The sequence below is a fragment of the Lachnospira multipara ATCC 19207 genome (assembly GCF_000424105.1).
GTDB classification, from domain to species: domain Bacteria; phylum Bacillota; class Clostridia; order Lachnospirales; family Lachnospiraceae; genus Lachnospira; species Lachnospira multipara.
Map to the genome: position 1 here is coordinate 115,343 of NZ_AUJG01000004.1, position 44,255 is coordinate 159,597.

Sequence of the window (44,255 nt, forward strand, 5' to 3'; positions counted from 1 at the left end):
ATTACTATCCGTCTCATCATCTAGATTCTCTTCGTATTCTTTTGCAAGTGATTCCTGCTCGCTAGCAATCCTACTAGCATCCTCATTGTACTGCTTCACGCTCCTAAATCTAAGGTTTGCCGCAACTGTAATTACAAGGGCTAGGACAATTATAACGCTTCCTATGAGCTTAATATTTCTATACTTATTAAACATATTTTTTCTTTCTTAACTTAAAGGATAAATTTGCCTGTTACATTAAATTATAGTAAAAAAGGGCATGAGATTTAGCTTATAAATCTTATGTCCCTTCTACATTTCTATTGCTTTCTTAATTAAAATGTTCCCACCCAGAGTCGAACTGGGGATTGAGACTTAGGAGGTCCCCGTTATATCCACTTAACTATGAGAACATAAAGTTTTAAGCCTTGTTTAAAGGCTAATTGGCTTACGCATGCTATTTTATCACACAGTAAATTCGTGGTCAACTTCTACAAAATACTTAATTATACTTGTGACTTAGATTTACATTTTCAAAGAAAAAAACACAAAAAAACTAGCTACAAAAAAGTAGCTAGTTACTATTCTTATTAGCTTTCTCCTAGAATTTTACATTACCCTGTAACCAAATCTGGCCCTTAAATCTTCTGCCAATTTCTGGCTCGCCCATTAAATGCTTTGCATTAATGACTGTGGTAATCACAAGGCCGTTGCAGTCTAGAAGCATTATGTACATTTTCTCACCAGTATAAATATTCTCCTCAGTTTTAAGCTCTAGAATCTCGCCCACAACTGAGTATTGGTCGCATTCCACGCCACATGGCATAAAAGTTGAGTCAATGATTGTGAAAATGTCCTCCTTAGTGATTCTTTGTGAGAGCTCATTGTACTTGTCCATATCCTCTATGGTTAAGCTCTCAATGGCGTTCTCATCGCCTTTTTTAGCAGCCTGAATTAGGTTCTTTCTTGACTCTTCCTCCTTAGCAGATCTCTTAATCTTCTTTTTCTTCGCTGTTGGAAGAAGGATTAAACCACCAAGAGAGAGGGCTGTTAGAGCCACTTTTTTATTTCTAATTGCCTGCTTTGAAATGGCATTTCTCACGTCTGGATTGAACTTTTCAAGCTTAAATTCCTTTCCACTAAAGAGATAATCGAAATAATCCATTACATTTTGCAAATAAAAAATCAGGGTAACGCCCGTCTTTAGCTCATCGCAAATCACTGCGTAGGATTCCTTATCTAAATGTCTCTCCACCGTAAGTTCTTCATTATCCGTTACTCTAGTGCCCACAACGAAGGGATAATAATATTCGTACTTAAAATTATCACCATCGTATCTACCAAAAATGTAGAGGCCTGTGGACTCACTTAGGCGCAAAATTATCACGCCTCTATCTAGCTTTTCATGTCTTACGACAAATCCTTCTTTTAAACTTTCCTCAATACCTAATTTAATGAATTCTTCTTCCTTTTCGGAGGTCAAATCACTAAATCCCACTGCTCTAGTATATATGTTCATAAAATCACTCGTTTCTATAATTTATTCTGTATCAACAATGAACATTGTGAGCTCTGTCATAAGATTCTTCTCAATATTTTCTTCGTATGGTGTACCATCTGCGTGGAAGGTCATTTTTATAACAGGTCTATCTGTATATTCACGATTCTGCCTTATTACCACGCCCTTTTCACCCTTATCAGTAATTACTGTAATGCCAACAGGGAAGGCTGCCACGGAGTCTAATAATTTTTCTGTAATAGCCGCGTCAAATGTAGTTCCTGCGTGCACCTTCAGATACTCAATGGCCTCATAAATCTTTAATTTTCTGTTTCCGATTCCACTTATGAGACTATCAAATTCATCACATATTGATACGAGTTTTACCTCTGACCTTAGTTTATCACCTGTTTGCTGAAAAGGATAGCCTGAACCATCAATTCTTTCATGATGAAGTAAAATAATCTCCTTTGCCACATCTGTTATCCAAGTTTCATCTTGAAGAGAACTATAGCCAAATATAGTGTGTTTCTTGTATTCAATGGCATCTTTGTCGGACATATCGGACTCTGTCACATTTATATAAGGTACCTTAATATAGCGCAAACCTATATCGTGAAGGATTGCACCAAGAGATACATTTCTAACCTGCTTCTCGCTCATTCTTAGACGTAGAGCCATAATTGTAGAGAGTGAGCACACATTTAAACAATGAGTATACATATCTGTACTGACATTTCGAATCTCCGTAATGTTAGTAATTACCTCTGGTTCCTCAAGTACAGAGTCAATGATTCTCTCCGCTTCTCTTCCGATTTGCTTAAGTTCCTCATTGTGTTTGTAAATGTGCTTCTCTAAAACAGATTTGATTACTTCTCTAGAATTTTCAATTGTTTCCTCAACCTTATAAACATGTACAGTTTCCCCTTGTTTAGGAATTTCTACATGATTTTCTTCCTTAGTTTCATTAACAAGATCGTCCTTAATATAGACTTCATACAAACCTATATTGTGGATACGGTTTATTAAATCACTTGTGAGCACCACATCTGCGTGAATTAATACGATGTCGTTGTCAGAAACTACAGGTAATGCCAATATTTCATTGCCTTTTAAGCTATCTACACTCACCTTTTTCATAGCCTACCCCACTTAATGCTGCATTTGATCTGGTTTATAAAATTATCACGTTCAAGTACTTTATATCTATGTATACTTTTTGTTAATTTTTTAGCATAAAAATATAGCTAGCACTTGCAATTAATTATAAAATAACATATATTTAATAATATATCAATTAGTTGTGGAATAAAAAAAATATTACTAGTAAATGTACAAATTTTTAGGTGAAATTGCTTGTTATTTTTTTAACAGTTTCTATTGACACGGGTTATTTCTCATGGTATATTGACCTTGTTAATTAATTATCAAACTTCGTTAGAAAAGTAACTTTTCCTTTAGAGCTACTTTTTACCTAAATTAGAAGCGTAAAGCGCTGCTTACGTTTCTAAAGAATTTATTTACGATATGAAATATAGACCTCCCTTAATTAGCAACAACGTTTTATCTATATTTCTTTATCCGGGTCGTAAGTCAAATTTATTGGCAGCGCAGAAATGAGGAGATTATGTCAGAGAAACAGAAAACATTAGTCGTTGACACAGTCGAAGCTCTTGAAGAAAAGCTTAATTCAGTAAGAAAAGCACAGCGTGAATTCGCTACATTTTCTCAGGAACAGGTAGACAAGATTTTTAGAGCAGCAGCTCTTGCAGCTAACAAGGAAAGAATTCGTCTTGCTAAGTTAGCAGTTGAAGAAACAGGAATGGGTATCGTTGAAGATAAGGTTATCAAGAACCATTTCGCTTCTGAGTATATCTACAATAAGTACAAGGACACAAAGACTTGTGGTGTTCTTGAAAGAGATACAGCTGCTGGTATTACTAAGATTGCAGAGCCTATCGGTGTTGTTGCTGCTGTTATTCCAACAACAAACCCTACATCAACTGCTATTTTTAAGACATTAGTATCTTTAAAGACTCGTAACGGTATTATTATCAGTCCTCACCCAAGAGCTAAGGGTTCAACAATTGAAGCTGCTAGAGTAGTTCTTGAGGCTGCAGTTAAGGCTGGTGCTCCAGAAGGTATCATTGGTTGGATTGATGTTCCATCTCTTGACTTAACAAATATGCTTATGAAGGAAGCTGATATCATCCTTGCAACTGGTGGTCCTGGTATGGTTAAGTCAGCTTACTCATCAGGAACTCCTGCACTCGGTGTTGGTGCTGGTAACACTCCTGCAATCATTGATGAAACAGCAGATATTACATTAGCTGTTAACTCAATCATTCATTCTAAGACATTTGATAATGGTATGATTTGTGCTTCAGAACAGTCAGTAATCGTTGATAAGAAGATTTACGATGCTGTTAAGAAGGAATTTGAAGACAGAGGATGCTATTTCTTAAATAAGACAGAAACAGAAAAGGTTAGAAAGACTATCCTTATTAACGGTGCCTTAAATGCTAAGATCGTTGGTCAGAAGGCTGCTACAATCGCTGCTCTAGCTGGTGTTAAGGTTCCAGAAGAAACTAAGATTATTATCGGTGAAGTTACATCTGTTGATATTTCAGAAGAATTTGCTCATGAAAAGTTATCTCCAGTACTTGCTATGTACAAGGCTGATGACTTCGAAGATGCTATGGATAAGGCTTCACACTTAATCGCTGATGGTGGTTTTGGTCATACTTCTTCACTTTATATCAACATTCCTACACAGCAGGAAAAGATTGCTAAGTGGTCAGAAGCTATGAAGACTTGCCGTTGCTTAATTAACACACCTTCTTCACAGGGTGGTATCGGTGATATTTACAACTTCACTCTTACACCTTCACTTACTCTTGGTTGTGGTTCTTGGGGTGGTAACTCAGTTTCAGAAAACGTTGGAGTTAAGCACCTTATTAATATCAAGAATGTCGCTGAGAGGAGAGAAAATATGCTTTGGTTTAGAGCACCTGAAAAGGTTTACTTCAAGAAGGGTTGTCTTCCAGTAGCTCTTGATGAATTAAAGAACGTTATGGGTAAGAAGAAGGCCTTCATCGTAACTGATCAGTTCCTTTATAAGAACGGTCATATTAAGAACATTACAGATAAGCTCGATGAAATGGGTATCCAGTATACTTGCTTCTATGATGTAGCTCCAGATCCAACACTTGCTTGTGCTAAGGCTGGTGCAGAAGCTATGAGATTATTTGAACCAGATACAATCATTGCTATCGGTGGTGGTTCTGCTATGGATGCTGGTAAGATCATGTGGGTTATGTATGAGCATCCAGAAGCTGACTTCGAAGATATGGCAATGCGTTTCATGGATATTAGAAAGAGAATTTACACATTCCCTAAGATGGGTGAAAAGGCTTACTTCGTAGCTATTTCTACTTCATCTGGTACAGGTTCTGAAGTAACTCCATTCGCAGTTATTACAGATGAAAAGACAGGTTTAAAGTATCCTTTAGCTGATTATGAATTACTTCCTAATATGGCTATTGTTGATGCTGATATGCATATGACTCAGCCTAAGGGCTTAACAGCTGCTTCAGGTTTTGATGCATTAGTTCACGCTTTAGAGGCTTATGCTTCTATTATGGCTACAGAGTTTACAGATGGTATTTCTCTTAAGGCTATTAAGACTATATTTGATTATTTACCATCAGCTTATGAAAATGGTGCTAACGACGCTAAGGCTAGAGAAAAGATGGCAGTAGCTAGCTGTATGGCTGGTATGGCATTTGCTAACGCATTCCTTGGTGTTTGCCACTCTATGGCTCATAAGCTTGGTGCTTACCATCACTTACCACACGGTGTTGCAAATGCAATTCTTCTTACAGATGTAATGAAGTTTAATGCCGTTGACGTACCTACTAAGATGGGAACATTCCCACAGTATCAGTATCCACATTGTAAGGAACGTTACGTAGAGGTTGCTGAATTCTTAGGTATCCAGGGTAAGAACGATGATGAAAAGTTCAACAAGCTCATCGATAAGATTGAAGAACTTAAGCATACAATCGGTATTAAAGATACAATTAAAGATTACGGCATTGAAGAAAAGGATTTCCTTGCTACTCTTGATGAAATGTCAGAGATGGCCTTCGATGATCAGTGTACAGGTGCTAATCCAAGATATCCACTTATCAGTGAAATCAAGGAAATGTACATCAAGGCTTACTATGGTAAGGTTGTTGATATCACAAAGAAGACAAAATAATTTTATTTAGATTTTGAACAAAGCTTTTTATGGGGACTATTTAGTAGTAGAAAGGATGAGCACATGAAAAAATTAATAGCTGAAAATAAATTAAAATCCGTTTATTTAGACGGTAACAAGGTAACTAAGGTTTTTGACAAGAAGTATAATAAGTCAGACGTTTTATATGAAGCTCTTAATACAGCTCGTGTAGAAGATGCTGGGGCAAAGATACCTAAGCTTTTATCAGTTGATGTAGCTGATGGACAGTGGAGTATCACAAGTGAGTATGTAGAAGGACCAACTCTTACTGAGTTAATCAAGAAGTATCCTGCTAAGGTTGATGAGTACATCAACAAGATGGTTGAATACCAGGTTGAGTTCCAGAAGAAGTCTAACCCATTACTCTTAGTACTAAAGGACAAGCTTCACAGACAGATTGATTCTTTAACAAATATCGATAGCTCAACAAAGTATGAGCTTGAGACAAGACTTGATTCTATGCATAATCATACAAAGCTTTGTCACGGTGATTTTTGTCCAGATAACATTATCGCCGATGTTGATAAAGATGGTAACATTAAGGGTCTTACTGCTGTAGACTGGGTACATGCTACTCAGGGTAACGCTTCTGCAGATATTGCTAATACTTATCTTTTACTTAAGCTTCAGTATGGTGAGGCAAGTGATATTGCTGATAAGTATATGGATGCTTTCTGTAAGGCAACTAACACACAGAAGACATATGTTACTACATGGCTTCCAATTGTAGCTGCAGCTAGATTAGCTAAAGACAAGAAGGAAGAAAAAGACTTGCTTGAGAAGTGGATTAATGTCGTTGATTTCCAGTAATATTAATCTCCTTTAAATATAATAATGTGTAATAGATTTGATATTAATTTCTTCTCATTTCAACACAAGAAACGCTCCTAGCCAAGCTAGGGGCGTTTTTGATTTTATATTATTTTTCTGAAAATGTATCTATTATTAATCCTTTAAATCTGTAAAATTTGCTGTGTAATTTTCAGACATTTTTCAATGATTTCTTTTGTAAATTTTAGACATTATATCAATTTGTTCTTTTGTAAAATTTAGACCTTCTTAAAACTAAAGTCCTTAAATTCAAATTCACCCTCACCCTCGTATCTAAAGAATATAGCGAATATTTCTCCTTCTATTAATGGGAATTTATCTGTATTAAAACTTGTCCATGTCTCATTTTTACAATTTAACTCAAAGCAAATATTTTCATTTTCATAAGCGCTATTCTTATAAATAAGCTTTATATTAAATTTACCTTTAGCCTCTCCACGAATTGTTAGATTAAGAGTCATATTAGTGGACTTAGAAGAGTTTGTAAATGTAGTAGTAGCTGTAGGAGCCGGCAATTCAAAGTACTTATAGCCAATCACACATGTATTATGAATATGTGAAACATACTGGTCTTCTCCTACTTCTCTGTCAGGGCCATCTTGGCTTATTCTAAGGCTATTTAGAGCCTTTTCTTCCTTTTCCTTATAATTTATCCCATCAATCAAATTACAGGCTATATAGCTTGGAATTGTGCCTTTAAGTTTTAATGGACCATCATTTAAACCACAACTTGTTGCTTCCACTTGTTTAAAGCTGCCATCATCTGCCATATATATTTTCTCTGCAACGGCCTGTCGGCTATATGAGCTAGCATTACTATATCTGTGATCAAAGATGTAGTATTGATTCTTAATCTTAATTAAACTGCCATGAGTATTCCCATTAGGATAAGCCGGCTTATCGGCCGTATAACCATTTATTCCTACATCTGATGTGGAATGTAGCCTTCCTTTATATACAAAATCCCTATCAGGATACTTGCTCATCATATAGTGAAGGCCACCTAGTCGCACTGAATAAATTAGATAGTAATTATCCCCAAATTTGCGCATAGAAGGAGCTTCAAAATACCTAGTTTCATCATAGAAATCATCCTTTCTATTAATGACAACTACAGGCTCTGACTTCATAGTTAGATAGTCATCTTCTATTTTTGATACGTGACATCCCACATATTTCCTGCCTAATTCGTCCTCTTCTTGTCTTGGACAAAAGCCAGAATAAAGATAAATCTCCCCATCATCATCCATAAATACAGCCGGGTCAAACTGATAATAATCCCCTGCCTTAGTGCCATAGACGCGTCCATCAGCTAGTGAAACATCCCCTAGGTAACTATATTTTCCTGCAGGCTCATTACAAACTGCGACAGATATTATTGAGGAATGAGCAAGGGAATAATATAGATAAAATCTGCCATCTTTTCCCTTTATCACATCAGGTGCAAATAAAATTTTTCTATCTACCTGCTTTGGATCATCTTCTTTTCTATAAATCACACCTTCATAGCGCCAATTAGCTAGATTATCAATTGATGCAGACCAACAGACGTAATCATTTTCACAATAATCCTTTCCTCCAAACTTGTCGTGACTTCCGTACAGATAAACTCTATCTCCAAAGATATGTGGCTCCCCGTCTGGCACATATTCATAACTTGGTAAAAATGGATTCACTGCCTCTTTCATAAAATCCCCCTATATAAAATCATTTTCTTATAAAAAAATCTGCCTATACCCATTGGATATAAGCAGATTAGTTTTTAAATCTATCGATTAACTATTTAATTACTTTGTAGGTACAAGCTCTGTTTTTCCGCCCATATAAGGTCTTAATGCCTCAGGGATAAGAACTCTACCATCTGCCTGTAAATTGTTCTCTAAGAAAGCAATAAGCATTCTAGGAGGTGCAACACAAGTGTTATTTAATGTATGAGCAAAGTACTTATTCTTATCAGAACCCTGAACTCTGATCTTAAGTCTTCTAGCCTGAGCATCGCCTAAGTTAGAGCATGAACCAACTTCGAAGTACTTCTTCTGTCTTGGAGACCAAGCTTCAACGTCAATTGACTTAACCTTAAGGTCAGCTAAATCGCCTGAACAGCACTCAAGTGTTCTTACAGGTACATCGAGTGTTCTAAAGAAATCTACAGTGTTCTGCCATAACTTATCGAACCACATCTTGCTTTCTTCTGGCTTACAAACAACGATCATTTCCTGCTTTTCAAACTGGTGAATTCTGTAAACACCACGCTCTTCAATACCGTGAGCACCCTTTTCCTTACGGAAACATGGAGAGAAACTTGTAAGTGTCTTTGGAAGTTCTTCCTCTGGTGTGATTGTATCGATGAACTTACCAATCATTGAATGCTCTGAAGTTCCAATTAAGTAAAGGTCTTCGCCTTCGATCTTATACATCATTGCGTCCATTTCATCAAATGACATAACGCCAGTAACTACGCTACTTCTAATCATGTAAGGAGGGATGCAATATGTGAAACCTCTATCGATCATGAAATCTCTAGCATAAGCTGTTACTGCTGAATGTAATCTAGCGATATCGCCCATAAGGTAGTAGAAACCATTACCTGCAACCTTACCTGCTGAATCCATATCAATTCCGTCAAATCTTTCCATAATATCTGTATGGTATGGGATTTCGAAATCAGGTACAACAGGTTCGCCGTACTTCTGGATTTCAACATTTTCACTATCATCCTTACCAATAGGTACTGAAGGATCGATAATGTTAGGGATTGTCATCATAATCTTAGTAACTTTTTCATTAAGTTCTGATTCCTTAGCCTCAAGTTCCTTTAACTTTTCAGCCTGAGCGTTTACCTGAGCCTTAACTTCTTCAGCTTCTTCTTTCTTTCCCTGACCCATTAAAGCACCAATCTGCTTAGAAAGCTTGTTACGGTTAGCTCTTAATTCATCAGCTTCTGTCTTAGTTGCTCTAGCCTGAGCATCTAATTCAATAACTTCATCTACTAAAGGAAGTTTTCTATCCTGGAACTTGTTTTTGATATTCTGTTTAACAATATCAGGATTTTCTCTTACAAATTTTAAATCTAACATATTTCCTCATTTCTGCAATTTATGCTTATATATTTTAATTTTAGTGTATATGTTTTCATCTATGTCAATTTAGCACTGATATAGTATTTTTTCAACACTAATTTAGTCTTTATTTATGTGAAAATTTACATCTTATTCTGCTGAACTAAATCATTAACTTCTTTACTTAAGTTTGCATCACCAAGACGTCCTGCAAGTGCCTCATTTAAGGCCTTTGCCTCTTCATCGCCAAGCTCTAAGTAAGACTCACCGCGAACGATTTCCTTAATGTAGGCAAAGCAACCTGTGTTACTGTGCATTACATTTACAACATAACCATTATTGGCCTTATCTAACATACATAGAGCAAAGCTTAACTTTCCGCCCATTTCGTGGAAGGCGTCGTATTTAACTATTCCAACCTTTGTAAATGTGTACTCTAACTTTTCGTAAATATCTTTGATAGATTCAGTATTGGCATCTGCAGTTTCCTTTAAGCCCTTAATATCGCCTGTATACTCTCTAATTAGCTTTTCTATGCTCTTTCCTTCCGAGCCTTCCATCATTAATGTGTACTTCTTCTTCATCTTAGAAGCTTTGACAATAGCTACTATTGCAAGTATAAATGCTATAAGTGTAAATCCTATCATGCCAACTAGCACGTATAGTGTATTTACTTCAAACAAACCAAATACGTCTAACATAATTCTACCTTCCTAATATTTAATTTTGCTAATTTTATTTAGCAATTTATTATTTAACCTTATTAAATAGGTCAATAATACGCTCTAACTCAGCCTGAGAATAATATTCAATCTCAATCTTACCCTTGTTGTTATTCTTATTCTTAATAACAACCTGAGTGCCCATAATCTTCTTAAATTTCTCTTCTAAGTCACGGTAAACAAAGTCATTCTCTGGCTTTGGCTTCTCTACCTTTTCTGGCTTATCAAGTTCACGCATAAGCTTTTCTACATCTCTTACGCTTAACTTCTCATCGAAAATCTTCTGAGCAATAAAATACTGCTTATCCTTATCTTCAATTGTAATAATAGCTCTTGCATGACCACTAGACAATTTACCTTCAACTACCATATCTTGTACTCTTGAATCAAGCTTAAGTAATCTAAGAGAATTTGTAATAGCTGTTCTAGATTTAGATACCTTTTCAGCTACTTCATCTTGTTTTAATCTGTAGTCCTTAATCAACCTCTGATATGCAAGTGCCTCTTCAATAGGATTTAAATCCTCTCTCTGGATGTTCTCAATCAAAGCGATTTCCATAACTTCCTGAGTTGTGTAATCCTTAATAATTACAGGTACTTCCTTGACTCCAGCCATCTTAGCAGCTCTCCATCTACGTTCACCTGCAATAATTTCATAGTAGTTATCCTTCTTTTGTACAAGAAGTGGCTGTAAAATGCCATACTGCTTAATAGATTCTGATAGCTCAATTAATGCATCTTCATCGAACATCTTTCTTGGCTGATCTCTATTAGGCTCTACTAATGAAATCTTTACTTTATTCTCAACAGGAACTTCTTTTACCACTTCTTTAACTACTTCAACTTCTTGAATGATTGGTTCTTTACTACTAGTTTCAACTTCAGGAATTAAAGCACCAATGCCTTTTCCTAAGCCTTTACCTAAACCTTTTGTTGCAGTCTTCTTTGTTGCCATAAAATCCCTCACCTTTCACTATTTGTTTCCCATAACTTCTGCAGCTAACATTCTGTAGCTTTCAGCTCCAGATGATTTACTATCATAAATATTAATTGGTAAACCGTGGCTAGGTGCTTCTGCTAGTCTAATATTTCTAGGGATAATTGTCTTGTAAATGTTCTCCTGTAAATTATCTTTTACATTCTCTACTACCTGTAATGATAAATTAGTTCTAGAGTCATACATTGTAAATACAACACCCTCTAATTCAAGTTCTGGATTAAGTTTCTTCTTAACCAAATTAATTGTATGTATTAACTGTGTCAAACCTTCTAGAGCATAATACTCACATTGAATTGGTACTAAAACTGTATCAGCTGCTGTCATAGCATTAACTGTTAGCATACTTAATGAAGGTGGGCAATCAAGAATTATATAATCATACTGATCTCTTACTTCTGTAATTGCACTCTTAAGTGAATACTCTCTATTATCAATATCAATTAAATCAATTTCTGCACCAGCAAGATTTACATTAGATGTGATAATGTCGAGATTATCGACTACATTTTCAATAATTGCATCTCTTATATTACATTCCTGAAGAATTACTTCATACACCGTATTATTGGAACCATCTTTTGATAAACCAAATCCACTAGTTGTGTTACCCTGTGGATCAATGTCGATAACAAGAACTCTCTGACCTGCCTCTGCAAGACAAGCTGATAAATTAATTGCTGTTGTTGTTTTTCCAACGCCGCCCTTCTGGTTAGCAATTGCTATAGTTCGACCCATCTTATACCTCCCATTTTATTTCCTTTTAATAGTTATCTTTAGTGTAAAATATATAAATCAATGACATTAACTATGTAATGTTCCACGTGAAACTTCACGCAAATAACTATTAAATATTATATCACTTCGTCAAAAAACTATCCATAGTTTTTTCCATTTTGTTTCACGTGGAACATACGATTTTTAAAAAATTACGTTTTTTAAGAGGTGTTATTATACCTCTGAAAAATTGTATTTTTTTGATAAAGAAATAATGAGGATGGAGAAATAAGAAATATAAAAAGGATTTATTATTGTTGTATTGAATTCAAAGTCATGTCATTATTATCTAAACAGTATATAATAGTAATTAATTCTTATTTTATTATCTAGCTTGTGGATTATTATTCTATAATCTACTACAATTGCTATTGATAAGCACTATTATTTTTATTCTTATACCGCATATATCAATCATCTAGTCTAACTTCAACTAGGTTTCATGCCTAATTTAAAATGTTTCACATGAAACATTAGCTTCTGAAAGCCAATATTTATCAGTATTTCCAGCTTATATGCAGATTGAATATATAGTTTCAACTATTATCTTATCTAATATCTAATCAAATATCATTTTACCATACTTGAATGTTTCATGTGAAACATGTCATAAGAGTCTATAAGATAACTAATAATTAATCCCTGCTTCAACTTATGTTTCATGTGAAACATCATATATTAATAACTAAATTCATACCAAGATAATTATAGCTAATGTTTCATGTGAAACATAGAATAACAATTCACACTCTACTTGAGATAAATCTCTATATGTTTCACATGAAACATAATAATAAAAAAGAGGATTTGATTAATCAAATCCTCTTACTTTTCAATATTGATAGCTATTAGCTAATTACTTTATTGAAATAATATTGTTTTTAATAGCAAAAACAGCAGCTTGAGTTCTATCAGAAACACCAATCTTCTTAAATATATTAGATACGTGATTCTTTACTGTTCTTTCACTTATATTTAATGTAGAAGCAATTTCTTTATTAAATGATCCTGCAGCGATCATTTTAAGTACTTCGATTTCTCTCTTAGTTAAGTCGCTTAACTTTTCATTCATTACATCTCTTTCTGCAAGGCTTGCATTAAGTAATGGCATTAAGCTTGGCTCAACATAAGTATCACCAGCATATACTGCAAAGATTGCTTTCTTTAATGTATCAAAATCTGAATCCTTTAATACATATCCATCACAACCTTCATCTAAAGCCTTAACTAAATACTCTACTTCTTTATGAATTGTCAAAATAACTACTTTACAAAGCATTTTCTGTTGCTTCATTATACTTAAAACTTGTAAGCCATCCAAGTTAGGCATATTAATATCTAATAGAACTACATTGGGCTTCGTCTTATTTGCTAAGTTTAAGCATTCATAACCGTCTCCTGCTTCACCAACGACCTGAATTTCATGGTCCATCTCAAGCAATTGAATAAGCCCCTCTCTGACCATTCTATGATCATCTGCTAGTAAAACGTTAACTGCCATAAAAACCCTCCCGTTTTTTACTTTATTGGTATTGTTATAGTAAATGAAGACCCCTTGTGATTAGAAAAACTTATCACCCCTTTAAGTAATTCAACACGTTCCCTTAACATCACCATACCAAAACCTGTTTTATTATATTTTACATGTCTTTGATTATCGAAATCAAATCCGATACCGTTATCTTTATGTTTAAGTACTATCTCATTGTTGGTTTTCTTAATACTGATATCGACCTTACTGCATTTAGAATGTTTAATTGAGTTACTAGTAAGTTCGTTTATAATTCGTAAAATACTTATTGCAATAATGTCGTCCACATTATCATCACCAATAAAGCTATAATTAAAAATAATATCGCTGGAATCTTTTAATTTAGAAATGCATTGATTACATGCAGCTTCAAATCCTAAATCCTTGACTTGTCCCATACGTAAATTTGAAATAATCTCTCTTAATTCGTTTATACAATCTTTAAGTGCTGTTCTTCTTGATTGTAATTCTAGCTTTGCTCTCTTTGCATCTTGTTCAATTAATTTAATAATAAATTCATCCTTATATGACAAAGCCGTCAATGTTTGTATTACTGTGTCATGAATATCTCGAGAAATTCGTTCTCTTTCAAATTCTATACTTCTAAGTATATCTTTAGAGATTTCTGTAGTACTATCATTATCCTGTAAATCATCGTCATTGATTATATGATCTAAATTTTCTATCTTTTGCTCTATTAACTTCAACCGATCCTTATAAGCAATGTCCTCTGATAGGATTTCCTCTTTTGTTTTATTTAATGTTTCAAGTTTGATTGCTAGTTCATCGTCAAAATTGGTGGAATGAAAAGCATAATCATCTTTTCCCATTTTTTCCTTAAGCTCAGATATCTCTTTATCAATAGAGACAAGTTTAGAGTTACCAAGTTGAATATCATTTTCTAATTCTAGTTTCTCAAGCTGCCAATATCTGAATTCTTCTTCAATAAACTCCTGTGCCTTTTCTCTATTATACATATTTGCTCCAATACTTAATAAACAAAAGATTTAATATATGGTACCTACACGTTCTATAGTACCATAAAAATAGTAAAAATGTAGTTGTTTTTTGCACTTTTTACTACTACCATAAAAATTTTAACCTATTTTGGACTAGAAATAAAGTACTTTTTTACTATTTATATAATACTTGAGTAATTTAGATTTTAAATTTGTATTTTGAAATTATTGTTTGATAGTTAGTCTTTATTAGACTATAATATTATATAAGAAAATACTAATTATTTAGTAATTCGGAGGTAATATATGAATAAATGGCAAAAGCTCGGTCTTTTTGCAGGTGTCTGTACAGCCGTTCTTACAACAGCACACCTTATAAATAAACTTATCTTTAGTACAGCAACATCGAAGGGCATCACAGATAAACGTATTAACTCATGTTATCCTTGGAAATTTGGCAATATCAGCTATAGTGTACAGGGATCTGGGAAACCAGTTTTATTAATTCATGATTTAAGTTCCTTTAGTTCATCATATGAATGGGATAATGTTATAGATATTCTCGCAGAAAAGCATACTGTTTATGCAATCGATTTACTTGGATGTGGAAACTCTGACAAGCCAAATCTTACATATACAACTTATATGTACACACAGCTTGTAGCAGACTTTATTAACAATGTTATTACCAAAAAGACTGATGTTATCGCAACTTCAGCATCTGCTCCAATTGCAGTTGCTAGTGCCTTTAACAACAAGGACATCATTAATAACATCATTTTAGTAAGTCCAGAATCAATTAAAACAGCGATGTTAACACCAACTAAGCAGTCTAAGATAACAAGAATTATTCTTGAGACACCTATTATTGGTACTTTAGTTTACAATATTTGTGCTAGTAAAGGTTCTATTAACAATACAATGGCTAATCACATTTTCGCAAAGGGTGAAGTTCCAAGTGACTTCCTTGACGCTTATTATGAATCATCACATTTACAGGGCGCAGCAAGCAAGCACCTCTACACAAGTAAGGAGTGCCACTACACAACTGTTGCCATTGCTAGACTTTTAGCTTCTGTGGATAATAGTATCTACATTATCGGTGGTGAACTTGATAATAATGCAAATGTTATCGAAGAATATACTGATTTAAATCCAGCCATTGAAACTTACTTTATTCCTAATGCAAAAAAACTTCCTCAGGTTGAAGAACCAGAAGAATTTGCAAAGCAGGTTGATATTTTCTTAGCTTAATAAAAGCTAATAGAACTAAATAATTTTGTAAAAAACCCTGAAACCACACAATCACAGTTGGTTTCAGGGTTTTGTTTATTTATGAAAGTGGCTCCTTTGTAGGAAGTCCAGCCTTTCTTGGATACTTTTTTGATGTTTCTTTAACCTTCTTTATAAGGACTAAAGATCTGTCTATATCTGTATTTGGTAATCTAAATTTAGTGATTTTTTCAAGCTGTCCACCTAGTAATTTAATGGCTTTCTTTGCATTTTCAGCTTCTTCATCAATCTCTCCAGACTTCATAGCTACAAAATAGCCACCTAGTTTAACATAAGGTAAATTGTACTCTGCAAGGGATGATAAATTAGCAACGGCACGAGAAATCGCAATATCAAACTGCTCTCTTAATTCCTTGTTTCGTCCGCCATCTTCGGCTCTACTGTGGATAGTCTTAATATTTTCAAGACCTAATTTATTAATTACCTCGTCTAAGAACTTAATTCTTTTATTAAGAGAATCAAGTAGGACAACGTCTACATTAGGAAATGCTATCTTTATAGGAAGGCCAGGAAAACCAGCCCCTGTACCAACATCTATAAGCCTTATCTTATCTGACGTAATAAGTTTGTTTGGATCAAGCACTAAGCTATCTACAAAATGCTTTAATAAAACCTCATCATATTCTGTTATACCTGTTAGGTTCATGAATTCGTTCCATTCAACAAGTGTCTCATAATACTGATTGAACTGCTCTAACTGCTTTGAATCGATTTCAACACCTAATTCTTTAAGATTATCTATAAAAAGCATTTCTTCTTTTTTCATTATGCTTAATCCTTTCTACTTTGCAAGATTGCGTCTGTATGACTCTAAATAAACCAATAATACAGAGATATCTGCAGGTGATACACCTGAAATTCTTGAAGCCTGGCCAATTGAACGAGGCTTGAATTTATCTAGCTTCTGCATAGCTTCTTTTCTAAGACCTGAAATAGCAAAATAATCTAATTCTTCAGGAATCATCTTACCTTCAAGCTTTTTAAAATGCTCAACCTGTCTTAACTGACGGCTAATATAACCTTCATACTTAAGATTGATATTAACCTGTTCCTGAACATCCCAAGGAAGTTCTGGTCTATGCTTATCAATTGGAGCTAATACTTCGTAATTTAACTCTGGACGTCTAATTAATTCTGCAAGGGTTACACCTGTTGTAAGTTCTGTTGATCCGTTTTCCACAAGAACCTTCTGAACTTCTTCACTTGTCCCCACATTTACAGTTTTTACACGTTCAATTTCTTCATCTATGAGTCTAATCTTCTCATTTAACTTATTCATACGCTCATCACTAATTAAACCAATCTTGTGACCATACTTTGTTAAACGTATATCTGCATTATCCTGTCTTAAAACAAGTCTGTATTCTGCTCTACTTGTCATCATTCTGTATGGTTCAGATGTTTCCTTAGTTACTAAGTCATCTATTAATACACCAATGTAACTCTCTGATCTATCAAGAATTAATGGCTCTTCTTTCTTTACATAAAGCGCTGCATTTATACCAGCAATAATACCCTGTGCTGCAGCTTCTTCATAACCTGAACTACCATTAAACTGACCACCAGCAAATAAACCGCTAATCTTCTTAAATTCAAGAGAAGACTTTAACTGAATTGCGCTGATACAGTCATATTCGATAGCGTAGGCATTACGTACGATTTTTACATTTTCAAGGCCAGGAACAGTTCTATACATAGCATACTGAACGTCTTCTGGAAGGGAACTACTCATACCGCCAAGATACATCTCGTTAGTGTAGAGACCCTCTGGCTCAACGAATACCTGATGTCTGTCCTTGTCTGCAAATCTAACTACCTTATCCTCAATTGATGGGCAATATCTAGGTCCTACACCGTGGATATTTCCTGAATAAAGTGGTGATCTATCAAGGTTATCTCTAATAATTTTGTGAGTCTCCTCGTTAGTATATGTCAACCAGCATGAAACCTGTTCTTTCTGGATTGATTCAGGATCTGTTGTGAATGAAAATGGAACAACTCTTTCATCGCCAAACTGCTCCGCCATCTTAGAAAAGTCGATAGAACGCTTATCTACTCTAGCTGGAGTACCTGTCTTAAATCTTCTAACTTCAATTCCGTTATCAATTAAGCTCTGTGTCAAATGATTTGCTGCCTGAAGGCCGTTAGGGCCTGTATATTGGCTTACATCGCCATAAATACATCTAGCCTTTAAATATACGCCAGTACATAAAACTACTGCCTTAGCGAAATATTCAGCGCCAGAAACTGTCTTAACACCAGCGATAACACCATCATTTACCATGATTTCAGAAACCTCGCCCTGTCTTACTGTTAAATTATCAGTATTCTCAAGCACCTGTCTCATATGTCTTGTGTAGTCCTGCTTATCAGCCTGTGCACGTAATGAGTGAACAGCAGGACCCTTTGAAGCGTTAAGCATCTTTGATTGTATAAATGTAGCATCGATGTTCTTACCCATTTCGCCGCCTAAGGCATCAATTTCTCTAACAAGATGTCCCTTAGAACTACCACCGATATTAGGGTTACATGGCATCATAGCGATACTGTCTACACTTACTGTAAACACGATTGTATTTAAACCCATTCTGGCACTTGCAAGGGCTGCCTCACAGCCTGCATGACCTGCACCAACAACTACTACGTCATATTCTTCTTTAATATTATGCATGATAACTTCCTCGATTCTTACATTTACTTACCCATACAGAATCTTTCAAATATTCTGTTTGCCAAATCATCTTCTACTTCTTCACCAACAATTAAACCAAGCTTTTCATAAGCAGTCATAAGGTCAATTGTAAGAAAATCCTCACTTACCTCTGCTTCAATTCCCTGCTTTACAAGCTCTAAACTTGCAACTGCTTCAGTTAATAATTGTTTGTGTCTTGCACTAGTTATGTAGACTTCATCATTTACTTGAATGTTGCCATTAAAGAACATTTCCTTAATCTCATCCTCAAGATTATCAATACCAATCTCCTCTTTTGCTGAGATTGAAACTAACCTAGCATTAGGCAAATGTTTCATAATATCTTCTTTAGAAACAACCATCTCAAGATCAATCTTATTTAGAAGAACTAAAACCTTCTTATCCTTTATTAAGGACATAATTTCAAAATCATTATCATCTAAATCACGTGTTGAATCCACAACATAAATAACCAAATCTGCATCCACTGCGTACTTCTTAGCTTTCTGCACACCAATGTTTTCCACAATGTCATCTGTCTTTCTAATTCCTGCTGTATCCACAAGATTTAGAGTGATTCCAGATAGGTTAATTGACTCCTCAAGCACATCTCTTGTAGTGCCCTCAATGTCAGTAACTATGGCCCTTTCAGCCCTTGCAAGGACATTGAGAAGTGATGACTTACCAGCATTAGTTTTACCCAATATTACAGTGCTAATACCATCATGTATAATGCGCCCATTTTCAAAGGTTTTCAACAGTTTATTCACATTATCCACAAGGTTATCCACATCTTTTGTCATCTTATCTACATTATCATTAATATCAATATGTTCTGGATCATCTAGTGCAGCCTCAATAAAAGCCACATTATTTAAGATAATCTCTCTATATCCTTTAATCTTTTCAGATAATTTTCCATTTAATTGCTTTACAGAGGACTTTAATGCTAAGTCATTCTTAGCATTAATAATATCAATTACGGCCTCAGCTTGAGATAAATCAATACGTCCATTTAAGAAGGCACGCTTTGTAAACTCGCCTGGTTCTGCTAGTCTTGCACCACTCTTTAGGACTATCTCTAAAATCCTTTTTGTTACAAGTATTCCACCGTGACAATCAATTTCAACAATGTCCTCACGTGTATATGTATTAGGAGCTTTCATTACAATAACTAGCACTTCATCTATTAGTTTATCCTCATAGACGATATTGCCATAATGAACTGTATGAGAAGCTACATTTTTCAATTTAATATTCTTTTTTGACAAAAATAAGCTATCAACTATATCGATTGCTTCACTTCCGCTTACTCTTATTATACTAATTCCTCCACTAGACATGGTGCTAGTAGAGATAGCAGCTATTGTATCAACCATAACTTTCCTCTTAATCTTAACTCATTCTTAAGTCTAATCAACAAGACTTAATTTAACCTATATCTTTACAAAATACAAGACAAGATGAGTGAATATTGTCTCACCCATCTTGTCTGTAATAAACATGTTTTATACAAATTAATATCTGTTGTTATATCTATTATTGTTGTCTCTTCTATTGTTATATCTGTTATAGCTATTAGCATTAGCTGGCTTTTCCTTATCAAGGAATACAACAACATGTCTAAATGGCTCTTCGCCTTCAGACTTTGTAGAAACAAACTTATCATTCTGAAGAGTTGAATGAATAATTCTTCTCTCATATGGATTCATTGGCTCTAATGAAACAGCACGTCTGCTTCTCTTAACCTTATATGCAATATTCTTTGCAAGGGATTCAAGAGTTTCCTTACGTCTATTTCTATAGTTTTCTGTATCGATCTTAATACGAACGTACTTTTCCTTACCCTTATTAACAACAAGGCTTGTAAGGTACTGGATAGAATCAAGTGTCTGACCTCTCTTACCGATTAAAACACCCATTCCTTCACCAAGAAGTTCAACATTAACGCTTTCTTCAACTTCGTCAAATGAAATCTTAACATCAACATCCATATTCATTGCCTTAAACATATTGTTAAGGAATGTAGAAATTCTTCTTTCAATTTCTTCGTTAGAAAGTGTAGCCTTAGTCTCTGTCTTAACTTCAGCTGTTGCTTCTGCCTTAGCTTCTACAACTTCTTCAGCCTTAGGAGCTTCTGAAACCACTGTTTCTTCCTTTACAGGAGCTGCTTCTTCAAGAATTGCTGGCTTATGACCCTTTTTCCAAGCCTTAATTCTAGCATCCTTAGAACCAATTCCTAAGAAACCATTGCTACCCTTTTCAACAACATCATATTCAATATCATCACTAGTTGTGCCAAGCTCTAAACAAGCATTAGTAATAGCCTCTTCTAGTGACTTTCCTGTAACTTCAACAAAATCCATTACTTTTTCCCTCTCTTCTATATTTATTTTATTTGTGATTATAACTACTTCTTATTGCTTTCGTTATACTCTGAAACCATATTAGCTTTTGATGCTAAAGAACCAGCCTTAGAATGTTTAACATTCTTTGCTGCAGCCTTTAAATCAGCAATCTTCTTATCGTTAGCATCTTTCTTTGCCTGTAAATTACGTACTCTATCTTCAGTAGTTACCTTCTTAGCACTAACCTTAGCATTCTTAGTTATTGTTTCAGCAGGTAAGCCCTGTTTAGCTCTCTTCTTATTACGCTTTTCAATGTTCTTTTGAACAATAGCATCTGTACCAATCTTATCATAATATCTGTTGATGCAAATGTACATAATAGTCTGAATTACAGCTGTAGCAATCCAATATAAACCAAGACCTGCAGGTACTGAGATTGCAATGAAAGCAGACATAATTGGCATAAATAATGTCATCATCTTCATTGATGCTGCTGCTGGGTTATCATCATCAGTAGCCTGAGACATACCAGCCTGTGAAACCTTAACACTAATAAACTGTGTTACACCTGCTAAAATAGGTATTAAAATTGGTAAACTTAGTGAAAAGCCAGGTGCCTGAGACATATTAACACCTAAAAATGTGTTAACCTGCTTAATTTTATCGTAATTTTCTGTAATTAAAGAAGCCATTGAAGGAAAAGCATCCTTTAACTGATTCCACTGATCAGCTGAAAAACTGTTTAATCCAACAATTGCAGCCTTTGTTGAAGACCAATCCACATTGCTAGCAATACTTGATAATGTATCCTGATAACCATCAATACTTGAAAGTCCAGTTGAACCATTACCTAAGATATTAGTAAATAATACCTTAATTGATGAAATATAAAGAGGTATCTTCTGGAATACCTGATATAATGCAAATAAAATAGGCATCTGAATTAATAACTGAACACATGAGCCCCACTGTGAAACACCGTATTTCTCATATACAGCCTTTGTTTCAGCCTGCATCTTTAACATTGCATCTTGGTCGCCACGCTTATCCTTATATTTATTCTGAATCTCTTTGATTTCAGGATTCATAATAGAAGTAAGCTTTGACATCTTCTGCTGCTTTACTGTTAGTGGTAACATTAAAAGCTTAACCAATAATGTGAAAACAACAATTGCTATAGCAACATTTCCAATACCAATAACATCTAGACCCTTATATAAAATGTCAAGAATGGCACCTAAAAATGTAGCTATAGGTTGAATTATGTTATTCATTCTTTACTTTTTCCTCCCTGTTTACGATGAAATCTCTTACGCCACTGGTATTTACCAACTGGGACTGGATCAAATCCAGCTCTAACAAAAGGATTGCATCTAAGTATTCTTTTGAAAGCCAACCACCCACCTAAGATAACTCCATACATCTCAACCGCCTCCATAGCGTATTGAGAACATGTGGGAATATAAGCACACATCTTTCCACCCTTATAAGGCGAAATTGCAAGCTGATAGAAACGAATCAGCTTTAAAACTATCTTTTTACCTATATTCTTCACTTGTAACTTCCTTACAACTACTTATATATTCTATGTAGTCTTAATAAATGTATCATTGACTCCGCTGTTTCTTTATAACCCTTATCTTTAAGATTAGCTCTAGCTACAACTACATAGTCATAACCATCGGGTATGTGATCAGTATTAAGACGAAAAGCCTCCCTAATCAATCTAGCTAACCTGTGTCGGACAATACTATTCCCGACTTTTTTGCTCACAGATACACCAAGTTTTTTCGTATCCGTTCCGTTCTTTCTTATATACATAATCAAATTTCTATTAGCCATAGAAACTCTATTATCGTATACATTCTTAAATTCAATATTACTTCTTAATGTTTCGAAATCCTTGTACTTCATAAACACCCTACCAAACTATTCTTTTATTCTTCATTATTATAAATCTAATTGCCTAAGATTTAAAATCAATCTTAGAAAATATAAATAAAAAAGGACCTTCTAATAAGAAGGTCCAATAAAGCTATTAAGCTGAAAGATTCTTTCTGCCCTTTGCTCTTCTTGCTGCTAAAACTTTTCTTCCGCCTGCGCTGCTCATTCTTGCTCTGAAACCATGAACCTTAGCTCTCTGTCTTGTTTTTGGCTGAAATGTCATCTTCATACTATATACACCTCCTTTATTACCACTTTATGTATATGGTAGGAATAATTTATCTTGTAAAAATTCAAAACATCCCTCTAATTATATTTATTCGATAGATGAAAGTCAAGTAATTCAAAATCGAAAAAGCTATAATTTTGACAAATCCCCACTAATCCACAATTTATACAAAGTTATGCACATTTTGTTGATAACTTGTGGATAAGTGTGGATTTGTATCTGAATAACTGTGTGTAAATCTAAAGAATCCCCTATTCAAGCGCCTTTGGACTGTGTGTAATTTATCCACAGCTACGTTAATAGTTGCATTTTATCAACTATTAGCTAAAGTTTTCCACAATCTAAATTGTGGAATTTGTGGAGAAATCCACAAAGCCCCTAACCGTGCGGGTTTCATATCTATAATATAGATTACTAAGAATAGTTAGAGCCATTTTTATTAAAAATGTTACTCCTTTTTAAAGGCTACTCAAATCCTTATTTCTTGAAAAATCCACTTAAATGATGTATTATGTTATGGAATGTGTTTTTAGTGGAAATCTACCTAAATTATAGCTATTTAGGGCTAATTACATTTTCAAAATCCGCAATATAGATAAAGAGTGCTTTATATGATTGGCTAAAGACTGACTTTTACACAAGCTGTTTTTACTTATTATATAAGGTAGACATTTTTTATTTACTTAGAATTTTCTTCTTTATCTATAACTAACTATTTGGAGTAATAAATATGGAAGAATTAATGAGTAAGTGGGAGGAAATACTTACCACATTTAAAGAACAACATGATATTCCTGACGTTTCTTTCAAGACATGGATTGTACCAATTCAGCCATATTCTGTTGATGGTGATAATATAACTTTAGTTTATTGCAATAAGAAAGATCAATCATCATCATCTGCTGATTTAGGTATATCTTACATTGAAAAGAAATATCTAAGTTTATTAGAGGCAACTACAAGCGAAGTGCTTAATAGAATTTGCCATCTAAGATTAATCTCTGATGCAGAAAAGAAGAAGGAAGAAACAAGAAAGACTTCTAATTCTTCTAATAATATTGCTATTCAGAATCTTAATCCAGCTTATGTTTTTGATACTTTTGTCATTGGTAATAACAACAACCTAGCTCATGCTGCATCTCTTGCAGTAGCTGAGACACCAGGCCAAGTGTATAACCCACTATTTATCTATGGTGGTGTTGGACTTGGAAAGACTCACCTTATGCAGGCGATTGCTCATTACATTATTGATAATGATCCAAGCAAGAAGGTATTGTATGTTACATCAGAAACATTCACTAATGAATTGATCGAATCAGTAAAAACTAATAAGAACTCAGAATTTAGAAATAAATATAGAAACATCGATGTTCTTCTTATCGATGATATTCAGTTTATTATAGGTAAGGAATCAACTCAGGAAGAGTTCTTCCATACTTTTAATGCGTTATACCAGGATGGAAAGCAGATCGTTATTTCTTCAGATAGACCTCCTAAGGAAATGGAGACATTATCTGACAGATTAAGAACTAGATTTGAGAGTGGTTTACCAGTAGATATTCAGATTCCTACTTATGAAACTAAGATGGCTATTATTAATAAGAAGGCCGAGACTCTCAAAATCGATTTACCAAACGATGTTAAGGACTATGTTGCTACTAATATAAAGTCAAGTATTAGAGAGCTAGAGGGTGCGCTTACTAAATTATCTGCATTTTCAAGACTTTCTCATACACCAATGACTGTTGAATTTGCAGAAACAACATTAAAAGACCTTATTTCACCAGATTCTAAAAAGGAAATTACACCTGAATACATCATTCAGATTGTTTCAGAGCATACACATGTATCTGCAGACGATATAATTTCCAAGAAAAGAAGCGCTGGTATTGCTTATGCAAGACAGATCGTTATGTATTTATGTAGAGAGATGACTTCAGCACCTCTTCAGGCCATCGGTAGTGCCTTAGGTGGACGTGACCATACAACGGTTATCCACGGTATTTCAAAGATGCAGGAAGAAGTTGCTAACAATCCTCAAACTAAGGAAACTGTTGATATTCTCATTAAAAAGATCAATCCAGATTGATTTTATTAACAAATACTCACAGGTTATCCACAGTTATCCACCGACTTATTAACAATTTGGGCTGTTTTTAGACAAATTTTTGATAACTATGTGGATAACTTGTTTATCAGATGTTACTTATATGTTGATTGAACTTTATAACTCATTTTAATGATTTTAATTAAATTTTTGACCGGGACTTATCCATAATTCATTCACATCAAAAATCGATCGTTTTAACACAGTTATCAAATTCAAGCAACCCAGTAGCAGTAAGGCTTCAACATATTTTTAAACTTTTCCACACTGCCTACTACTACGACTACGAAAATATATATATTTATATATGGCGACAGAGTCGCATTAATAACTGAAAGGAGTTTTACACATCATGAAATTAGTTTTTACAAAATCTAATTTAACTAAAGCAGTTAATATCGTAATGAAAGCTGTTCCTACTAGAACAACAATGACTATCCTTGAATGTATCTTAATTGATGCAACTACTAATGTTATTAAATTTACAGCTAACGATATGGAACTTGGTATCGAGACTATCGTTGAGGGTGACATTATTGAAAAAGGTAAAGTAGCTTTAGATGCTAAGTTTTTCTCTGAATTTATTAGAAAACTTCCTGATAATGAAATAACATTAGAAACAGACAATAATTTCGTTGCTACTATTGAATGTGAGAACACAAAGATTAATATTGCAGGTAAGTCTGGTGAAGATTTTTCATATCTTCCAGCTATTGTTAAAGAAAAGAAGATTACATTATCTCAGTTTAGCTTAAGAGAAGTAATCAATCAGACACTTTTCTCTATATCTATGTTAGATAATAATAAATTAATGACAGGTGAATTATTTGAAGTATCAGATAATAAGCTTAAGGTTGTTGGTCTTGATGGACATAGAATTGCTATTCGTAATGTAACTTTAGAGGAACACTACAATACAATTAAGGCTATTGTTCCAGGTAAGACATTATCAGAAATTAGTAAGATTTTATCTACTGATGCAGAAGCTATGGTAAATGTTTACTTTACTAATAATCATATTCTTTTCGAATTCGATAATACATTAGTAGTTTCAAGATTAATTGAAGGTGATTACTTCAAGATTGATCAGATGTTATCTAATGATTACGAAACTAAGATTACTATTAACAAAAAGGAATTCTTAGAATCAATAGATAGAGCTAACTTATTCATCAAGGAAAGTGATAAGAAGCCAATCATTATCAGCATCCAGGATGGTTCCCTTAAGGTAAATGTTAAGTCAGCTATCGGTAACTTTGATGAGAACATCGAAATCAATAAAGACGGTAAGGACATTATGATTGGTTTCAATCCTAAATTCCTTATTGATGCATTAAGAGTAATCGATGATGAAACAGTAGATATTTACTTAGTTAATCCAAAGTCTCCTTGCTTTATTAGAGATAAGGAGCAGAATTATGTTTATTTAATTCTTCCAGTTAATTTTGTAGCTTAATACCGGTTAAATTTAGATTTAACTTAGTATTTTTGTTAGATATTTTTAAAATATACTTCTCTTGAGACTGTGTCGCTAAAACGATACATTTTCAAGAGAATATAGATAAATCATAGGTTAGAAGGTAAAGTATGGAAGTAGTTCAATTAAGAGATGAGTTTATTAAACTTGGTCAGGCTTTAAAACTTGCAGGTTTAGTAGAGTCAGGAGTAGAAGCAAAGATTGTTATTCAGGATGGCCAGGTAAAGTTAAATGGTAACGTTGAAACTCAGCGTGGCAAGAAGCTTTACGATGGTGATGTAGTTGAATACAACAATCAGCAGTTTACTATTAAAGCTAATAATTAATAATAAGATTTAAGCAGGTGCAAAGTGGTTGTAGAATCAATTGATTTAAAGAATTTCAGAAATTATGAAATTTTAAATATTAATTTCGATAGCAATGTTAATATTATTTATGGCGATAATGCTCAGGGTAAGACTAACATTTTAGAATCCCTTTATCTTTGTTCAACCTCAAAGTCACATAGAGGAAGTAAGGATAAAGAAATTATTAAGCTTGGTACAAGCGAAGCTCATATTAAAGTGAATGTTAAGAAAAACGGCATAAACTATCGTATCGATATGCACCTTAAGCATGGAAAATCTAAAGGAATTGCAATAAATGGAATTCCAATAAGGAAAGCTGTGGAATTATTTGGTATAATTAACATAGTGCTTTTCTCTCCGGAGGATTTAAATATTATTAAAAATGGTCCTAGCGAGAGAAGAAGGTTCATGGATATGGAACTTAGCCAGTTGGATAAAATCTATCTAAGTAACCTTGTTAATTACAACAAAGTAGTTAATCAGCGAAACAAACTTTTAAAAGATATATCCTTTAATCCATCAAAAGAATCCCTAGAGACACTGGATATTTGGGATATACAATTAGTAAAGTTTGGTAAAGAGATAATAAAGGGAAGAGTAAGATTTATTAATCAGCTAAACGAAATTGTTGCTGATATTCATAGTAAGCTTACTGGTGGTAAGGAAAAGCTTGAAATCAAGTATATTCCTAATGTTTCAGAAGATAATTTTTATGAAAATGTATCTGAGAGTCGAGACAGAGACCTAAGATATAAAGTTACTAATGTTGGACCTCATAAAGACGACTTAGTTTTTTATATCAATGGACAGGATGTTAGAAAGTTTGGCTCCCAGGGACAGCAAAGAACAGCAGCCCTTTCCCTAAAACTATCAGAAATTGAACTAGTTAAGATAATCATCAAGGATACACCGATACTTTTACTAGATGATGTTTTATCTGAATTAGATAGCAATCGACAAAATTTTCTTATTAACAGCATAGGTGATATTCAAACAATTATTACCTGTACAGGTCTAGACGAATTTATCAATTCAAGAATAGACGTTAATAAGATATTTAGAGTTGTTAACGGTCAGGTTTTTGACTACAAGGAAGAAGACTAAGACCTATAAATTGATAAATTAAAGTAGTACATAGAAGGAGGAATCATAGTGGCAGAGCAGAATTATGGTGGAGATCAAATCCAAGTTTTGGAAGGTCTCGAGGCTGTAAGAAAAAGACCAGGTATGTATATTGGAACTACATCTGGAAGAGGACTTCATCATCTAGTATATGAGATAGTAGATAATGCAGTTGATGAGGCACTAGCAGGATACTGTGATACAATTAATGTTTTCATAAATTCAGATAATTCAATAACAGTAGTAGATAATGGTCGAGGAGTTCCTGTAGATATTAATCATAAGACAGGAAGACCAGCGATTGAGGTAGTTTATACAGTTCTTCATGCTGGCGGAAAATTCGGCGGTGGCGGATACAAAGTATCCGGCGGTCTACACGGTGTAGGTGCATCTGTAGTTAATGCTTTGTCATGTTGGCTCGAAGTTCAGGTTAAGAGAAATGGACATATCTATCAGCAAAGATACGAAAGAGGTCACATTTGCTATGATCTTAAGATTGTTGGTGATTGCCCAGTTGAAGAAACAGGAACTAAAGTTACATTCCTTCCTGATCCTGAAATTTTCCAGGAAACAACAGAATATGATTTTGATATTTTAAAGCAAAGACTTAGAGAAATGGCCTTTTTAACAAAGGGTATCAAGATTGTTTTATCTGATTTACGTGAAGGTAAAGAACGTGAAATGACTTTCCACTATGAAGGTGGTATTAAGGAGTTTGTTGCTTACTTAAACAAGAGTAAGGACACACTTTACGAACAAATTATTTATTGCGAAGGCGTTAAAGACAAGGTTCAGGTGGAAGTTGCCTTCCAGCACAACGATGGATTTAACGAAGTTTGCGATTCATTTGTAAATAATATTAAGACTCCTGAAGGTGGTACTCACCTTACAGGTTTTAGAAATGCCTTAACTAAGACATTTAATGACTATGCAAGAACAGCTAAAATCCTTAAGGATTCTGATCCTCAGTTATCTGGTGATGATATTCGTGAAGGTTTAACTGCTATTGTTTCAGTTAAAATTGAAGATCCTCAGTTTGAAGGTCAGACTAAGCAGAAGTTAGGAAACTCTGTTGCAAGAGGTGCGGTGGATAGTATTGTAAGTGAGCAGCTTACTTACTTCCTTGAGCAGAATCCACAGGTTGCTAAGTCAATTTGTGAAAAATCTTTACTTGCACAGCGTGCAAGAGAAGCTGCAAGAAAGGCTAGAGATTTAACAAGAAGAAAGACAGCTCTTGAGAGTACTTCACTTCCAGGTAAATTAGCTGATTGTTCAGATAAGGATCCTAAGAATTGTGAAATTTACATCGTTGAGGGTGATTCAGCCGGTGGTTCAGCTAAAACTGCTAGAAGTAGAGCAACACAGGCTATCCTACCACTAAGAGGTAAGATCCTTAACGTTGAGAAAGCAAGACTTGATAGAATTTTAGGAAATGCAGAAATTAAGGCAATGATTACTGCATTTGGTACAGGTATTCATGAAGACTTTGATATTTCTAAACTTAGATATCACAAGATTATTATCATGACTGATGCCGATGTTGATGGTGCTCATATTGCAACATTACTTTTAACATTCCTTTACAGATTTATGCCAGAACTTATTAGACAAGGTCATGTTTATCTTGCTCAACCGCCTCTTTATAAGATTGAGAAGAATAAGAAGGTTTGGTATGCCTATAATGATGACGAATTAAACAAGATTATGACAGAAATTGGCCGTGACCAGTCTAATAAGGTTCAAAGATATAAGGGTCTAGGTGAAATGGATGCTGAACAGTTATGGGAAACAACTATGGATCCAGAAAAGAGAATACTTTTAAGAGTTGGAATGGAAGATGATGATGAATCAGAACTTGATGTAACATTCTCAACACTTATGGGTGACAAGGTAGAACCAAGACGTGAATTTATCGAGGCTAACGCTAAGTACGTAAAGAACTTAGATATCTAGTAACTTAAAATATATACATGAATTACTATAAATTCTAGAAAGGACATAAAATAATGGATGAGCATATCTTTGATAAAGTTCAAGAAGTAGATATGAATAAAACGATGCAGAATTACTACATCGATTATGCCATGAGTGTTATCGCATCTAGAGCTTTACCCGATGTAAGAGATGGGTTAAAACCAGTACAAAGACGAATTTTGTATTCAATGATAGAGTTAAATAATGGACCTGACAAGCCACACAGAAAATGTGCGCGTATTGTCGGTGATACAATGGGTAAATATCACCCACACGGTGATTCTTCAATTTACGAAGCCTTAGTTAAGTTAGCTCAGGAATTCAATACAAGATATCCTTTAGTTGATGGACATGGTAACTTTGGTTCAGTGGATGGCGATGGCGCCGCAGCTATGCGATACACTGAAGCTAGACTTAGTAAAATCTCTATGGAAATGACTAGAGATTTAAACAAGGATACTGTAGATTTTATCCCTAACTTTGATGAGACAGAAAAAGAGCCAACAGTATTACCATCAAGATACCCAAACCTTTTAGTTAACGGTACTTCAGGTATTGCTGTAGGTATGGCCACTAATATTCCTCCTCACAATTTAAGAGAAGTAGTAGCTGCTGTAGTAAAGATGATAGATAATAAGATTTTAGAAGATAGAGATACCTCTATGGAAGAAATCTTAGAAATAGTAAAGGGCCCTGATTTCCCAACTGGTGGTACAATCATTGGTAAGTTAGGAATCGAAGAGGCTTATAGAACAGGACGTGCAAAGCTTAAAGTACGTGCCGTTACTAATATTGAGCCAATGCAAAATGGTAAGAATAGAATTGTTGTATCAGAATTACCATACATGGTAAACAAGGCTAAGCTTATTGAGAAAATTGCAGAATTAGTAAGAGATAAGAGAATTGACGGTATTACAGATTTACGTGATGAGTCAGATAGAGAAGGTATGAGAATTGCCATCGAACTTAGACGTGATGTAAATCCTAATATCATCTTAAATCAGTTATATAAGCATACTCAGTTACAGGATACATTTGGTGTAATCATGCTTGCTCTTGTAAATAACGAACCTAAGGTTTTAAATTTACATGATATGTTATTCTATTACTTACTTCACCAGGAAGAAGTAATAACAAGAAGAACACAGTATGATTTAAACAAGGCTGAGGAAAGAGCACACATTTTAGAAGGTTTAATGGTTGCCCTCGACAATATCGATAGAGTCATTGCAATTATTAGAGGTTCTGCAAATGTAACAATTGCCAAGGAAGGCTTAATTAAAGAATTTGCTTTAACAGAAGCTCAGGCTCAGGCAATTGTAGATATGAGACTTCGTGCTCTTACAGGCTTAGAGCGTGATAAGATCGAAGCTGAGTTAAAAGAACTTCATGAAAAGATTGCAGAATACAAGGCAATTCTTGGAGATAAGAAGTTATTACTTGGCGTTATTAAGACAGAAATTCAGGAAATCGCTAATAAGTACGGTGATGATAGAAGAACATCTATCGGATTTGATGAATTCGATTTATCAATGGAAGACCTTATTCCAGATGAGCCATGCATTATTACAAGAACTAACTTAGGCTATGTAAAGCGTATGACTCCAGATAATTTCAAGTCTCAGAACAGAGGCGGTAAGGGAATTAAGGGAATGCAGACAATTGATGAAGATTATATTGAAGATTTATTCATGACAACATCTCATCATACACTTACATTCTTTACTAATAAGGGTCGTGCTTATAAGTTAAAGGCATACGAGATTCCAGAATCTTCAAGAACTTCAAGAGGTACAGCAGTAATTAACCTTTTACAGTTACAGCCAGGTGAGACAATCACTGCAGTTGTACCAGTTAAGGTTGAGAAGTTACAGGATAAGGATTACCTCTTTATGGCAACTAAGAATGGTATTGTTAAGAAAACACCAGTTAGAGAATTTGCCAATATTAGAAAGACAGGAATTCAGGCTATTAATTTACGAGATGACGATGAGTTAATCGAAGTTAAATTAACAGATGATAATACAGAAGCCCTCATGGTTACTAAGTTTGGTCAGTGTATCAGATTTAAGATTACAGACGTAAGACCAACAGGACGTTCAGCAATGGGTGTCATTGGTATGAACCTTAATGACCAGGATGAAGTTATTGGCGTTCAGCTCAATAGCCAGGGTAGTGAAATGCTTATCGTATCTGAAAATGGTATGGGTAAGAGAACTGATATCGAAGAATATGCTGTACAGCATAGAGGCGGTAAAGGTGTTAAGTGCTACAAGATTACTGAGAAGACAGGTAATGTTGTAGGTGCAAAGGCTGTAGATGAGAATAGAGAAATCATGTTAATCACTACAGAAGGTATTATTATTAGACTTAAGTGTTCAGATATTTCTAAGCTTAAGAGAATTACATCAGGTGTTAAGTTAATTAACTTAGATGATGGTGTAAATGTAGCTTCACTAGCTAAGGTAAGACAGAAGCCAGCTAATGAATCAGGTGATGATGTTGAAGGATTTGAATCAGAAGAAGCTGATGATGAAGAAATTTTAAAGCCAGTAGAATCTGCAACTGATACAACAGAGACTGAAGCAGCTAGCGAATTAGATAATTCCCTTGATGAATTATTAGATAGAGCTAAGGAAGATCAAGAAGACGAAGAATAATTTAAGTTAAATTGTGATTTAACTCATAGTTTCTAAATAAAAACCCCGCTAGTTTAAACTAGTGGGGTTTTTTAATACTTATATTAAATTCTATACTTTTTCAACATATTAAGATCCTATAAGCCATATTTGTTGATAACATAGGCGCAGATCTTAGCCATAAGACGATAATTGTGGATATTATTAGTATCCCAGGTAATTCTTATCTTAGTTGCTTCAATTGATAAAATGTATCTATGATTATACTTATCCTTAAACTTGATATGAATAAAAGCCTGAACTCCTTGCTTTTTAAGTGGTTCATAGACAGCCGGCGCATGATTGTTAAGAATTGAAATATTATTAATCAACAATACATTGTCATATTGATAAATACTGTTTAAGTCCTCATCAAGAATATAACTTGAACAGGCCTCAATGACCTCTCTATCAAAATTATTTCGACTAGCAATATGAACAGGTCTAGCATTTTCATCATAAATTATAACTCTCTGGAAATTTTGAATATAACTAAAGGCATCAAGAACCTCCTGGATTCCGACTTCCTCATCATCAGTTAACTTAGCAAAAAGCTTACATAAAACCTCGCTAAGATTTAAATTGTTACGACCATCAATATTTAAATCATGATTAGTAGCAGAATCCTGCTTAATTTCCTCCAAAGACTTAAGTCTTGCAGGTGTATAAATAATATATCTGTTTCGACCAAGGTCCTTAGCAACATACAAACAATAATCTGCGATGGTAAATAAATCTGTATAGTTATCAGCATCCTTAGGATAACAGGCACAGCCAATAGATAGTGAAACCACTGGTTTTCCCTCATCATTAGGAGCATAAGTTGCGTTTACAATATTCTTTAAACTACGTAAAATTTCTCTAGTTTTTTCCTCGTTATAACCATTATGAAGAACAACGAAAAATTCATCACCACCGAAACGTCCTACAATTCCGGCATTTCCAACCTGTTGCTTTATGATATCTGAAATGGAACGTAAAACCTCATCACCTTTTAAGTGACCAAGGCTATCGTTAACATTTTTAAAATAATCAATATCAATAATAGCAATTGTAGTACCTTCGCGGTGCTCAATATCTATCTGTTTTACAGCATAATTAGTAATTTCGTTTTTAGTTAATGTACCAGTTAATGAGTCAATCATTGGCTTATTAGTAGTTGTAGTAATCGCTCTAGTATTCTTATGAATAAAACCAGTAGCTCTTAAAAACTCGCCATTGTTATAAATTGACATACCTCTAACTTGTACAAGATCTTCCGAATTATCGTCATCGAAAATGTATTCAAAAGACGATTCTCCATTTTTAAGGGAAGATATCAATCTATTAGAATCTCCAGGAATTCTTTTTGAAAAATCCTCAAGAGATATAACCTCATAATCCCTGCCATCAATAGTTGGCTCATAAATTACAACATCCATCTTATCAGGATAGTAAACTAAAATCTTGTCATTATAAAGATTTAAAACATTGTAATCCACTGATTGATGTTTAATAAGCTGCATATGCTCATCAATCAGTTTGTTCATTTCAACACACTTAATAGCAATCTGGCTCTTGTTTGGACCAGGTGAAATTTTCATAATATAATCAAGTAAAGTTCCAATCTGTGAATACATTTTTATAATAAAATAAGATGAATCCTTACTTAAAACCTTGTATTTAAAAAGCTCAAGGTCACTTTCTCCAATAAATTTTTCAAAAGTAAAATAAAGTCGTTCACCCATAAAATTATAAAATTCAGAATCAGCAGAAAGAATATCAAAAGTTTCTGAATTAACTATTAAGTTGTGAATATAACTATCATTCATACTATAACCCACGTTGTAAATAAATTTACAATCCCCATTTTATTTCTACGCGTCAAAAGTATATCATATACCGATAAAAATTACTATTAAAGTATAGCTATTTTTAATTTAAACAGATATAATAATTAGCGTTATACTAGTCTGATAAGTTAGACTATTCTCATCTAGGAAGGAAAAAATTATGAGAGAAGTTAATGTATCATTAATTACACAGAATCTTAAGGAAATGTGTATCGAGGCGAATCATTTTTTAACACCAGATATGGCAAAGGTGTTTAATGAGGCTGTCGTTGAAGAAAAATCCCCACTCGGAAAGCAGGTTTTAAACCAGTTAAAAGAGAATTTACAAATCGCTGGAGACGAGATGATACCAATCTGCCAGGATACTGGAATGGCAGTAGTTTTCATAAACGTTGGACAAGACGTTCATCTAGTTGGCGGTGATATCACAGATGCAATCAATGAAGGTGTGCGCCAGGGTTACGTTGAAGGCTACCTTAGAAAATCCGTGGTAAAAGATCCAATTTACCGCGAGAACACTAAGGACAATACCCCAGCAATCATCCATTTTAATATAGTTCCAGGCGACAAGGTTGATATTACCGTCGCTCCAAAGGGCTTTGGTAGTGAGAACATGAGCCGCGTATTTATGCTAAAGCCAGCAGATGGAATCGAAGGTGTAAAGAATGCAATTCTAACAGCTGTTAAAGATGCCGGTCCTAACGCCTGTCCACCAATGGTTGTTGGCGTAGGTATTGGAGGAACTTTTGAAAAATGTGCACTCCTAGCAAAGAAGGCTCTAACTCGTGACCTAGACGAAGAGTCACCAATTGAATATGTTAGAGACCTAGAAAAAGAAATGCTAACAAAGATCAATAAACTAGGAATTGGCCCAGGAGGACTAGGCGGAACAAAGACTGCACTAGCAGTTAATATCGAAACCTATCCAACACATATCGCTGGCCTACCAGTAGGAATTAATATATGTTGCCACGTTAACAGACATTCTCACAGAGTATTATAATTATCAACCAAGCAATATGTTGATAAGAATTAAAAATGTGGATTAGATCGTAACATTTTCAAAATAATGTTGATAAAAGGAAGGATAAACATGGATAAATATATTAATGCCCCAATAAGCGACGAAGACGCAAAGAGTTTAAGAAGTGGTGATTATGTCTACATCACTGGAACAATTTATACAGCTAGAGACGCAGCCCATAAAAGAATGGCAGAATGTTTAGAGGCCAAAAAAGACTTGCCAATAAACCTTACTAATAATATTATATATTACATGGGTCCATCTCCAGCAAGAGAAGGAAGACCAATAGGTTCTGCTGGCCCAACAACAGCAAGTAGAATGGATAAGTATGCACCAGACCTATTAAACCTAGGATTAAAGGGAATGATAGGAAAGGGCAAAAGATCCCAGGCTGTTATTGATGCAATTGTAGCTAACAAAGCAGTATACTTTGCAGCAGTAGGTGGTGCAGGAGCAATTTTATCAAAATGTATCAAGTCATCAACAGTAATTGCCTATGATGATTTAGGTACAGAAGCTATCAGAAAACTAGAAGTTGAGAACTTCCCAGTAATTGTCGTAATCGATAGTGAAGGAAACAACCTCTATGAAACAGCAATTAAAGAATATGCTAATTTAGAAGATTAGTTTATATTAAAGAATATAGACAGCTATAGTATTTACATTTGAGAGAATCTTTTATGTAAATATTGTAGCTGTTTTTTTGTGCAATTTTACTAAAGAGAAATTTTAGTGATCTTGAATCAAGCCAGAAAATAAGGCAAGGTCACAAGCATCTAGTAATAAAGTACTAGCTTGTTAAACATGGAAACGTCTAAACCGGTGGGGGTTTCCGGTGGTAATCGGGTGTAATACAGTCCAGGCTAGATGGGGAGTACAAGGGTGTGCTCTTTTAAAAATAGTATAAAAACCGCGTATTTTTTTGTAAAAATAGGACATAAGTACCAATTGCTAAAATTATTGTTTTTATATTTATACAATTTCTTTCAAAAAATCTTTTTATCCCCCCTTTTATGGTGTGTTTGTGAAAAAATAATGATGATATTATGTATTTACGATTTCGATGACTAAAGTACTATACACATGTGAAGTGAGAAATCTTTAGAAAAGGATTTATATTTGGAGGAAAAAGAATGAACAAGAAATTAAAAACTCTTGTTGCAACAACTCTTGGCGTTACAGTAGCTGCATTAGTAGCTGGTGTATCTCAAAAGTATTTAGATTTAAGCAGTAATTCAGTGGGGACATCTAAGGCATACTTGAAATCGTTAACTGCTAATACTTGTGAAGCAACATATGGGGAAACAAACTATTTAACTAATTCAAAGACATTATATATTGGTGAACTATTTGGAAATTTAGGAAAGATATATTTTGATTATTGTTATGATAATTATTATTGCAATTACGATTATAATTATCATAATTATGCATACGATTATACAAACGATGTTGGTTACTACTTAGTAATGCCTTGGGCAAATAAGACATTACCAGGAACATATAAGTTCTATGAAACAACTAGTGCATCATATACAAACTATGGATATACATACAGCTTCTCAAGAGACATTGCTCAGGGAGAAGGAAAGCTTTCATTAGCTTTTAATAATCCTTATCAGTTTAATTTAAATGAAAGAGTAACATATGCTGAAGATCAGTATGTAGAGAATTTCCTTTATACTAATGATTTCTCTAATCTTACTCTTGGAGATACAATTATTACAGATAGAGCTGACTCTCCTATGACAGTAGTAGAAAGAAATGGAGAATTAGCATTACAGGTTATTTATAATAATCACAGCTATGTAACTTATGTTAAGGATATTAACTGGTACGTAATTAAGAAAGAATCGAGAAATCAGAAGTGGCACGTAGATGGTGAACCAAATTGGATCGACGAAGGTGTAATTGGAGCAACATATACAGTAAAGTATGTTGATGCTACAACTGGTGAAGAAATTGAGGAAACAACAGAAGTTGAAGAGGCAACAGATGGTTCATACCTAATTTACGGTAAAGACGTAACAGCAACTGCTAAAGAAATTTCAGGTTATGATTTAGTATCTGACCCAGAGCAGACAATTACTTTAACAGAAGGTCAGGATAACGTAATTGTATTTACATATCAGAAACATGTTGCAACAGCAACTAATACAGGTTTCTATCTTGTAATGCCTTGGGCAAATGGTGCCATTACTGATGAAGACGGTTACTTAAAGTATGAAGAAAAAACAGGTTTATCTTATAGAGATTTAGGATATACTAATGCATTTTCATCAGACCTTTCTAACGGTGATGGAACAATAACACTTGATTTTGAGTATTCTGAAAATGGTAAAATAACTTACGCAGATGAATCAAATATCGAAAATCTTATTGATGTAGACTTCTCAAATCTTACAGATGGCACAGAAGTAACAACACAGGTTAGAGGTGTTAATGTTAAAGTTGTTATTGAAAATGGAGTAAAGACTCTCCAGGTAACATATAACGGAGATACATATACAACAAATCTTGATGATATTAAGTGGTATGTAATCAAGAAGAATGCCGGCGGTAATTGGCATATCGATGGTGCAGCAAAGTGGACTAAGTTAGAAAATGAAGAAGAAACAGTAGCAGAACCAGAAACAGAAACTGAGTCTTCAACAGAAGTAACAGAGCCAGAAAGCTCAACTGAAGAGACAGTGGTAGAGCCAGAAACAGAAACACAGGCTCCAACAGAAGTTGAAACAGAAGTAACAGTTCCAGAGATTGAGTCTTCAACAGAGGAAACAGTAGCAGAGCCAGAAACAGAAACACAGGCACCAACAGAAGCTGAAACAGAAGTAACAGTTCCAGAGACTGAGTCTTCAACAGAGGAAACAGTAGCAGAGCCAGAAATAGAAACACAAGCTCCAACAGAGGCTGAAACACAGGTTGAAGTTGCGGGAGATGAAGATGAGCTAGCATCAACAGAGGAAGAGACAATTGTTGAGGTATCAAGCGATGAAGATATTGCAGAAGAACCAACAATCGTTGAAGTAGCTGGTGATGAAGACTACGTAGAAATTAAGACAATCACAATTACAGCTGATAACACATACTTAGGTGAAATCGCTGCTGATGAAGATGAAGTAGTTGTAGGAAGCGCAATGATTTCTACTTCAACAACAAAGACATCTGATAATAGCAACATTTTCACATATGTTATTGCAATGATTATTGCAGCAGCAACAGCAGTAGTTGTAACATTAAGAAAGAAAGTTTCTAACAGATAATATAGAATAAACTAAACCGATACTAGAAAACCAGGAGTTATAAGCTCCTGGTTTTTTAGTTCTTATTAACTATAGACAAATGTAAAATCCTTAGATATACTGAATTTAATAATACAAAATATCTAAATAAAGGGAGGATAAATGAAAAAATATTTATCACACATAATATCAGCAATTATTACATTGGTGTTATCCATTATTATGTACTACATTTTCATACCACCAATCAACCTAACATCAGGTGATTTCTGGTTCTTCATAATAATGGTATTCATAATAGCAACAGTTGTCTCAGGATTTGGACAGTTCGTTCAGATATTTGCAAGAGCAACTTATTCTTCGAGAGGCTTTAAATCAAAGAAAAAGAAACCGGCAAAAGTTAACTACAAGGACTTAGGCACATTTACAAAGGTGTCTAGCCTTATAGCACTTGGAATTGTAGCCCTAATGATTATATTCTCATTCTTCTCATCAAAGCTAATTAATGCCAAGGCATATAGTAAGATTCTTCAGGTAGAAGAAGGAGAAATCTCAGATTTGCCATCAGTTTCTAATACATCGGCAATCGCCCTTATGGACACTGATTCAGCAAAGAAGCTAGGTGACAGAGAAATCGGAACACTTTCAAGCGTAGTATCACAGTACGACATCGAAGATGATTCCTACACTCAGTTAAATGTTCACACAAGCCCAGTTAAGGTAGCGCCTTTATCTTACGCAAGCTTCTTTAAATGGATTAACAATAAAAACAATGGTATCCCAGGTTACGTCGTTGTAGATCCAGTAACAATGGATGCCAATTATACAGAGCTTTCAGAAGGCATGATTTACGTGCCATCCGCTTTCTTCTCAGAAGATCTTGAAAGACACATTAGAATGAAGTATCTAACAACAATCTTTGACACACCACACTTTGAGGTGGACGAAGAAGGCAACCCATGGTATGTGGCACCAGTTATTAAAAAGACAATCGGCTTATTTGGCGGTAAGAAGGTAACAGGTGCAATCCTTGTAAATCCTATTACCGGCGAAATGACAAAATACAAACTTTCAGACGTTCCAAGCTGGGTAGACGTAGTTTACGGTGGAAACTATATCGCTGAGCAGTACAACAATTACGCTCAGTTACAGAAAGGCTTCCTAAACTCAGTCATTGGACAAAATGGATGCCGTAAAGTCACAGAGGATTCAGAAGAATCAACCTCAGATTACGGCTATATCGCAATTGGCGATGACATCTACATTTACACAGGTGTCACATCCGTAAATGGCGATAGCTCCAACATCGGTTTCATCATTGCCAATGAAAGAACAGGCCAGACAAAGTTTATCGAAGCTTCAGGCGCCGACGAGTTCTCGGCAATGAACGCAGCCGAAGGCGAGGTACAGGAGAAGGGCTACGAAGCATCCTTCCCATCCCTCATTACAATCGACGACATCCCAACATACATCATGGTATTAAAGGATAAGTCTGGTTTGGTGAAAATGTATGCCTGCGTAAATGTATCGCAGTACAACATCGTTGCCACAGCCACAACTCAGGAAAAATGTATCGAAAATTATAAGAATCTCTTAAGCGGTAACATTAGTTTAGATGAAGCAAACAATGATAGTTCAGAGGCAACAACTAGTGAAACTATAGATGAGAGCTTATATACAGAAACAGAAATTACTATTACAAAGATGCAGACAATAGATAATAACGGAAATACTTATCTCTACATCGTAGATCAGAACAACAATATCTATAATGCCAAGTACACAGACGTCTTAGATATGCTTTTGGTAAATGTAGGAGATACAGTAAAATTAAGAATTTATGAGGACAAATTCTTAATGGCAGAATAAGAAAAAACACGAAAAAATGAGCAAAAATATATAAATAATTCTAGAAAATTGTGTTGACAATAAGATGCAGTCAAGCTATAATAAATCTTGCGTTTAGCACAAATTTCATAATTAAGTTCAAGAATTGTTTATTATATATAACACAATTGGCGAGCGCAGTTACGGAATCTGGAGTAGTACTCAAGAGGCTGAAGAGGCGCCCCTGCTAAGGGTGTAGGTCGGGAAACCGGCGCGAGGGTTCAAATCCCTCCTGCTCCGTTAAGTAATTTAACCGGGAAGTTAGTAATTAACTTCCTGGTTTTTCTTTTTGAAAAAAGGCGGACATGTTAAATGTCCGCCTTAAGTATTATTTATTATCATCCTCAAGCTCACAAATTATCAGTTCTGCCAATTATCTATCTTTTAATTGGCAACCTCTTTAATTAGCAGCCTTTGCAAGCTCTCTGTGCATAGAACTAAGCATCCTTCTATCACTTTCAATTGTATAGCCGGAAGTAGTAAGCATGTTTCCAGTAATAGATGCGCTAGCTCCGCTATTAAAAGCCCTCTTACCAGCTTTATCTACAAGAATTCTACCACCAGCAAGTCTAACGTTGGCAGCAGGATTAATATATTTAAACATAGCAATAGATCTTAAAATCTCATCCTCCTCTAAATGAGGCATTCTCTCAAGCGGAGTTCCCTTAATAGCAATAAGAACATTAATAGGAATAGAGACAACATCAATCTTAGAAAGAGTAAGGGCCATTTCAATACGCTGCTTAAAACTCTCTCCTAGGCCAAAGATTCCACCGGAACATACATCAAGTCCGGCAAGTTTCGCATTTTCAATAGTATTAAGCTTATCCTTAATTGTGTGACTAGTGCAAATGCTAGGAAAGAAACTAGGGCTAGTTTCGATGTTGTTATGAATACGGCTAACGCCAGCATTTTTCAAAGCCTCAAACTGTTCTCTATACAATAAGCCAAGGGAAGCACAAAGCCCAAGCCCTGGACATTCCTTTCTAATCAATTTAAAACTTCTAAGACACTTCTCAAATTCCTCTCCAGACAAAGCCCTGCCTGATGTAACTATTGCAAATCTATCAACGCCGGCTTTGTAGTTTTCTCTAGCGTTATTAAGAATTTCTTCTTCATCTAAAAAGTCGTAAACCTCGCAGTTTGTCTTATAATGCACAGATTGGGCACAGTATTTACAGTTTTCACTACATTTTCCACTTCTAGCATTGATAATTGTGCATAAGTCCACCTTATCTCCGTTAAAATGTGCACGAATCATGTCTGCGCCCTTTAATAAATCATCTAAATCGCAATCTTCAAAAAAGGACAAATCCTCTGCTTTACTTAAGCGTCTACCCTCAATAATTTCCTTAGCAAGTTTAATCATATCCATATTTAAATCCTCGTCTTATAACTTCTTGTATGACATTAAGTGGGCAGCAGCCAAAGCTCTTCTAATTGCAATACCAGCCACCATACTAAAGGCAATCTTAATTGCATCAAAAGCAAGGAATGGATAAACGCAAACTGTTAAAGTAGCCTGAAGAGACATGTTTGTCTGAAGCATAAAATAAACAGTTCCGAAAACATAGCATACAGCCAAACCAAGTACCATGCCCACCAAATGCATATACCAATGCTTAGATGAGAAATGGTCAATAAAGAAACCGGCAATCAAAGCCATAAAAATAAATCCGATAATATAACCGCCAGTTACCCCAAACAACTTAGCTGGACCACCCTGATATCCCGAAAATACAGGAAGTCCCACAAGTCCTAAAAGCATGTAAACAAGGAAAGCCAAACTACCCTTAATACAACCAAGGCTGTAAACGCATAGGTAAACTGAAATAACAGTTAATGAAATTGGCACAGCCCCAATAGGAATTGATAAAGGTCCAAGAATACAGCAAAGCGCAGTCATAATGGCGCACATTGCAATTGTCTTAATAGAAAGCAATCCCTTCTTTTCCCCTTCCTGCTTTGAAGCCTTAAGCTCCGTAGCCTCGTCTTTTAAAATTCCCTCGTTAGTAACAAGATTCTTCATACATCTTCCTCCCAGTAATTATAATGAGCCAAATCTTTAAGGGAAGATTTACGCTCTTAATTATCAAATTAGCATTATAAAAATGTATTGTCAACTACAAACTAATCAAAGGTTAACAATTCATAAATCCCATCATTCAATAACGAAAGCCACAAATCCTTTCAAACTGGCAAAGAGTTATTGCATCCACCCTGCCAAATGCCTACAATAAAACTAAGCATTAATAATAAGCATTAACAATAAACGTTAAACCAATGCTATTAAGCGCAATCACTAAAATCAAAAATGCAATCAGGGAGGTATGAAATGAACTTAAAAGACATGGTGCTCAAAAACAGATCCTATAGACGTTTCTATAATGAGAAGAAAATTTCTAAAGAAGAACTAACAGAACTAGTGGACATTGCAAGAAACACCCCATCTGCAGCCAACCGCCAGCCTGTACGATATAAGCTTGTATATGAAGAGGTCGAGGCCGCAAAGGTATATAAGACCCTTGGCTGGGCTGGTTACCTAAAGGATTGGGATGGTCCTATTGAAAATGAAAGACCAGCCGCATACATTATCCTTGCTACCGATAAAGATACAAAGGCAGATATAGATGAGGGCATAATTAGTCAGACTATAATGTTGGCAGCTGTAGAGCGTGGCCTTGGTGGCTGCATTCTTGGTAACGTTAAAAGAGAAGAGCTAGTAAAGGCAATCAATCTCCCAGCCGATTATAAGATCGACCTCGTATTGGCACTTGGTTATCCTAAGGAAAATGTATCTCTAGTTGAAATGCAAAATAACGACGTAAAGTACTATAGAGATGAAGATATGAATCACTATGTACCTAAAAGAAGATTAGAAGATGTTCTATTAAAGTAGAGTTATAACTAGAGTAATAACCAGTATTATATATTAAAGAATGTATATCCTTTCAAAAGAACCATCCCTTAATGGGATGGTTCTTTTGGCTTTCCTTGTAGAGTATAGTTTATATTCCACCATATATAGTGGAAATAAAAACACGATTTTAAAAAATCGAAAATTTGCGAAAAAATATGAAAAAAGGTGTTGACATTAAGTTATCTAGATGATAATATATACAAGTCGCTGCGATACAGCAACGACAAAAAACATCAACAAAGCCAGTAAACACAAGGCTTTGAAGATAAGAACCTTGACAACTGAACAGAATGACAACCTTGAAAATTCTTTGAAATATTCAAGCGAGTAATCAATCGTAAAACAAATTTTGTTTTGAAATGATTATCCTTAATAACAGTAATGTTAAACGGAAACGAAACTATTAAGCTAGTTCGTTCAGAACTAAGCTAAGGTAAAACTTTTTATGAGAGTTTGATCCTGGCTCAGGATGAACGCTGGCGGCGTGCTTAACACATGCAA

At 34.7% G+C, this 44,255-nt stretch carries 35 protein-coding genes, 1 tRNA gene and 1 rRNA gene (1 of these 37 cut by a window edge); 16 read left to right on the forward strand and 21 right to left on the reverse strand.

Features of this window, described 5'->3' with window-relative positions; translation table 11 throughout:
• From G600_RS0105755 to G600_RS0105765, 3 genes are all read right to left on the reverse strand, one after another.
• On the reverse strand, positions 1-195 hold the beginning of the coding sequence (locus tag G600_RS0105755) for a DUF4430 domain-containing protein (RefSeq protein ID WP_027431094.1). It extends 660 nt beyond the left edge of the window; the window shows 195 of its 855 coding nt (coding positions 1-195); its start codon is at positions 193-195; the stop codon falls past the left edge of the window.
• Between the two features lie 385 nt (positions 196-580).
• Complete coding sequence (locus G600_RS0105760; protein WP_027431095.1) at positions 581-1,498, reverse strand: DUF3881 family protein; 918 nt, start codon at positions 1,496-1,498, stop codon at positions 581-583.
• A gap of 21 nt (positions 1,499-1,519) precedes the next feature.
• Complete coding sequence (locus G600_RS0105765) at positions 1,520-2,617, reverse strand: HD-GYP domain-containing protein (protein ID WP_027431096.1); 1,098 nt, start codon at positions 2,615-2,617, stop codon at positions 1,520-1,522.
• Positions 2,618-3,104: 487 nt separating this feature from the next.
• Between G600_RS0105765 and adhE the strand changes: the two genes are divergently transcribed.
• Both adhE and G600_RS0105775 read left to right on the forward strand, forming a co-directional pair.
• Positions 3,105-5,741, forward strand: coding sequence for a bifunctional acetaldehyde-CoA/alcohol dehydrogenase (gene adhE / locus G600_RS0105770; protein WP_027431097.1), 2,637 nt, complete (start codon positions 3,105-3,107; stop codon positions 5,739-5,741).
• Between the two features lie 63 nt (positions 5,742-5,804).
• The gene (locus G600_RS0105775; protein ID WP_027431098.1) at positions 5,805-6,572 is read left to right on the forward strand and encodes a phosphotransferase family protein; all 768 of its coding nucleotides are present in this window, start codon (positions 5,805-5,807) and stop codon (positions 6,570-6,572) included.
• Between the two features lie 239 nt (positions 6,573-6,811).
• On the opposite strand, the gene G600_RS0105780 is transcribed toward G600_RS0105775, so the two are convergent.
• The 7 genes from G600_RS0105780 to G600_RS0105810 form a co-directional block, all read right to left on the reverse strand.
• Positions 6,812-8,281, reverse strand: coding sequence for a family 43 glycosylhydrolase (locus G600_RS0105780; protein WP_027431099.1), 1,470 nt, complete (start codon positions 8,279-8,281; stop codon positions 6,812-6,814).
• Positions 8,282-8,380: 99 nt separating this feature from the next.
• On the reverse strand, positions 8,381-9,670 hold the full coding sequence (serS, locus tag G600_RS0105785) for a serine--tRNA ligase (protein ID WP_027431100.1): 1,290 nt from the start codon (positions 9,668-9,670) through the stop codon (positions 8,381-8,383).
• Positions 9,671-9,795: 125 nt separating this feature from the next.
• On the reverse strand, positions 9,796-10,353 hold the full coding sequence (locus G600_RS0105790) for a DUF4446 family protein (protein WP_027431101.1): 558 nt from the start codon (positions 10,351-10,353) through the stop codon (positions 9,796-9,798).
• A gap of 49 nt (positions 10,354-10,402) precedes the next feature.
• A complete protein-coding gene (locus tag G600_RS0105795; RefSeq protein ID WP_027431102.1) occupies positions 10,403-11,329 on the reverse strand; it encodes a ParB/RepB/Spo0J family partition protein in 927 nt (308 codons plus the stop codon).
• An 18-nt stretch (positions 11,330-11,347) separates the two neighbouring features.
• Positions 11,348-12,109 (reverse strand): ParA family protein, encoded by a 762-nt coding sequence (locus tag G600_RS0105800; RefSeq protein ID WP_027431103.1) that lies wholly within the window; start codon positions 12,107-12,109, stop codon positions 11,348-11,350.
• Positions 12,110-13,004: 895 nt separating this feature from the next.
• Positions 13,005-13,649 carry a response regulator gene (locus tag G600_RS0105805; protein ID WP_027431104.1) on the reverse strand — a complete coding sequence of 215 codons (645 nt, stop codon included), beginning with the start codon at positions 13,647-13,649 and terminating at the stop codon, positions 13,005-13,007.
• 17 nt (positions 13,650-13,666) lie between these two features.
• Positions 13,667-14,656, reverse strand: coding sequence for a sensor histidine kinase (locus G600_RS0105810; RefSeq protein ID WP_027431105.1), 990 nt, complete (start codon positions 14,654-14,656; stop codon positions 13,667-13,669).
• 288 nt (positions 14,657-14,944) lie between these two features.
• Here G600_RS0105810 and G600_RS0105815 point away from each other — a divergent pair, with 288 nt between their 5' ends.
• Positions 14,945-15,892, forward strand: a complete 948-nt coding sequence (locus G600_RS0105815; protein WP_027431106.1) for an alpha/beta fold hydrolase — start codon at positions 14,945-14,947, stop codon at positions 15,890-15,892.
• A 79-nt stretch (positions 15,893-15,971) separates the two neighbouring features.
• Here G600_RS0105815 and rsmG read toward each other — a convergent pair whose 3' ends face one another.
• The 8 genes from rsmG to rpmH all read right to left on the reverse strand — a co-directional run bounded on the left by rsmG (position 15,972) and on the right by rpmH (position 23,144).
• Entirely contained in the window at positions 15,972-16,697 is a 726-nt protein-coding gene (rsmG, locus tag G600_RS0105820; RefSeq protein WP_027431107.1) for a 16S rRNA (guanine(527)-N(7))-methyltransferase RsmG, read from the reverse strand.
• A gap of 15 nt (positions 16,698-16,712) precedes the next feature.
• Positions 16,713-18,602, reverse strand: a complete 1,890-nt coding sequence (mnmG, locus tag G600_RS0105825) for a tRNA uridine-5-carboxymethylaminomethyl(34) synthesis enzyme MnmG (protein ID WP_027431108.1) — start codon at positions 18,600-18,602, stop codon at positions 16,713-16,715.
• A 23-nt stretch (positions 18,603-18,625) separates the two neighbouring features.
• The gene (gene mnmE / locus G600_RS0105830; protein WP_034245707.1) at positions 18,626-20,002 is read right to left on the reverse strand and encodes a tRNA uridine-5-carboxymethylaminomethyl(34) synthesis GTPase MnmE; all 1,377 of its coding nucleotides are present in this window, start codon (positions 20,000-20,002) and stop codon (positions 18,626-18,628) included.
• A gap of 138 nt (positions 20,003-20,140) precedes the next feature.
• Positions 20,141-20,989 carry an RNA-binding cell elongation regulator Jag/EloR gene (gene jag / locus G600_RS13880; protein WP_051195387.1) on the reverse strand — a complete coding sequence of 283 codons (849 nt, stop codon included), beginning with the start codon at positions 20,987-20,989 and terminating at the stop codon, positions 20,141-20,143.
• Positions 20,990-21,033: 44 nt separating this feature from the next.
• Positions 21,034-22,245, reverse strand: coding sequence for a YidC/Oxa1 family membrane protein insertase (locus G600_RS0105840; RefSeq protein ID WP_027431110.1), 1,212 nt, complete (start codon positions 22,243-22,245; stop codon positions 21,034-21,036).
• A complete protein-coding gene (yidD, locus tag G600_RS13885; RefSeq protein ID WP_051195389.1) occupies positions 22,242-22,517 on the reverse strand; it encodes a membrane protein insertion efficiency factor YidD in 276 nt (91 codons plus the stop codon). The genes G600_RS0105840 and yidD overlap by 4 nt, the downstream gene beginning before the upstream one ends.
• Positions 22,518-22,543: 26 nt before the next feature.
• Positions 22,544-22,885, reverse strand: a complete 342-nt coding sequence (gene rnpA, locus G600_RS0105850; RefSeq protein WP_027431111.1) for a ribonuclease P protein component — start codon at positions 22,883-22,885, stop codon at positions 22,544-22,546.
• Between the two features lie 124 nt (positions 22,886-23,009).
• Complete coding sequence (rpmH, locus tag G600_RS0105855) at positions 23,010-23,144, reverse strand: 50S ribosomal protein L34 (RefSeq protein ID WP_027431112.1); 135 nt, start codon at positions 23,142-23,144, stop codon at positions 23,010-23,012.
• Positions 23,145-23,874: 730 nt separating this feature from the next.
• Between rpmH and dnaA the strand changes: the two genes are divergently transcribed.
• The 6 genes from dnaA (at position 23,875) to gyrA (ending at position 32,831) form a co-directional block, all read left to right on the forward strand.
• Positions 23,875-25,233, forward strand: coding sequence for a chromosomal replication initiator protein DnaA (gene dnaA, locus G600_RS0105860; RefSeq protein ID WP_027431113.1), 1,359 nt, complete (start codon positions 23,875-23,877; stop codon positions 25,231-25,233).
• A 370-nt stretch (positions 25,234-25,603) separates the two neighbouring features.
• Entirely contained in the window at positions 25,604-26,707 is a 1,104-nt protein-coding gene (dnaN, locus tag G600_RS0105865) for a DNA polymerase III subunit beta (RefSeq protein ID WP_027431114.1), read from the forward strand.
• 131 nt (positions 26,708-26,838) lie between these two features.
• A complete protein-coding gene (locus tag G600_RS0105870; protein ID WP_027431115.1) occupies positions 26,839-27,054 on the forward strand; it encodes an RNA-binding S4 domain-containing protein in 216 nt (71 codons plus the stop codon).
• Between the two features lie 24 nt (positions 27,055-27,078).
• Positions 27,079-28,179 carry a DNA replication/repair protein RecF gene (recF, locus tag G600_RS0105875; protein ID WP_027431116.1) on the forward strand — a complete coding sequence of 367 codons (1,101 nt, stop codon included), beginning with the start codon at positions 27,079-27,081 and terminating at the stop codon, positions 28,177-28,179.
• A 48-nt stretch (positions 28,180-28,227) separates the two neighbouring features.
• Positions 28,228-30,150 (forward strand): DNA topoisomerase (ATP-hydrolyzing) subunit B, encoded by a 1,923-nt coding sequence (gene gyrB, locus G600_RS0105880; protein WP_027431117.1) that lies wholly within the window; start codon positions 28,228-28,230, stop codon positions 30,148-30,150.
• Between the two features lie 53 nt (positions 30,151-30,203).
• Positions 30,204-32,831 carry a DNA gyrase subunit A gene (gene gyrA, locus G600_RS0105885; protein WP_027431118.1) on the forward strand — a complete coding sequence of 876 codons (2,628 nt, stop codon included), beginning with the start codon at positions 30,204-30,206 and terminating at the stop codon, positions 32,829-32,831.
• A gap of 116 nt (positions 32,832-32,947) precedes the next feature.
• Here gyrA and G600_RS0105890 read toward each other — a convergent pair whose 3' ends face one another.
• Entirely contained in the window at positions 32,948-34,660 is a 1,713-nt protein-coding gene (locus G600_RS0105890; protein ID WP_027431119.1) for a GGDEF domain-containing protein, read from the reverse strand.
• A gap of 181 nt (positions 34,661-34,841) precedes the next feature.
• Here G600_RS0105890 and G600_RS0105895 point away from each other — a divergent pair, with 181 nt between their 5' ends.
• From G600_RS0105895 to G600_RS0105915, 5 genes are all read left to right on the forward strand, one after another.
• Entirely contained in the window at positions 34,842-35,684 is an 843-nt protein-coding gene (locus tag G600_RS0105895; protein WP_027431120.1) for a fumarate hydratase, read from the forward strand.
• 90 nt (positions 35,685-35,774) lie between these two features.
• On the forward strand, positions 35,775-36,332 hold the full coding sequence (locus tag G600_RS0105900; RefSeq protein ID WP_027431121.1) for a Fe-S-containing hydro-lyase: 558 nt from the start codon (positions 35,775-35,777) through the stop codon (positions 36,330-36,332).
• Between the two features lie 506 nt (positions 36,333-36,838).
• Positions 36,839-38,968: a MucBP domain-containing protein gene (locus G600_RS0105905; RefSeq protein WP_027431122.1), complete on the forward strand. Its 2,130-nt coding sequence runs from the start codon at positions 36,839-36,841 to the stop codon at positions 38,966-38,968.
• 141 nt (positions 38,969-39,109) lie between these two features.
• Positions 39,110-40,816: an ABC-2 transporter permease gene (locus G600_RS13890; protein WP_034245711.1), complete on the forward strand. Its 1,707-nt coding sequence runs from the start codon at positions 39,110-39,112 to the stop codon at positions 40,814-40,816.
• A 170-nt stretch (positions 40,817-40,986) separates the two neighbouring features.
• Positions 40,987-41,074: transfer RNA gene (locus G600_RS0105915), tRNA-Ser, on the forward strand.
• A gap of 160 nt (positions 41,075-41,234) precedes the next feature.
• On the opposite strand, the gene bioB is transcribed toward G600_RS0105915, so the two are convergent.
• Together bioB and G600_RS0105925 are read right to left on the reverse strand one after the other, a co-directional pair.
• On the reverse strand, positions 41,235-42,209 hold the full coding sequence (gene bioB, locus G600_RS0105920; RefSeq protein WP_027431123.1) for a biotin synthase BioB: 975 nt from the start codon (positions 42,207-42,209) through the stop codon (positions 41,235-41,237).
• Positions 42,210-42,224: 15 nt separating this feature from the next.
• Positions 42,225-42,863 carry a biotin transporter BioY gene (locus G600_RS0105925; protein ID WP_081669424.1) on the reverse strand — a complete coding sequence of 213 codons (639 nt, stop codon included), beginning with the start codon at positions 42,861-42,863 and terminating at the stop codon, positions 42,225-42,227.
• A gap of 306 nt (positions 42,864-43,169) precedes the next feature.
• On the opposite strand from G600_RS0105925, the gene G600_RS0105930 reads away from it, so the two are divergent.
• Together G600_RS0105930 and G600_RS0105935 are read left to right on the forward strand one after the other, a co-directional pair.
• Positions 43,170-43,733 (forward strand): nitroreductase family protein, encoded by a 564-nt coding sequence (locus G600_RS0105930; RefSeq protein ID WP_027431125.1) that lies wholly within the window; start codon positions 43,170-43,172, stop codon positions 43,731-43,733.
• A 462-nt stretch (positions 43,734-44,195) separates the two neighbouring features.
• Positions 44,196-44,255, forward strand: a 16S ribosomal RNA gene (locus G600_RS0105935); the annotation flags it as partial.

What these genes read in the sequence shown, in the direction of transcription:
- G600_RS0105760 (WP_027431095.1), bottom strand. Translation starts at nt 1,498, where the DNA reads ATGAACATATATACTAGAGCAGTGGGATTTAGTGATTTGACCTCCGAA.
- G600_RS0105765 (WP_027431096.1), bottom strand. Translation starts at nt 2,617, where the DNA reads ATGAAAAAGGTGAGTGTAGATAGCTTAAAAGGCAATGAAATATTGGCA.
- adhE (WP_027431097.1), top strand. Translation starts at nt 3,105, where the DNA reads ATGTCAGAGAAACAGAAAACATTAGTCGTTGACACAGTCGAAGCTCTT.
- G600_RS0105775 (WP_027431098.1), top strand. Translation starts at nt 5,805, where the DNA reads ATGAAAAAATTAATAGCTGAAAATAAATTAAAATCCGTTTATTTAGAC.
- G600_RS0105780 (WP_027431099.1), bottom strand. Translation starts at nt 8,281, where the DNA reads ATGAAAGAGGCAGTGAATCCATTTTTACCAAGTTATGAATATGTGCCA.
- serS (WP_027431100.1), bottom strand. Translation starts at nt 9,670, where the DNA reads ATGTTAGATTTAAAATTTGTAAGAGAAAATCCTGATATTGTTAAACAG.
- G600_RS0105790 (WP_027431101.1), bottom strand. Translation starts at nt 10,353, where the DNA reads ATGTTAGACGTATTTGGTTTGTTTGAAGTAAATACACTATACGTGCTA.
- G600_RS0105795 (WP_027431102.1), bottom strand. Translation starts at nt 11,329, where the DNA reads ATGGCAACAAAGAAGACTGCAACAAAAGGTTTAGGTAAAGGCTTAGGA.
- G600_RS0105800 (WP_027431103.1), bottom strand. Translation starts at nt 12,109, where the DNA reads ATGGGTCGAACTATAGCAATTGCTAACCAGAAGGGCGGCGTTGGAAAA.
- G600_RS0105805 (WP_027431104.1), bottom strand. Translation starts at nt 13,649, where the DNA reads ATGGCAGTTAACGTTTTACTAGCAGATGATCATAGAATGGTCAGAGAG.
- G600_RS0105810 (WP_027431105.1), bottom strand. Translation starts at nt 14,656, where the DNA reads ATGTATAATAGAGAAAAGGCACAGGAGTTTATTGAAGAAGAATTCAGA.
- G600_RS0105815 (WP_027431106.1), top strand. Translation starts at nt 14,945, where the DNA reads ATGAATAAATGGCAAAAGCTCGGTCTTTTTGCAGGTGTCTGTACAGCC.
- rsmG (WP_027431107.1), bottom strand. Translation starts at nt 16,697, where the DNA reads ATGAAAAAAGAAGAAATGCTTTTTATAGATAATCTTAAAGAATTAGGT.
- mnmG (WP_027431108.1), bottom strand. Translation starts at nt 18,602, where the DNA reads ATGCATAATATTAAAGAAGAATATGACGTAGTAGTTGTTGGTGCAGGT.
- mnmE (WP_034245707.1), bottom strand. Translation starts at nt 20,002, where the DNA reads ATGGTTGATACAATAGCTGCTATCTCTACTAGCACCATGTCTAGTGGA.
- jag (WP_051195387.1), bottom strand. Translation starts at nt 20,989, where the DNA reads ATGGATTTTGTTGAAGTTACAGGAAAGTCACTAGAAGAGGCTATTACT.
- G600_RS0105840 (WP_027431110.1), bottom strand. Translation starts at nt 22,245, where the DNA reads ATGAATAACATAATTCAACCTATAGCTACATTTTTAGGTGCCATTCTT.
- rnpA (WP_027431111.1), bottom strand. Translation starts at nt 22,885, where the DNA reads ATGAAGTACAAGGATTTCGAAACATTAAGAAGTAATATTGAATTTAAG.
- rpmH (WP_027431112.1), bottom strand. Translation starts at nt 23,144, where the DNA reads ATGAAGATGACATTTCAGCCAAAAACAAGACAGAGAGCTAAGGTTCAT.
- dnaA (WP_027431113.1), top strand. Translation starts at nt 23,875, where the DNA reads ATGGAAGAATTAATGAGTAAGTGGGAGGAAATACTTACCACATTTAAA.
- dnaN (WP_027431114.1), top strand. Translation starts at nt 25,604, where the DNA reads ATGAAATTAGTTTTTACAAAATCTAATTTAACTAAAGCAGTTAATATC.
- G600_RS0105870 (WP_027431115.1), top strand. Translation starts at nt 26,839, where the DNA reads ATGGAAGTAGTTCAATTAAGAGATGAGTTTATTAAACTTGGTCAGGCT.
- gyrA (WP_027431118.1), top strand. Translation starts at nt 30,204, where the DNA reads ATGGATGAGCATATCTTTGATAAAGTTCAAGAAGTAGATATGAATAAA.
- G600_RS0105890 (WP_027431119.1), bottom strand. Translation starts at nt 34,660, where the DNA reads ATGAATGATAGTTATATTCACAACTTAATAGTTAATTCAGAAACTTTT.
- G600_RS0105895 (WP_027431120.1), top strand. Translation starts at nt 34,842, where the DNA reads ATGAGAGAAGTTAATGTATCATTAATTACACAGAATCTTAAGGAAATG.
- G600_RS0105900 (WP_027431121.1), top strand. Translation starts at nt 35,775, where the DNA reads ATGGATAAATATATTAATGCCCCAATAAGCGACGAAGACGCAAAGAGT.
- G600_RS0105905 (WP_027431122.1), top strand. Translation starts at nt 36,839, where the DNA reads ATGAACAAGAAATTAAAAACTCTTGTTGCAACAACTCTTGGCGTTACA.
- G600_RS13890 (WP_034245711.1), top strand. Translation starts at nt 39,110, where the DNA reads ATGAAAAAATATTTATCACACATAATATCAGCAATTATTACATTGGTG.
- bioB (WP_027431123.1), bottom strand. Translation starts at nt 42,209, where the DNA reads ATGGATATGATTAAACTTGCTAAGGAAATTATTGAGGGTAGACGCTTA.
- G600_RS0105925 (WP_081669424.1), bottom strand. Translation starts at nt 42,863, where the DNA reads ATGAAGAATCTTGTTACTAACGAGGGAATTTTAAAAGACGAGGCTACG.
- G600_RS0105930 (WP_027431125.1), top strand. Translation starts at nt 43,170, where the DNA reads ATGAACTTAAAAGACATGGTGCTCAAAAACAGATCCTATAGACGTTTC.